39 protein-coding genes (2 of these 39 cut by a window edge) are annotated in these 57,671 nt (G+C 43.2%); 23 read left to right on the forward strand and 16 right to left on the reverse strand.

Annotation, left to right across the window (positions count from 1 at the left end):
• Together D0T87_RS01260 and D0T87_RS01265 are read left to right on the forward strand one after the other, a co-directional pair.
• Window positions 1-858, forward strand: partial view of a fumarate reductase/succinate dehydrogenase flavoprotein subunit gene (locus D0T87_RS01260; protein WP_163172030.1) — the final stretch only. Its footprint begins 1,086 nt before the window's first position; the window shows 858 of its 1,944 coding nt (coding positions 1,087-1,944); its start codon lies off the left edge, out of view; the stop codon is at window positions 856-858.
• The gene (locus D0T87_RS01265; protein ID WP_163172032.1) at window positions 858-1,613 is read left to right on the forward strand and encodes a succinate dehydrogenase/fumarate reductase iron-sulfur subunit; all 756 of its coding nucleotides are present in this window, start codon (window positions 858-860) and stop codon (window positions 1,611-1,613) included. Before D0T87_RS01260 ends, D0T87_RS01265 begins: the two co-directional genes overlap by 1 nt.
• A gap of 382 nt (window positions 1,614-1,995) precedes the next feature.
• On the opposite strand, the gene D0T87_RS01270 is transcribed toward D0T87_RS01265, so the two are convergent.
• Window positions 1,996-2,472 (reverse strand): N-acetyltransferase, encoded by a 477-nt coding sequence (locus tag D0T87_RS01270; RefSeq protein WP_163172034.1) that lies wholly within the window; start codon window positions 2,470-2,472, stop codon window positions 1,996-1,998.
• A gap of 193 nt (window positions 2,473-2,665) precedes the next feature.
• Here D0T87_RS01270 and D0T87_RS01275 point away from each other — a divergent pair, with 193 nt between their 5' ends.
• A complete protein-coding gene (locus tag D0T87_RS01275; RefSeq protein WP_163172036.1) occupies window positions 2,666-3,889 on the forward strand; it encodes a serpin family protein in 1,224 nt (407 codons plus the stop codon).
• Window positions 3,890-4,206: 317 nt separating this feature from the next.
• Here D0T87_RS01275 and D0T87_RS01280 read toward each other — a convergent pair whose 3' ends face one another.
• Together D0T87_RS01280 and D0T87_RS01285 are read right to left on the reverse strand one after the other, a co-directional pair.
• Window positions 4,207-4,419: a hypothetical protein gene (locus D0T87_RS01280; protein ID WP_163172038.1), complete on the reverse strand. Its 213-nt coding sequence runs from the start codon at window positions 4,417-4,419 to the stop codon at window positions 4,207-4,209.
• Between the two features lie 398 nt (window positions 4,420-4,817).
• Window positions 4,818-5,024: a hypothetical protein gene (locus D0T87_RS01285; protein WP_163172040.1), complete on the reverse strand. Its 207-nt coding sequence runs from the start codon at window positions 5,022-5,024 to the stop codon at window positions 4,818-4,820.
• Between the two features lie 319 nt (window positions 5,025-5,343).
• Between D0T87_RS01285 and D0T87_RS01290 the strand changes: the two genes are divergently transcribed.
• Window positions 5,344-5,664: a hypothetical protein gene (locus D0T87_RS01290; RefSeq protein WP_163172042.1), complete on the forward strand. Its 321-nt coding sequence runs from the start codon at window positions 5,344-5,346 to the stop codon at window positions 5,662-5,664.
• 31 nt (window positions 5,665-5,695) lie between these two features.
• Here the strand turns inward: D0T87_RS01290 and D0T87_RS01295 are convergent, their stop codons facing one another.
• The gene (locus D0T87_RS01295) at window positions 5,696-7,621 is read right to left on the reverse strand and encodes an ATP-binding protein (RefSeq protein WP_370526797.1); all 1,926 of its coding nucleotides are present in this window, start codon (window positions 7,619-7,621) and stop codon (window positions 5,696-5,698) included.
• A 164-nt stretch (window positions 7,622-7,785) separates the two neighbouring features.
• Between D0T87_RS01295 and D0T87_RS24120 the strand changes: the two genes are divergently transcribed.
• Complete coding sequence (locus D0T87_RS24120; RefSeq protein WP_203558578.1) at window positions 7,786-7,950, forward strand: hypothetical protein; 165 nt, start codon at window positions 7,786-7,788, stop codon at window positions 7,948-7,950.
• Window positions 7,951-8,035: 85 nt separating this feature from the next.
• On the opposite strand, the gene D0T87_RS01300 is transcribed toward D0T87_RS24120, so the two are convergent.
• From D0T87_RS01300 to D0T87_RS01315, 4 genes are all read right to left on the reverse strand, one after another.
• Complete coding sequence (locus D0T87_RS01300) at window positions 8,036-8,620, reverse strand: sugar O-acetyltransferase (protein ID WP_203558579.1); 585 nt, start codon at window positions 8,618-8,620, stop codon at window positions 8,036-8,038.
• A 120-nt stretch (window positions 8,621-8,740) separates the two neighbouring features.
• Window positions 8,741-9,664: an amidohydrolase gene (locus tag D0T87_RS01305; RefSeq protein ID WP_163172044.1), complete on the reverse strand. Its 924-nt coding sequence runs from the start codon at window positions 9,662-9,664 to the stop codon at window positions 8,741-8,743.
• Between the two features lie 19 nt (window positions 9,665-9,683).
• Complete coding sequence (locus D0T87_RS01310; protein WP_163172046.1) at window positions 9,684-10,700, reverse strand: zinc-binding alcohol dehydrogenase family protein; 1,017 nt, start codon at window positions 10,698-10,700, stop codon at window positions 9,684-9,686.
• Window positions 10,701-11,343: 643 nt separating this feature from the next.
• Window positions 11,344-12,276, reverse strand: a complete 933-nt coding sequence (locus tag D0T87_RS01315) for an aldo/keto reductase (protein ID WP_163172048.1) — start codon at window positions 12,274-12,276, stop codon at window positions 11,344-11,346.
• Between the two features lie 180 nt (window positions 12,277-12,456).
• On the opposite strand from D0T87_RS01315, the gene D0T87_RS01320 reads away from it, so the two are divergent.
• A complete protein-coding gene (locus tag D0T87_RS01320) occupies window positions 12,457-13,485 on the forward strand; it encodes a LacI family DNA-binding transcriptional regulator (RefSeq protein ID WP_163172050.1) in 1,029 nt (342 codons plus the stop codon).
• 121 nt (window positions 13,486-13,606) lie between these two features.
• Entirely contained in the window at window positions 13,607-14,179 is a 573-nt protein-coding gene (locus tag D0T87_RS01325; protein ID WP_163172052.1) for a hypothetical protein, read from the forward strand.
• 1 nt (window position 14,180) lies between these two features.
• Here D0T87_RS01325 and D0T87_RS01330 read toward each other — a convergent pair whose 3' ends face one another.
• Window positions 14,181-18,218 carry a two-component regulator propeller domain-containing protein gene (locus tag D0T87_RS01330; RefSeq protein WP_163172054.1) on the reverse strand — a complete coding sequence of 1,346 codons (4,038 nt, stop codon included), beginning with the start codon at window positions 18,216-18,218 and terminating at the stop codon, window positions 14,181-14,183.
• 201 nt (window positions 18,219-18,419) lie between these two features.
• Between D0T87_RS01330 and D0T87_RS01335 the strand changes: the two genes are divergently transcribed.
• From D0T87_RS01335 to D0T87_RS01350, 4 genes are all read left to right on the forward strand, one after another.
• Entirely contained in the window at window positions 18,420-19,919 is a 1,500-nt protein-coding gene (locus D0T87_RS01335) for a hypothetical protein (RefSeq protein WP_163172056.1), read from the forward strand.
• Window positions 19,920-19,938: 19 nt separating this feature from the next.
• Window positions 19,939-22,974 carry a TonB-dependent receptor gene (locus D0T87_RS01340; RefSeq protein ID WP_163172058.1) on the forward strand — a complete coding sequence of 1,012 codons (3,036 nt, stop codon included), beginning with the start codon at window positions 19,939-19,941 and terminating at the stop codon, window positions 22,972-22,974.
• A gap of 12 nt (window positions 22,975-22,986) precedes the next feature.
• Window positions 22,987-24,642 (forward strand): RagB/SusD family nutrient uptake outer membrane protein, encoded by a 1,656-nt coding sequence (locus D0T87_RS01345; protein WP_163172060.1) that lies wholly within the window; start codon window positions 22,987-22,989, stop codon window positions 24,640-24,642.
• 126 nt (window positions 24,643-24,768) lie between these two features.
• Window positions 24,769-26,364: a glycoside hydrolase gene (locus D0T87_RS01350; protein ID WP_163172062.1), complete on the forward strand. Its 1,596-nt coding sequence runs from the start codon at window positions 24,769-24,771 to the stop codon at window positions 26,362-26,364.
• A 40-nt stretch (window positions 26,365-26,404) separates the two neighbouring features.
• On the opposite strand, the gene D0T87_RS01355 is transcribed toward D0T87_RS01350, so the two are convergent.
• Entirely contained in the window at window positions 26,405-27,592 is a 1,188-nt protein-coding gene (locus tag D0T87_RS01355; RefSeq protein WP_163172064.1) for a DUF6051 family protein, read from the reverse strand.
• 179 nt (window positions 27,593-27,771) lie between these two features.
• Here D0T87_RS01355 and D0T87_RS01360 point away from each other — a divergent pair, with 179 nt between their 5' ends.
• The 12 genes from D0T87_RS01360 (at window position 27,772) to D0T87_RS01415 (ending at window position 50,189) form a co-directional block, all read left to right on the forward strand.
• A complete protein-coding gene (locus tag D0T87_RS01360; protein ID WP_163172065.1) occupies window positions 27,772-28,614 on the forward strand; it encodes a LytTR family DNA-binding domain-containing protein in 843 nt (280 codons plus the stop codon).
• A gap of 58 nt (window positions 28,615-28,672) precedes the next feature.
• The gene (cysK, locus tag D0T87_RS01365) at window positions 28,673-29,620 is read left to right on the forward strand and encodes a cysteine synthase A (RefSeq protein ID WP_163172067.1); all 948 of its coding nucleotides are present in this window, start codon (window positions 28,673-28,675) and stop codon (window positions 29,618-29,620) included.
• Between the two features lie 736 nt (window positions 29,621-30,356).
• Window positions 30,357-33,530, forward strand: coding sequence for a TonB-dependent receptor (locus tag D0T87_RS01370; protein WP_163172069.1), 3,174 nt, complete (start codon window positions 30,357-30,359; stop codon window positions 33,528-33,530).
• 26 nt (window positions 33,531-33,556) lie between these two features.
• Window positions 33,557-35,521 carry a RagB/SusD family nutrient uptake outer membrane protein gene (locus D0T87_RS01375; protein ID WP_163172071.1) on the forward strand — a complete coding sequence of 655 codons (1,965 nt, stop codon included), beginning with the start codon at window positions 33,557-33,559 and terminating at the stop codon, window positions 35,519-35,521.
• Window positions 35,522-36,099: 578 nt separating this feature from the next.
• A complete protein-coding gene (locus D0T87_RS01380) occupies window positions 36,100-37,845 on the forward strand; it encodes an Mfa1 family fimbria major subunit (protein WP_163172073.1) in 1,746 nt (581 codons plus the stop codon).
• A 115-nt stretch (window positions 37,846-37,960) separates the two neighbouring features.
• A complete protein-coding gene (locus tag D0T87_RS01385) occupies window positions 37,961-38,992 on the forward strand; it encodes a FimB/Mfa2 family fimbrial subunit (protein WP_163172075.1) in 1,032 nt (343 codons plus the stop codon).
• A 30-nt stretch (window positions 38,993-39,022) separates the two neighbouring features.
• Window positions 39,023-40,189: a hypothetical protein gene (locus D0T87_RS01390; RefSeq protein WP_163172077.1), complete on the forward strand. Its 1,167-nt coding sequence runs from the start codon at window positions 39,023-39,025 to the stop codon at window positions 40,187-40,189.
• Window positions 40,190-40,215: 26 nt separating this feature from the next.
• Window positions 40,216-41,685, forward strand: coding sequence for a hypothetical protein (locus tag D0T87_RS01395; RefSeq protein ID WP_163172078.1), 1,470 nt, complete (start codon window positions 40,216-40,218; stop codon window positions 41,683-41,685).
• A 17-nt stretch (window positions 41,686-41,702) separates the two neighbouring features.
• Window positions 41,703-42,977 carry a hypothetical protein gene (locus tag D0T87_RS01400; protein ID WP_163172080.1) on the forward strand — a complete coding sequence of 425 codons (1,275 nt, stop codon included), beginning with the start codon at window positions 41,703-41,705 and terminating at the stop codon, window positions 42,975-42,977.
• Between the two features lie 46 nt (window positions 42,978-43,023).
• A complete protein-coding gene (locus D0T87_RS01405) occupies window positions 43,024-45,348 on the forward strand; it encodes a hypothetical protein (RefSeq protein WP_163172082.1) in 2,325 nt (774 codons plus the stop codon).
• A 17-nt stretch (window positions 45,349-45,365) separates the two neighbouring features.
• Window positions 45,366-47,795, forward strand: coding sequence for a DUF4906 domain-containing protein (locus tag D0T87_RS01410; protein WP_163172084.1), 2,430 nt, complete (start codon window positions 45,366-45,368; stop codon window positions 47,793-47,795).
• A 6-nt stretch (window positions 47,796-47,801) separates the two neighbouring features.
• Window positions 47,802-50,189 (forward strand): hypothetical protein, encoded by a 2,388-nt coding sequence (locus tag D0T87_RS01415; RefSeq protein WP_163172086.1) that lies wholly within the window; start codon window positions 47,802-47,804, stop codon window positions 50,187-50,189.
• Window positions 50,190-50,634: 445 nt separating this feature from the next.
• Here the strand turns inward: D0T87_RS01415 and D0T87_RS01420 are convergent, their stop codons facing one another.
• From D0T87_RS01420 to D0T87_RS01445, 6 genes are all read right to left on the reverse strand, one after another.
• Complete coding sequence (locus D0T87_RS01420) at window positions 50,635-51,507, reverse strand: helix-turn-helix transcriptional regulator (RefSeq protein ID WP_163172088.1); 873 nt, start codon at window positions 51,505-51,507, stop codon at window positions 50,635-50,637.
• A gap of 173 nt (window positions 51,508-51,680) precedes the next feature.
• Window positions 51,681-53,312, reverse strand: coding sequence for a S41 family peptidase (locus tag D0T87_RS01425; protein ID WP_163172090.1), 1,632 nt, complete (start codon window positions 53,310-53,312; stop codon window positions 51,681-51,683).
• A 26-nt stretch (window positions 53,313-53,338) separates the two neighbouring features.
• Window positions 53,339-53,791, reverse strand: coding sequence for a pantetheine-phosphate adenylyltransferase (gene coaD, locus D0T87_RS01430; RefSeq protein WP_163172092.1), 453 nt, complete (start codon window positions 53,789-53,791; stop codon window positions 53,339-53,341).
• A 7-nt stretch (window positions 53,792-53,798) separates the two neighbouring features.
• Complete coding sequence (locus D0T87_RS01435) at window positions 53,799-55,649, reverse strand: DNA topoisomerase IV subunit B (protein ID WP_163172094.1); 1,851 nt, start codon at window positions 55,647-55,649, stop codon at window positions 53,799-53,801.
• 18 nt (window positions 55,650-55,667) lie between these two features.
• Window positions 55,668-56,804, reverse strand: coding sequence for a GNAT family N-acetyltransferase (locus tag D0T87_RS01440; protein WP_163172096.1), 1,137 nt, complete (start codon window positions 56,802-56,804; stop codon window positions 55,668-55,670).
• Window positions 56,805-56,862: 58 nt separating this feature from the next.
• On the reverse strand, window positions 56,863-57,671 hold the 3' portion of the coding sequence (locus D0T87_RS01445; protein WP_163172098.1) for a calcium/sodium antiporter. Its footprint extends 151 nt past the window's final position; only the last 809 of its 960 coding nucleotides appear in the window; its start codon lies beyond the right edge, outside the window; the stop codon is at window positions 56,863-56,865.

Here is a 57,671-nt window from a genome sequence, read left to right on the forward strand (position 1 = left end):
TTCCTCGACTTTAAATACGCTATCGACCGTTTGGGCAAGGATGTAGTTGCCGAACGTTACGGTAACCTCTTCGACATGTACGAAGAAATCACTGACGAAGATCCATACCACACTCCGATGATGATCTTCCCCGCTATCCACTATACTATGGGTGGTATCTGGGTTGACTACGAACTAATGACCTCTATTCCGGGTCTGTTCGCTATCGGTGAAGCTAACTTCTCCGACCACGGTGCCAACCGTTTGGGTGCATCGGCGTTGATGCAAGGTTTGGCCGACGGATACTTCGTTCTTCCATATACTATTCAAAATTATTTAGCCGATCAGATTCAAGTTCCCCGTTTCTCAACCGACCTTCCTGAATTTGTTGAAGCAGAGAAAGCAATCCACGATAAGATGGTGAAACTGAAAGCCATCAACGGTAAGCACTCTGTCGACTCTATTCACAAGAAGTTGGGTAACATCATGTGGGACTTTGTGGGTATGGCTCGTACCAAAGAATCTCTTGAAAAAGCACTGAAGGAAATCAAGGAAGTGAAGAAAGACTTCTGGACCAATGTGCGTATCCCGGGTGAAGTAGACGACCTGAACATCGAAATGGAGAAAGCGCTTCGTCTGGACGACTTTATCGAAGTAGGTATGCTGATGGCTCGCGACGGATTGAACCGTAATGAATCGTGCGGTGGTCACTTCCGTGAAGAGTATCAAACTCCCGAAGGTGAAGCCCTGCGTGACGATGAAAACTACTCTTACGTAGCTTGCTGGAAGTATACTGGTGAAGATAAAGAACCAGAATTGCTTAAAGAACCATTGAACTACGAATTCACTAAAGTACAAACCCGTAATTACAAAGCATAATGGAAAGAAATATATCATTCAAGCTAAAGATATGGCGTCAAAGAGGCCCTAAAGCGAAAGGTGAGTTTAAGATATATGAAATGAAGGATATACCAACGGATACTTCATTTCTGGAAGCACTTGATATCCTGAACGAGGACTTGATAAATAAAGGCGAAGAGCCTGTAGTATTCGACCATGACTGTCGTGAAGGTATCTGCGGTATGTGTTCATTGTATATCAATGGGCGTCCACACGGTCCTGCTGCGGGGGTTACTACTTGCCAGATGTATGTACGCCGTTTCAAAGATGGCGAAACCATTACCGTTGAACCTTGGCGTTCGGCAGGTTTCCCTGTGATCCGCGACTTGATGGTCGACCGTAATGCATTCGATAAGATCATGCAGGCGGGTGGTTACGTAAATGTAAATACAGGTGCTCCTCAGGATGCCAACGCCATTCTTATTCCTAAACCAGCAGCGGATGAAGCTATGGATGCTGCTGCTTGTGTGGGTTGTGGTGCTTGTGTTGCAACATGTAAGAATGGTTCGGCTATGTTGTTCGTTTCGGCAAAGGTTAGCCAGTTGAACCTGCTTCCACAAGGTAAAGTTGAGGCTCACCGTCGTGCGAAAGCAATGCTTTCTAAGATGGATGAACTAGGCTTTGGTAACTGTACCAATACACGTGCTTGCGAAGCTGAATGTCCGAAGAGCATTTCAATCAGTCACATCGCTCGTTTGAATCGCGATTTTATTGTTGCGAAACTGAAAGACTAAGATTATAGTTTGATTGTAATTGAAAAACCGTTGTAGAAGCATGCTTTTACAACGGTTCTTTTTTTAAACCGGCAGTTAAAGGATTTAGCGTAAAAAGGGATTGGGAATTTCGAGAAAGTACCTCATCTGTCTTGAGAAAGTACCTCATTTGCCTTGAGCAAGTTTCTCATACTGAAAGAGAAACTTTCTCTTTAGCCAAATGAAACTTTCTTTGAAGCAGCCTGAAACTTTTAAAATTTAGTGGAGGTGTGTGAGATTTGTATGTAGCGTGTAATTATTATGCTTGCTCGCACACTCCCAACCCCCTTATTCATCGGCTTTTCAGAAGAGCGTGTGAGATATGACGATGTTCGAGGAAGAAAACCATTAGAAAGACTTGATTTCAATTCACCTTTCGCTCCAATACAACCATATCTTTGAGCATTACTCCGTTCTCGTAAATCGGTTCCGGGAATTTGTCCAGGAAGTAATCTTTGCGGATGTCACATACTTTGAAGCCATTCCGTTGGTAGAAGTTTATTTGCCGCATTCCACAATCGGCCGTGCCCACTTTAAGAGACGAATAACCACCTGTCTGTGCTATTTCCATTGCCTTATCAAGTAAGATACTCCCTATTCCCCGGCTCTGCAAAACAGTGTTGACGGCGATATTCATGATCTCTATCTCTTTGGGAGTGTTGGGTTGCATTGCCATCACCGCGATAGGTATTTGTCGGTTTGGCATGGTTGCGATATAAATATCCGAATGAGGCAGATATTTGTCGATAGCTTCCACCGTCTCATCGGCAAGCAATAACAGATTGTATGGTATGGGGGCATCCGGTGCCAGCTTTTTTATTTCAATATCAGTTGAAGTCATAGATATTTAGTCATAGAGATATTAGTTGATTGTTGGCACCTGAAACTTGCGTGGTTACATATATTTCGGGTTTAAGGCGTAAAGATAGGAAATAAATGGAGTAATTAAAGAAATAAAATAGAAGATAGATGCAGTAATCAGATTATAAAGTCATTTATAATGTATATATTAACCCCAAATATAAAACTAAATTATGAAAAAGACTATCCTCTATTTCCTGGCTTCGATGCTTCTATTTTCCTGTCAGTCAGATGATCCAACGCCAACACCAGACGAGCGTGAAGACATTCCATTAAGTCGGTCCGAACTCGAAATGACCGAGGTGGGTAATGAATTTGCTTTTGATTTCTTTAAAACCATTGCCGCCGGAGAAACGGAAGATAATCTGTTTATCTCTCCTCTAAGTGCTTCTATTGCATTATCCATGTGTGCCAATGGCGCAGCCAATGAAACACTTGAAGAGATGAAAGCAACTTTAGGCTTTAAGGATTACTCTCTTGAGGAAATGAATGCATATTATAAAAAACTTGTTGGCGGATTACTTGCGGTAGATAACACCACTACGCTAGGTATTGCCAACTCTATCTGGATCAAAAAAGGATTCGATGTAAAACAACCTTTCATCGATTTGAATAAAGACATTTATGATGCAGAGGTAAGAACGCTGGACTTCAATGCTCAAGCTGTAGCTATCATTAATCAGTGGTGTGCGGACAAAACCAATAAAAGAATTCCTAAAGTCTTAGATAATATAAGTCCTGACGCTTTACTTTTCCTTATCAATGCGTTATATTTTAAAGGTACCTGGACTTATGAATTCGATAAATCGAAGACAGTCAAAGAAGATTTTACAGCGATTTCAGGACAGAAGAAGAAAGTGGATTTGATGCGTCAGGAGTGCCAAATACCATACGTAAAGGATGAAGGATTACAAGTTGTTGAACTTCCATATGGTAATGAGGCATTTAGTATGATTGTCCTTTTACCCGAAGAAGGCCGCAACGTTGATGATGCCATCCAACAACTTACCGCCGCGAACTGGAATAAATGGATGAAGGCATTATATCCCCATACAATAGATATCAAACTTCCGAAGTTTAAACTGGAATACGAAAGAGATTTAAAAGCTGATTTGAAGAATATGGGAATGATTCTTCCTTTTGCTGAAAATAAGGCTGACTTTAGTAATATGTCCTCCCACACCCCTCTGTTTATAGGATTGGTGAAACAGAACACCTTTGTTGAAGTTAATGAAGAAGGAACTGAAGCAGCGGCTGTAACAATTATCGGTATGGAAACATCATCTATAGATGGCCCCCCAGTAACTACTGTTCATGTTAACCGTCCGTTTATCTATATTATAAAAGAAAAGAGTACAGGCGCTATACTCTTTATGGGTAAAATGGGAAGTTTATAAGGATTGTGCACTTGTAGGGGCGGTTCGCGAACCGCCCAATATACAGGAAGCTATTCTGGGACTTAGAAGCACAAATGCAGAATATTCCCGATAAATACAAATACCCCCCCCAACAACAGATTGTCTTATACCCCGAAAAGAGGATGCGTCAAAGAATTTATGACACACCCTCCCGCTCGATCGCTTCTTCTGCTATATTAGATACGAATGATTGATAACCTCATTTCATTCTCTTGAACCATCTGAGATTTATGGCAAAAACTGGTTCTTATATTCAGCAGTTTACACGATCCTTTGCTCAATACGAGTAAAAAGAACTACTTCTTACGACCGTTTTCGGATTCGAAACGACCATTAGAGTCTCTTTTTTCATTCTGAGCGTTCTCACCTCTGTGGTGATTCATTGTTCCGGATGATTTCTGACCTTTCATGTTTTCTTTGTGGTCACTTGATTCAAAACGTCCGTTTGAATCTCTTTCTTCGTTACGAGCGCGTTCGCTTCTCGATTCTGATGATTGATTTGTTTTCATAATCTTGGTTTTTTTAAATTTATAATCTTTTTTTGTGTACCAGGCCCGATACTATATTATAGCATTCAGGATTTGATGTTGATATATTTGTTTTTGTTCAACAGTGTCTTCCCAAAGCTAAATCATCAACAAAGAGCTTTCGACTAATGTTTCTGCGTGGGTTGAAATTCTAATACTCTTTAAATTACTTTTTGTTATTGTCGTAATTATTTAATTAGATTTCTTTGTTTTGTATAAAAGATATAATAACTTATGGTATTCCGGATAGCAATCTTTGATGTTGCGTCTTTTTGAAAGGAATTTTAGTAGAGTAAGAAATAAAAATCGCAATAAACGTAAAAGGGCTATCTGTTTAGCAGTTTTATGTTTATTGCGATCAAAGAATATAAAGAAAGATATCAGAACCAATAGGATGAATCTGACATACCTATTTCTTTATGCATCTCACTTGGCGTTTTAATTCCCGTATCGGGCATTTCGTGGGGAATGTTCGGAATTTCCTTGGGGAATTTATCCGGTTGTTCAGGCATTTCTTCTTCCGGTTTTCTTTCCGGCTGTTCATTCGGATGAATATCCGGTCTTTCTTTAGGCTTGTCTTTATCCATGTTGTTAAGGTTTTAAGTTGGTAAATATTATTATTGTATTCCCTTGCAACAATGGGCTGCCGTATTAAGTTCATCTTCTACGGTTTGTGTTTGTCTTAACAGATAATAAATAACCGGTGTATTCATTTAAAATTGAATAACGTTATATTTTTTACTGTTTTCTATATAGGCTGTTAACAAAACAAACACTTTTTATTTCTGTTATAAAGGAATAAGATAAATATTAAAATGGTTATGTATGATAAGCGGTAAGGATTTGCGGATTGGTAATATAATAAGGTGTACCCATCACCTCCCAATAGGGTTTAGGGTTCCCCTTATGATACACTCTAACGTTACAGAAATAAGAGAGGGTATGGTAGGGACGGGTGAAGGCTTTTATAAGTTCGCTGATATAGTGCCCATACCTCTTACGGTAGATATTTTGCTTAAAGCAGGAGCTAAGTCTATCACGGAAACCGAATACATAATCAGTAAGATAGCGGAAAAAGACCCCGATGTTTATATCCTGAAAGATATGAATAGCTTCTATCTGAGTATTGCTCAAGGTGGTAAGTATAGCATAGGTGTTGATTACCTGCATCAACTCCAGAATCTATATTATGTATTAACAGGAAGGGAATTGAATGTTAACATCTAGCCGATGCCTTGGCGAATAACTATCCTTCTTATTACATAGCTACACAGAAAAGCAGGCGTGTTCCTTTAGTGTATTCCTTGTCGACAATCAAGTATCCTCCCAGCTTTTCGGCAATGATCCGGCAAATAGGTAAGCCAAGTCCTGTACCTTGTGAGAAATCATCCAGTTTAACGAAGCGTTCAAACACATGGTCTTGTTGATCAACAGGGATACCTATACCAGTGTCGGTTATCGTAAAGAGCAGTTGCCTCTCCTTTTCTTTTACCTCATAAGATAAGATCACTGAGCCTTCATTAGTGAATTTTGAAGAATTATTCATTAAATTCTCCAACACCTGGGCTATCCGTTCATAATTACTGTTTATGGTCAACGCATTACAGGTTGACTTAAACTCAAGTTTTACGGCATCAGTAAATAAGGGTTTGACTCTTTCCAAGGCTGTCTGGCAACAACTATTTACATCAATGGGCGAGCGTTTGATCTCAATATCATTATCAAGTGCAGAAATATCAAGGATATCACTAATCAGTTTTAATAGCAGATTACTGTTATCTTCGATTAAGGAAGCATATTGCTTGATTTCTTCATTCTCGGCAAACAAGTCGGCCAGTACAGCAGAGAAACCTACAATAGAATTCAGTGGTGTACGAATCTCATGGGACATGTTTTGGATGAATACTGTTTTCATCCAGCTGCTTTGCTCGGCTATTTCCTTGGCTTTGCGTAGTTCTTCTTCGGCTTGAACGAGTATATGGTTCTTTTTGTCTAGTTCATCCCTTGACTTTTTCAGTTTACGGTTCAGCCTTCTTTGCTGGTATAAAGAGAATGCAACGATACATAGAATACCTGCCAGGGAAAGGGATATGATCTGTGTGTTCTGGAGTTGTTTCTCCCGGGATATTCTTTCCAGTTCTATCTTTTCTGCATTGAGTTGTTGCAGATTGAGCATGGTTGCAAATTCGCCGGTGGTAACTTCCTCGTTTCTTTCCTTTTCCTTTTTTTGTTCAGCAATATACTCACGATATAACTCGGCTGCCTCATCTTTTCTGTTCATATCCCAAAGGAGATCGGCTTTTGTTTTGTTCAATCCTGCCAGCGTGCTGAAGTCATTTTTCTTTTTTAACTCAGCTTCCCGTTCTTCCAGTATATTCAGAGCTTTGTTGTAATTTCCTGTTTTCCAGTAATAACTAGTTTCAACTTCATAGTAATAGTGAATATGACGTTTTAATGCTGGTTCGGTAAGGTACATTTGTTTGCATTCTTCGAGTTCCTGCCAAGCAGCTTCCTGATTGTTCTCGGCAAGGTACAGGTCTACATAAACCAATTTTGCAGTAACTTTATGATAGGGTGATGTGGCGTATTTGAGTGCTTTTTCGAGTAGCTCAGGGGCTTTTTCTTTTTCTCCTTGTTCAATGTAAATCTTGGCTGCATCGCTGTACTGGAAAGATATGTTGAGCCTTTTTATGTTGTTCTTTTCAAAATACTTAATTTCTTTAAGCATAAATTCGAGCGCTTTTTTCTGCAATCCTTTAGCACTATAGATATTGCCCAAGGCATAATAACACTCAGCCAGACACGCTTTTTCGGTTTCTTTTTGAGCTTCGCCCAACATTTTCTCAGCTTCGATGAGGGCAATATTGTATTCTCCCTGTTTGATGTAATGGTTTATTAACCGGGCTGCCCAAGCCCAATAATATAGTTCGGGATTCTTAACTTTCTTTGCAAAGTTCTTTAAGCGGTTTACTCCGGATATGACACTATCTGTCCGATTTTCTCCTTGTCCGTAGTAGTAATAATCCAGTTTAGCTCCTAAAGCATGTTTGGCCACTGCGGTATCATTTAGGCTGATTGCCATTTGTAACAGCGTGTCTGAGGCTGTTAGTACAATAGGGTCTGTAGGGTTATTGAAGTACTTTGCTTGATAGGCATGCATGCTATCAACGCTAATTGAGTCCACTTTTTTTGCAAAAGTGGACGTTGTGGTGAATTGGAAAATAATACAAATAAAAACAATCTTTCTCAGCATCTCTCTCTCTAAATCGTTAAGTGGTTGTGTGTTACGCCGTGATAAAGATAGCACAATTAAAACGATTAGAGGGGTTTCTTATCAAAAAAAGTGCGATGAATGATTTTTTTTATCTTTTTATTGCAATTCGCAAGATATTGAAGCAGGGTGCTGCTTTTCCAGGTCTTCGTGATATCAAGAACCTGGGTGTGGCGCCTGGCTACTGTCTCGGAGGAGTTTTTCCTGAAATTCTTTATGTTTCCTTTGTTTATCTAATTTAATACAATGTTAATTGATAAATAAATAAGCAGAAAATGAAGTCTATAAATCACATGTTTTTATCTACGGATGCCTGTTTTGCTTGTTTTAAAAGGTTTTGATTACACGGCAAGGGCTTCCTACTGCCAGGCAGTTGGCGGGGATATCTTTGCTGACTACGCTTCCTGCTCCGATGGTGGTGTTATCGCCGATGGTTACACCGGGTAGAATGATGGAACCTCCTCCAATCCATACGTTTTTGCCGATAGTGACGGGTGCACTGGAGGTTTTCCATGTGCCAAGCGTATCTCCGAGGTTTTTATTTAATCGTTCATTTGGGTCTACCGGGTGTCCTACGGCATATACCTGAACGTTAGGACCTATACCCGAGTTATCGCCAATGGTGATTTTGTTGCAGTCGAGGAATACGCAGTTCATGTTGATTTCTACGTTGTTGCCGAGATGGATGTTTTCGCCATAGTCTACGTAGATGGGAGCAGATACCCAGACGTTGCTGCCTTTTGATCCCAGAAGTTGGTCGAGGATAGCATCCAGTTGTTCGCGGTCGGTGGTGTCTGCTGCGTAATATTCTTTTGCCAGTTTCTTGGAGAGATGCCATCGGGCAATTAATTCAGGGTCGGCGGCATCGTAGTATTCGCCTGCAAGCATCTTTTCTTTTTCGGTTCTAAGCATATGATTGTTATTTGGTAAATATATGATTTACAAAATTAGCATATCCTGGGTATAATGAAATAGTACTTTCTTTTTTTATCAGTAAAAAAGTATCCGCAACCTGGCAGCGGCAAGGTGCCGCTACTCAGACATGTTTTTGATGTAAGGGAGTTCTACAAGATCTGTAAAGCGATAGAACTTCTCTGCGTTGCGTCCCAGAAACTGGGCTTTTTCTTCTTCCGTCATCAGGTTGGACTTGACTACAAAGTCATAAGACATGCGGTAGGTCACGGCCGTAATGGTGCGCGGATAGTCCGAGCCCCACATCAGCTTGTCTATACCCACAAGGTCGGCCGCCTCTTTAATGGCAACCACTGCTCCGCGGAAAGGATAGAACTCGTCATTGAACAACCAGGTGATACCCCCGGATTCTATGCGCACGTTCTTATGCCGGGCCAGTTTGATTTGTTCCAGCCAGTCGGGACGGTTCACCATTCCGAAGTGTCCGATAGCGATGCGTAGCTTGGGGCATTCGGCGATGATTTCTTCCATCTCGGCAACTTGCGCGGCGCCATCGGCAAGGTCGACAGAGAACAGGATATCTTTCTCTTCCATCAAGCGGAACATCTTCATCATTTCATCGGAAGTAAGATATACTCTGCCATCGGGTAATAAAAGACGCTGGGCGGGTATCTTGATGGCAGAGAAACCTTGTTTGATCAGTTCTTCTGCATGAGTAAAGTATCCGGGTCGGCGGGCGTCGACCATACCGCAACAAAGGAAGCGGTTGGGGTATTTCTGTTGCACCTCCCACAAATATTCGTTCTGTAAACCGTCGATATATTCCTGCGTGATCACGGCAGCAGATACCTGGGCGTAATTCATATTGGAGAGGAATATCTCTGCCGTGTTCCGTCCGTCGATGATAAACGGTGGAACCATCTGGCGTACCTCACCCATGAATAGCGACTTGCCGCCTTCCTGGGTTTTAATTTTTAACCCATCGACCTCGGTGTCCTGATGTAGCCAAAGGTGGGCATGGGCATCTATTATTTTGTAATTCATAAGTTAGGATTAAATAAACTTAAAACCGAACCAATATCCGGAACACCTTTCCGGGGTTTGCTGCCCAACCATCTAGTGCTTCCTTGGCTTGTTCGGGGGCGTAAACACCGCTGATAAACTTCTCAACCACATCCGGGTCGCGCTTTACATACTCAATAACAGCGCGGAAATCTTCGGGCATGGCATTCCGTGAACCGCGGATATCCATCTCTTTCATTACGAAATACTTCGTTTCGAAAGCAATCTCGGTTTTAGCATACCCAATGCACACCACACGCCCTGTAAAGGCGACTTCATTAATCGCCATCTGGTAAGTAGCAGGAGCACCTACGGCTTCGATAACCACATCGGGGCCTGCGCCGTTCGTCATTTCCTGCAAACGGGCATGCACATCTTCGGTCACTGAGTTAATCGTGTAATGTGCACCGAGTTGCTTGGCTAGTGCCAGTTTCTCATCGTCTACATCCACGGCTATCACCCGTGCACCACGCAGGGCGGCACGCACAAGAGCGCCGATGCCGATCATACCGCAACCTACCACCATGACGATATCGAGATCGGTCACCTGTGCGCGGGATACGGCATGGAAGCCCACGCTCATAGGTTCCACCAAAGCAAACTGGCGGGGAGTCAACGCATTGTCTACAATCACCTTTTGCCAGGGCACAGCTTTATACTCGCACATAGCTCCATCGCGCTGCACGCCAAACGTCTGGTTAAACTGGCACGCATTCGGGCGACCGTTACGGCACGACGGACAATCTCCGCAACTGGTATATGGGTTCACCGTACAAGACATACCGGGCCGAATGCTTTCAGGAACACCTTCGCCAACAGCTTCCACCATCGCCCCAATCTCATGACCGGGGATAACGGGTAGTTTCACCATCGGATTCTTGCCCAGATAGGTGTTCAGGTCCGAACCACAGAATCCAACGTACCCGATCTTCACTAATACCTCGCCGGCACCAGCCTGAGGCTTTTCTCTTTCTACAAGAGCGACTTCACGCTCTCCTGATATTGCAATTGCTTTCATTTGGTTTATTGGGTTTTATTTATTTTTAATTTCTAATGAATTAATTTATTTATTTAGTTCAACAGGGATTGGGTAAATCCCTTATTTAGCAGATGTTGGTTATGAGTGTTTTTGTATAGGTATGAATACTTTTAATTAACGTGAATTCAATATAAAAATCATCCATCTAATCTAGAGGGTGTGTCATAAGTCTATTTTGTCACGTCATTGCGAGGGGTTACCCGAAGCAATCCAGCTCACAAAGCGTACAAACAGGATTGCTTCACTACGTTCGCAATGACGAAGTGGATTTACTGACTTATGACACATCCTCATACATCTATTTACTTTATCTCTTATATAGAACTCACGTTAAATACAAGCTACATCTACCCTGTGTATACTTACTCCTTAGCTTAGCAGCACAGTAAGGCTAGCAAGTTTTTACTAAACCTATATAAAGGATGAAGAATAGCGCTGTTTTTCCGGAAGAATAGCGCTGTTCTTTGCGAAAAACAGCGCTATTCTTCATCCTTTATAACGCTTGCGTGCCGACGGTTTATTCATTGCGTACAAATTCTTTATTCGTAGAGTGCAGATAGTATATCAACATAGCATCTTACTTAAGATGCTTAAACATCCGTTTTACTCCTTATTATTTCCGTTATGAATTCAACCAAGTATCGCGGAAACGAGGTTCAAGTATTTTCTGCACCTCGGCCAACAGTTCCTCATCCAGCGGTTCGTTTGCCCACTGAATATTCTGTAACACAGATGACGGACGGGTCGTACTGAACAGCGTCGTAGCGATACGGGGATTGTTCACCGAAAATTTTACCGCAAGTTGCTCAATAGACTGCCCCTTGCTCTTGCAGTACTCCATCGCCTTACGACAAAGATCTTGTAGCGGTTTCGGAGCAGGATGCCAATCGGGTGCTCCCCTTTCCGTCAGCAATCCCATAGAAAAAGGAGAAGCGTTGATCACTCCGATATTTCTTTCCTCGAAATAATCCAGATAATCGGCCAACGCATCATCATTCAGGCAATAGTGGCAGAACGAAAGAACACTTTCTACCGTCCCGGCAGGTACATGATCAATAATATACTTAAAATGGCGAAGAGTAAGATTCGTAATTCCTACATGCTTAACAATACCCTTATCACGAAGTTCAACCAATGCCGGAAGAGTCTCTTTGCATACCTGCTCAAGATCGGCAAACTCAATATCATGTACATTAATCAGGTCAACGTAATCGATATTCAGACGTTCCATGCTTTCGTATACACTCTCGGTAGACTTCTTAGCCGAATAGTCCCAATAGTTCACACCGTCTTTTCCGTAACGGCCCACTTTGGTAGAAAGATAATAGCGGTTTCTTTCAATCTCCTTCAAAGCCTTACCCAACACCACTTCCGCCTTCAGGTGTCCGTAGTACGGAGACACGTCGATAAAGTTAATACCATTATCTACTGCCGCATGAACGGCATCTATTCCCTCGCCCTCTTTCAGTGAGTGAAAAACACCACCCAGCGACGAGGCTCCAAAACTGATATGGGAAACCTTCATTCCCGTCTTTCCAATTTCTCTGTATTCCATGATATATGTATTTACTGGCTTGTTTCTTGTCCTGAGTTCAAAAATAAAGGTAAACAGCATTGAGTAGACTCCAAAAGGCGCAAAATGCTACGCAAAGGTTTGCGTAAATCAATAAAGGGTTATATATTGCATCATTTATTAAACCATTATCGGGCGGTTCGCGAACCACCCCTACAGTATATGAATAAAGGTAAACCCGTTTCATTGAAAGACCTGGCAGAAGAGCTAGGTGTATCCGTTTCCACAGTTTCCAGGGCACTGAAGAACAGCCCGGAGATTGGAGAAGAAATGCGCGCGCGCGTCAAAGCATTGGCTAAGGAACGAAATTACCGGGCAAACCCCTTTGCACTCAGCTTACTAAAAAACACGGTACGCATCATTGGTATCATTGTGCCCGATATCGTCACCCACTTCTACTCATCCATCATCAGCGGCATCAGCGATGTAGCACGCAAAAACGGATATTCGGTTATCATCAGTTCCTCGTACGAACAATATGAACAGGAAAAGCAATGTGTAGAAGACCTCATCAATCTTCGCGTAGAAGGCATCATTGCCTGCCTCTCTCAGGAAACGACAGACTACAGCCACTTTGAGATACTCGCCGATCAAAACATCCCGTTGGTCTTTTTCGACCGGGTATGCCTGACCAATCAATTCTCTTCCGTGGTGACCAATAATGCCGAGTCTGCCCAACAAGCCACCAAACACTTCCTGTCCACCGGTTCCACGCGGGTAGGATTCATCGGCGGTTCCAACCATCTGGAAATCGTAAAACAACGCAAACACGGTTATCTGCAAGCGCTCCGCGAACATAAGATACCGATAGAAAAGGAACTGGTGTTCTGCAAACACCTCAGTTTCGATACCGGATACGAAGGAACATGCCGACTGTTATCCCTGCCTCAACCACCCGATGCCATCCTCGCCATGAACGACAGCCTTGCTTTTGGAGCCATGAAAGCAATCAAAGAACGTAATTTGCAAATACCCCAAAACGTCTCGCTTATTGGCTATACAGACGAACTCCATTCGAACTATGTAGACCCACCACTGACTGCCGTCACCCACCAAACATACCGGATGGGAGAGGTTGCCGGTTTGTTGCTTATTAAGAGATTGAAAGGAGACTTATCGGCCAGGCAAATTACCGTTCCAGCCGTACTTTCTATAAGGGAATCGTCCAAAAAGAACAGTTTTAGGCCGTAAATTCTTTTTTCATTATTTAACTTAACTTTCTACTGATAAAATTAGTATTTTACTCCTAAATTGCCCATATTTGTCTTCAAGCTAAACACGCAGATCGATCACGATCTGGAAGAACTGAGCCATGATTATAAGACAACTAATTGAACAAATGTGGGTACCCGACGATGAATATAACATAAGGTGGTTGCCCATAAAGGAACAAATCTTTTCAGGGAGCAAGTATCCTCAAATGATTTTTAATCCGGAGTATCACTTATATGGAATCACTTCTACGGGACTATTGGTCAAAGAAGAAATTGAGATACTTCAGGAATGTTTCCAGCTCAGCCACATAGAAGAGGAATTTATTTTAATAATAGAAGATGAACACGGAGAACGATCAAGTCCGAAAATCAAACTCCGCCTGCCCATAAACCAGCCCTGGTACAAAACACTGCCTCACACCAAATCATTAGAAGAAATTATACTCGAAGAGTTTCAGCTGACTACAGGTTGCTATTGCGTCTTCGGAAGCAATGGCATCTGGGCAAAATACGTAGCTATAGATCTTGTCGATATGGACATGGATATCTGGGCATTCAAAGACAAGGCACTGATGGACTTATTCAAAGACCGCCACCGCGACTTCCCGGACAACATCAATAAAGAATTTATGGATATGTTGCCCAAGGAATATGGCAGGATAGAACTTTAGCTTACAACTGTTTCAAATACTCTGAAGGTAATATGCCAAATTCATCCTTAAAGCACTGCCTGAAATATACCACACTGTTCATGCCGACTTTGAAAGCCACCTCGGAAACGTTATATCGGCCTTCCAACAAAAGGCGTTCAGCATACTGCATCTTTATTTTGCGTACATATTCATTACTGGAAATACCTGTCAGCGCCTTCATCTTACGATAAAGCGTAGACTTACTCATATACATATTATCGGCCAGATAGCCTATATCTATCTTCTCGGACGACAATCGTGCTTCGATCAACTGGTTTATCTTCTCAATAAACTCATTATCCAGTTTGTTCAGAGATTGTGCCAGCAAAGCTCGTTTCTCCTCCTTGTTAAAGCCCGGATTTGTATTAAACCGTTCGGCCAACCGACGGCGGGATTCAAGCAGATTATTAATACGACTGTGCAATAAAGTTGCACTGAAAGGTTTCGTCAGGTAAGAGTCCGCCCCCACCTGATAACCCTCCTCCTTATCTTGCAATGAATCTTTGGCAGTCAACAGGATCACAGGAATATGACTGGTACGCACATCCTCTTTTAGTTTCCGGCACATCTCAGTCCCGCTCATTACAGGCATCATAATATCACTTACAATGATATCAGGAATACAGTTTAAAGCCTGTTCCATTCCCTGTCCGCCATTTGCCGCCGTCTTTACATCGAAATCATCGGAGAAAGATTCTACAATATAATTACAAATATCCTGATTATCTTCTACCACCAACAGAATGGGCTTCTCGGTAAATGATGATTCCGGAGTCTCCTCATTCTCAACCAATTCCTCCGAAGGCTTTTCCGAAGCATCAGCATGTAAAGCATGAGGATAAATGTTATCGGTTACTAAACTGAAATAAAAAGTAGTTCCTACATTCAAGGTACTTTCCACCGTGATTTCCCCCTCGTGCAGTGTCACCAGATTCTTTACCAATGCCAACCCGATACCTGTACCCGAGGCCTGATATTCACTTCTTTCCTGATAATAACGATCGAATATATGAGGTAATGATCCCGGATTGATTCCATAACCTGTATCACTTATCTTTATTTCGGTATAGTTAATATTATCCTGCATCTTGTTGTATAGCTCTAATGTAATCGAACCTTTTTCCGTATATTTAATGGCGTTAGAGATCAGGTTATCCAGTATGATGGTTACGACTTCCTTGTCAAAGTACAACAGTACATCTTCCTTCTCTACTTTAATATGGATCTCAACACCAGGTTTACTATTCAATTCCTTATATTTAAGTCCGGTTTCATATACCAGATGAGCCATATTATCATAGCTCACACACAATTTCTTATTCTGCGTCTCCGTTTTCCGGAACTCTAGTAACTGATTAATCAAATTCACCAACCGGACGGCACTTTGATGTATGACAGATACCTTCTGCGCATCTTTGTGAGAAAGTGAATTGCTCTTCCGCATATCCTCCAAAGGTCCGAGTATCAGTGTCAGAGGCGTGCGAAGTTCGTGGGTGATATTCGTATAAAAGCGTAAACGCTCATTGTTTAACTCTTGTTCATGTTCATGCTTTTTCTTCTCCAAATCATATAGTACCTCCATATCCAGTCTCTTTTTATAAGCTGCAAGGATAAATACCAGAATGAATATACCGAACAAGACATAAAACGTTTTTGCCCACCAAGTGAGCCATAAAGGCGGAACAATATAGATGTCTAAAGAGGTGATTTCGTCCGACCACTCCTGATTCCGTATGCGTGTCTTGACCTGGAAATGGTAGTCGCCCGGCGGAATATTACGGAAAGTTACACTGTTGGGGTCTGTTACGGTGTACCAGGCATCTTCCAGCCCCTTTAGCATATAAGCGTATTCCACCTGACTGGACAATGCATAATCCTGTACATTAAAGGTGATATTAAAACTGTTTTGTACATAACTCAGTTTTACTTTCGATTGCTCATTAAAGGCAACGATTTCTTCATTACTCCCTGTATTGCCCAGACGGCCAAATATTTTCATCTCTGTGATAATCGCCGCAGGCGCTTCACGTTTTGCTAAAACAAACTCCGGGTCAAAGTAGCATAACCCATTAATAGAACCAAAATAAATATTTCCATTTGCGTCGTGTGCTACACTCCCACTCATGAAGTTACCCATCGGAACATTGGCCCAATGATCAAAGTTATAGAACACCTCCTTATCTACCAATAAACAACTGATACCTTTATTGGTACTCACCCATATATTACCTTTGTAATCTTCGGTTATGGCGCGTATGTGAGTATTGGCCAACCCTTCCTCACGACGATATACAATATACTCCCAGTTTGATGACGAGGCAAAACGTACTAACCCTTCGCCGGTTCCAATCCATATATTCTTCCTGCTATCCTCATAAATTGCATTGATGGTATTGGATGGGAAATGATTGCTTGTATTAAATATATGGATGTTTTTTAAGCTATCATCACCCACGCCTAGTCCGCTGCCAAAAGTTCCAACCCACAGACGACCTTGCGAGTCTTTTATGATGTCTCTTATCAGATTATTCTCAAAATCATGATGGCTAACAATACGCTTGCCGGCAATATCAACCTTATAGATACCGCTACTTGTAGCAATCCATAGCATATGTTGGTCATCCTCATAGAAAGAACGGACGTCTATATGCTGGATTTCCTTCAAGAAGCTCCTGGAGAAGGCTTTTTTCTTTGTATCGTAGTGATTGACTCCATCCATAAACAGGCCAAACCACAAATTGCCTTCCGAATCGCACAATGAGGCCTGCACGGAATTTCCACTTAAATCACCATATTCTTCCTGGTATACAGCTACCCTTCTGCCTTTATCGAACAGATTAATACCTCCTCCATCTGTACCGATCCATAGCCTCGACTGATTATCTATACAAACACTGCTTGCTATTTTATTATTCAGTCGGCTTACCGAGTTCTGATCCGATGAATAATAATAACCACTAAACAACTGTTGCTCATTACTTAAGAAGTTAATACCGCCGCCCCAGACACCTGCCCAGACATTCTTAAATGAATCCTGGAAAATACACCGTACACTTGAGTTGGACAACCCATATCCGTCGTCACCTTCCTTTATATAATGGAATTGAGTCTGTTCCGGCAAAAGAAATAAGCGTTGGGTTAAATCCATGATTGCAATTCCACCGAACTCCATGGCTATCCATAACTTCTCATCAAACTGTCGAATATCAAATATATAATGAGAAAGATGACCGTCTGCCGGATTAAAGCGAATGAAATTCTCCGATTCAGGATTGAATAATGCCAGACCTTTGTTCGTTCCCAACCAAATGTTATTGTTCGCATCTTTGAATACACATCGTACTTCGTTACCCGGTAAGCTGTTTTTATCGTTAGGATCATGCATAAAGTTCTTCACCCTTTTATTCTTAAGAGAAAGTACACTAAATCCATGATGTACATGTCCGATATATAGTTTCCCATTCCCTCCGTCGGCCACAGCCCACACATTGTCACTTACCAATTCGGGTACAGTTTCCTTATTGTAATGAGAGAAGTGGCCGGTTTCTTTATCCAGGTAGTCTATTCCCCTCCAATAGGTAGTGACCCAAAGGTTACCATCGGCAGCAGCAGTTATATTAGTAACATCATCTGTAACAATGCTTTCGGAAACAGAATCATTGTGATGATAGAACGTGAAAGTGTCATTGGCGTAGTCATAAGCATTCAGTCCGGCTCTTTGTGTACCAATCCACAGAATAGAATCTTTCGGGTCGTCGAGCAAGCAGTTCAGTTCATTACCTGTGATTCCATGACCGTTTTGCGTTTCACTTTTATAATAGGTGATAAAACGTGTACCGTCAAACTTATTCAGTCCTTCATCTGTTGCAAACCACAAAAATCCCCGCTTATCCTGGGCAATACTGACCACATAGTTATTGGACAATCCTTTTTCAACACCCAGTTGTTTAATCGCATAATGTTGTGCCGATAAACGCACTGAGAACACCAGGAAGCATAGTAAAAGTGTATTTTTCATAATCTCGTCATTTCAACTAACCCAAAAATACGAATAGATTCTGTATTTCTGATACACAAATCGGTTAATGAAAGATTTGTGTCCCTCCTTTGCACGATTTACAAAGACTTCAAAAAAAAGTTCCCTATATCTTTGACCATAGCTTGAAAGAGATGCTTTAGCATGTACTCTATCCAATTTGTTTAACTTAAAGTAATATTTATGAAAAAGCATGTATTTAATGCCTCCATACTATGGGCATTTTTATCGCTGGCTTTATGGGCTACAGGATGTAGTGATGACGATGGATATTCTGACGTAGACGGACAGAATCCTACACTGTCGCTGACAACGGAACATATCCAGACTGCCGCCGGACGATCCATCACGATCGAAGGAGCGGTGAGCGACAAAGACGGAATCGCAGCAATCCAGCTCGAATGTACAGATCTTAACCTCAACAAAACAATCGACTTGATTGAGATCTATGAAAAACCTCTTGAAACGTATGAATTAAGCTACAACTTCAACATCCAGAAGGATGAAATCGGCGAGCAATTCACGATTAAAGTAACTGTAATTGATGTGGGTGGACGTTCTGTGTCACAAGATGTATTAGTAACTATGGATGGCGACTTTGAGAATCCTACATTTACCATTGCTCCGGACAAGAATGTTACCGTACTTATTAAAGCTGAAACTAAATTCAGCCTCAACTTCTCTGTATCGGACGATCGCTTCCTGGACTATGTAACGATCCAAATTCCTGGTGTAGACGGATTTGAACCTCGCAGAGTAGATGCCGGGGGAAAGAAAGCCCTTGACTTCTCTGAGAAAATCATTCTGCCCAATGAGGTTAAGGAACACAACGTAACCATTACGGCTGTAGATAAAGAGGGAAAAGAAACCACTGTGACCAGCATCATCTCCGTATCTGAATTACCTGACTTCGAAAAGATGTACCTGGCAGATGTAGCTACAGTAGCAGAACTGAATAGTGATGTATTTGGTGTACCTATGCGCATTGAACGTACAGGTCCTTACCAATATCAGGCCAACTATTATAATGAAAAAGCCGGTACCGAAATATTCTTCCTGCCACAGAAGAGTGCGTTTACACCTATTTGTTTCGGGCTTGATCCGGAAGACACCAACAAGCTGACAGATGATCCTGATGTAGCCAAACCAATTGTATTGGAACAAGCCAATATGTACTACGAAATCACAATTGATATCCTCAACAGTACATACGCTATTTCAACATACACCATTGCCGAAGCAATTGACCCTATACCTCATGTATATGGTTCAAATAGCCTTGATACATGGGCGGATGGCGGTTCATGGTTGCAAGAGTTCTACTTTGGCTATATGACAAGCGGTCCTACTGATGTGAAACGCTTCACACAAGATAAGACCAATCCACACCTCTTCCGTCTTGACGATCCATTGTCTCTTGAAGCGGGTACTACGATGAACTTTGTTATCCACAATTGGCATTCCAATGGTTGGTGGAACTACTGTACATGGCGTGTTGATAACTCGGACGAGCCTGAAATCTTCGGATATTATGGAAAAGAGGCTGTATACACTAACCCGGCTTGGACAAAACCTGATCATGTAGGTGATAATTGGGCTAAACCAACCGTAAATACTACCGGAAAATATACACTTATATTCGATGCTCACTTGGAAAGAGCTAAGTTGGTTCCCGCTAATTAATAAGTAATACCAGTTTAATATGAAAAAGCATATATTATCATTATGTCTTGCGCTCATAAGCTTGTGTGGCTATGCGCAGACCACTGTAAGAGGGGTGGTGACTTCAGCTACAGACAAAGAACCACTGATCGGAGCAACTGTGCAAGTTAAAGGTACCGGAAACGGTACCATAACAGGATTCAACGGTGATTATTCACTAACGAACATCAGCAGCGATGCTATACTTGTATTCTCCTCAATCGGTTTCGAAACACAGGAAATACGTGTCGGCAACCAGACTTCCATCAATGTTGTATTGAAAGAAGCAAGCGAAGTGCTCGACGAAATCGTTGTCATTGGTTATGGCGCTGTGAAAAAGAGTGACCTGACCAGTTCTATTTCTACCGTGAAAGGGGAGCAGATTACGGAAAGTACTACCGGTAATGCTATGGACGCTCTTCAAGGTAAGATTAATGGTGTACAGGTGACCAGTGGTGGTGGACCGGGTACAACGCCCAAAGTATTGATCCGTGGGGTGACCACTGTAAACGGTACCGACCCGCTTTATGTAGTAGATGGTATGCCTGTAGGTACGAATATCAACTTCCTGAACAGTAACGATATCGAATCCATGGAAATATTGAAAGATGCTTCGGCAGCTGCTATCTACGGTACACGTGCCTCTAATGGTGTAATCCTGATTACTACCAAGAAAGGTGTGGCAGGAAAGACTAAGTTCAACTTCAGCACCTCAGTAGGTTTCCAAACGCTTTCTGATCCGGATATGGCAAAAGCCTCAGAGTACGAACAAGTATTCAAAACCCGCTATACGAACGACAACCGTACTCCGGTATGGAATAGCAAAGACAATATCACCGATGCCGAAGGTACCGACTGGTGGAACGAAGTAGTTAACAAGACAGCACTTGTACAGAACTATTCATTCGGATTCTCGGGGGGTAATGAAAAGCTTGTCTATAGTCTGAGCTTGGGTTATTTCCGCAACAACTCACAATATGACGTGGGTTACTGGGATAAGATCAATGCTCGTTTAAATACAGAATATACCTTCAATAAATACGTGAAGATGGGATTTGATATGGCTCCTCGTATGGAATCATGGGATGATACTCCAGAACTATTCGAAGCGGCAATGGGAATGGACCCAACGACTCCGGTATTCCGTCCCGAATCGGAATGGACAGATAATGTATACAGTAACTATCAACGTTCTCATAATAACCAGGTATGGAACCCTGCCGGTTCACTTGCCCGTCAGAATGCCAATTCGCGCGAGTATGGTTTCATTGTTAACCCCTATTTGCAGTTAACCCCTATCAAAGGATTGGTACTGCGTACTCAGTTTGGAGCTAATGCACATATCCGTCGCTCCGATTCATTCACACCGGAATTCCACATTGATGTTCTTGAAGAATCAACATTGAGTAATGTTTCCCGCGAAATGAAAGAATGGCTCGATTGGAACTGGACAAATACAGCTTCTTATATGACTACCATTGCCAAAAAGCATAATATAAATGCAATGGCCGGTTTTACCGCCGAACGTTTCGCCGAATATAAAGTAAAAGCTTCCCGTGATGCTGTGCCTAATGCTTCAGATAACTTACAGGAAGTAGATGCCGGTACACAAAACCAGAAAGGCGAGGGTAACACAAGTTACAGCACACTTGTTTCTTACCTGGGACGTGTGATGTACAACTACGATGGTCGTTACTACATTACCGCATCGCTCCGTGCCGATGGTTCTTCTAAATTTCCATCAGGAAATAAATATGCTGTGTTCCCTGCTGTTTCAGGAGCCTGGCGTGTAATCAGCGAAAGCTTCATGCAAGACCAGAATATCTTCAATAACCTAAAGATTCGTGCAGGTTGGGGACGTGTAGGTAATCAGAATATTGATAACGCCGCTTATATCACAACGCTTACTTCATCCGACTATGTATTCGGGTCAACTCCGGGCCGTGTTACGGGCACTTCACTTTCTTCTGTTGGTAATCAGAACTTGAAATGGGAAACGGTGGAAGATTACAACCTTGGTATTGATATGTCATTCCTGGATTCACGTCTGGATGTAACTTTCGATATTTACCAGAAGAAGTCTACGGACATGCTTTATAAAAAGCAAAACATCTTTGCAGTGGGTTATCCCGACTGGAACAGCCAGGTGTGGATGAACATCGGTAGTATGAAAGCTACAGGTTGGGAATTGAGCCTGAACTGGCGCGATAAAGTAGCCGATTTCCGTTATAACGTAGGTGTAAACCTCTCGGCTGTAAAGAACAAAGCGGTGAAGTTCTCGGGCGACGGACCAATCTACACCGGTGGATTCAATGGTGACCAGATTATCCGCAATGAAGATGGTGGATTAATCTCCCGCTTCTACGGTTATGTTGCCGATGGGTTATTCCAGAACTGGACAGATGTATACGCACATACCGACGAACACGGAACGCTTATCCAGAAAGATGCGCAACCCGGCGATATCCGCTTTAAGGACTTAAACCACGATGGTGTTATTGATGAAAACGATAAAACCTGGATTGGTAATCCTTATCCCGACCTGATGATGGGCGTAAACCTGGGATTCAACTACAAGAACTTCGACTTTACAGCTAACTTCTACGGCACCTTTGGTAATGATATCTACAACAAAACTAAGGGGCTCTACTCGGGAGTTAACGGACAGAATGTATATGCAGGAACCTTGAAAAAGGCTTGGAGCGGCGAAGGTACAAGCAATGATATTCCACGCTTGTCGTACAGCGACGTAAATCAGAACTACACCCGTGTATCCAGCTTCTATGTAGAAGATGGTTCGTATATGCGATGCAAACTTCTGCAAGTAGGTTATACGCTTCCTAAGAAACTCACCCGTGGCATGGAACTTCGTTTCTCACTGTCGGCACAGAATCTGTTTACCATCACCGACTACTCGGGTATGGATCCGGAACGTCCGCAAATTGGTAATGAAGGCAGTGTCATTGAAACAGGTATTGACGGAGTAGCTTATCCCAATCCACGTACATTCCTATTCGGTATAGACTTCAAATTTTAATCCTTCTAGATTATGAAACAGATATTATTTATAATAGCATTAATTGCCTCGGTAACGCTCGCCGGATGTTCGGACTTTCTGGAAGAAGACGTTAGAGGAAAAGAGAATCTTGATACCTACTTCCAGACGGAAGAGGAGGCTATATCATTCGTTAACGGTTGCTACAATGCTTTGACCTTCAATGGTTGGTGGCAGATCAATACTGTATGGTTACTATCGGATATGTGTAGCGATGATAAGTGGATGGGAAATACAAGTCAGGGAAGTGATTATACTGCACTGGCGCACTATCAGAGCAACGGACAATCTAACGGGCTTATTTCCAACTTTTGGCAGTATAGGTATAAAGGTATCCTAAAATGCAATATCGCTATTGACAGGATTGATAAGTCTACCATTTCGAATGAAACCATAAAGAATAGGTTGATAGCCGAAGCTAAATTCCTTCGGGCCTATTTCTACTTTGAGTTGGTTAGGAACTTTGGTGGTGTGCCTAAGATTACAGGTTTCTTAATGCCGGAAGAGATTACAGGTATTACCCGCAGTACAGCCAGCGAAATCTATGAGTTTATAGAGGAAGACCTTAAAGATGCTGCCGCTATTTTGCCTCAACGTAGTCAGTATGCGGGCAGTGATATGGGACGCGCTACCCGTGGTGCCGCCTTGGGTATGCTGGGTAAAGTGTATCTCTATCAGGAGAAATGGGAATCAGCACGAGATGTACTGGGATCGGTAATTACCGAAGGGGAACACGATCTGCTTCCCAATTTCGGCGATGTATGGTCTGTTGACCACAATAACAGTGTAGAAGGCGTGTTCGAGGTACAATTTATGTACGACGGTGTATATGCTTTAGGTGGTTCGCTCACTGTTGTAACCGGTGCACGTAATGGTCCTGGCGATGGTTGGTCGTGGGGACAACCGACAAGTGATCTTGAAAATGCATTTATCGCTGCAGGTGATGACGAACGCCTGAAATGGACGATCATTAAAAGCGGCTGTACCGAAATCGCAGGCGAAGATAACTTTGATGTATTTGTAGAAAACAGCAAGAAGATGGCCTCTTACCAAACTTATATTGATAAGTATGGCTGGGATGAAGATTGCTATATCATTGACCCGAAAGATCATAAATCTGCCCGCATTAACCGGAAGTTCTTTGTGCCTTATGATAAACGCCCGGAAGTATATAACATTGATAAGATTCCTTTGAACCACCGCATTTTGCGTTATGCAGATGTATTGTTAATGTATGCTGAGGCGTGTAATGAACTGAACGATGATGCTAATGCAAGAAAATACCTGAATGAGGTACGTGCCCGCGTAGGTTTGGGCGAGATAACATCGGGAGGTAATGACTTGCGTAAGGCAATCCGCACGGAACGTCGTCTGGAGTTGGCGCTCGAAAACAATCGTTTGTACGATATTCGCCGTTGGACGGATGATAATGGCAAGAAAGTAATCTGCAACCTGATGGGTGAAAACGGAACGTTTGTAAAATACAACACAAACCAGGCCACAGCGGACATCTATGAGTGGGAGAATCAAGGTGAACCAAGCAACAAGGGAGCTACGTTTAATGAGAACCGCGACTTGTTGTTCCCGATTCCGCTGTATGAAATAACCATGTCGAATGGTACAATTACACAAAATCCGGGATGGAATTAAGTTTTCAATAGGGCAGCGAGGCACTGCACTCAAGTAGTGATGCAGAATATAGCTGCACAGGAGGGTGTGTCCATCAGGACACACCCTCTATATACAATCTCTTCTTTCAACAAACAATGAACAATTATGACTTTCAAATACCACCTCCTATCTCTTCTATTGCTTACAGTCTCTTCAGCTTGTAGCGATAGCGACGATCCCACAAACCCTGACACCGAAACGCCGGGTATAAGCGTCGAGAAATCAGTAACAATAAACGCCGGACAAACATTTCAGACCATTACCGGGTTTGGCGCTTCCGACTGCTGGTCGCCCGCTTACGTAGGCAAGTACTGGACTTCAAGCCGCAACGGGATTAGTGAACTGCTTTTCTCCTCTGAAATTGAATCGGGTAAGCCCAAAGGTATCGGACTCTCTATGTGGCGCGTAAACCTGGGAGGCGGAACCGCCGAACAAGGCGATGCCAGTGGTATTGAAGATAAATCACGCCGTGCCGAGTCTTATCTTACCGATAACCTGACACTCGACTGGACGCGCTGCGAGGGACAACGTTATTTCCTGAACCGCGCCAAAACCCTTGGCTGCGAGAACATTGTGCTTTTCAGCAATACCCCACCGGTACAGTACACCAGCAATGGCAAAGGATATTCCGGTAGCGGAGGCGTATCCAACCTGAAAAGCGATCGTTACGATGACTTTGCATCATATATGGCCAGTGTAGCCCGGCATTATATAGATGAAGGATATCCGGTTACTCATATTTCTCCGGTCAATGAGCCTCAATATAATTGGGAAAGTGGTCAGGAAGGTAGCGGGTGGACAAATGATGAGATAGCCAGGTTGGCTCGTGAACTTGATAAAGCACTAACCACTTCCAGTCTATCGGTTGATATCCTATTAGGCGAATCGGGCGATTGGGAATACTTATACAAGACGAAAAGCGATGCAAACCGAAGTAACGTGATTTCATCGTTTTTCGCTCCTGGTTCATCTGCTTATATCGGCGACTTAAGCCACGTAAAGAAGCTTATTTGCGGGCATAGTTACTGGACGGATGGTACCTGGGATGGAATGCGTGGTGTACGCAAACAAGTAGCACAAGCAGCGCAGCAATATGGCATCGATGTGTGGCAAAGCGAATGGAGTATGCTGGGCGATGGATACAGTTCATCCGAATTTGTGGGTTATGATCAGGCATCAGAAATGGATATAGCATTTTACATGTCTAAGGTGATACATAACGACCTTACGATTGCTAATGTATCTTCGTGGAGCTTCTGGACCGCCATGGATGTAGCACGCTGGGGACACAAGAATCGTTTCTTGCTTATTTCACTCGTTCCTAAAGGAGGAGAATATGGCGATATAGAGGAAGAAGGTTCTTATCAGGCTATGCCTACGCTTTGGGTATTAGGTAATTACAGTCGTTTCATCCGTCCTGGATATCGCCGCATTGACTTAGAGCTGAATGAATCGCGCAGTTTCTTCGGTTCGGCATGGTTATCGCCCGAGGGTGATAAGGTTGTGGCTGTTTACACGAACTTATCTGATAAGGGTGTCCGCCTGAATGAGACTCGTGAAGGTTGGTTGGGTGAACCTAAGTCAATTACAACGTATACGACAACAAGCAGTAAGAATCTGGTTGAGGGTTCGGTAACTGCGGGTCAACCTGTTGTTTTGGATGCGGAGAGTGTAACAACGGTTGTTTATAGTTTGAAATAATATTGCTCATTGGGCGGTTTGCGAACCGCCCAATATAACGTTAATATAGAAACTCCGCTACCCTCCCAAACACCCGGCTAAACGCGTGATTCACTTCTTCTTTATCCTTACCTGCCCGAAACGGAAAAGGTGTCTGATGTGAGTACTCAAAAGGAAAATCCAGCTCTTGTAATATCTTGCGGGATGACTCCCCAAGTGCCTTAATCACCCCTTTCGTAGGAATAACAACATCCCTTTTCAAAGAAATAGCCCGTATGCGTTGACAAGCTGAGTGAAAGAAAGATTCCCTGTGGTCACGCATTTCATCGGGCGAAATCATCATACGGAAAGCTTCTTCCAAGCGGCAGCAGCGAGGCGCTGCATCCAGGTTTCCATGCGGCATCGAAAACTTGGCAACGGCACTTTGTCGCCGACTCGCTGCGAAGTCGTTTATGTAATAACTCATTAAACGGTCCGACGCCTCTTTATCTAGTATATCGCGGGCATTACCGTTCATCTCACTAAAGATGGAACCACCACAGAACATGAACAGTTTGCTGTCCGAGAACATTTCGTCGGTATTGGCAAGCAATAGGATTTGCGACAAGAAAGCGCCAATGGAGTAGGCAAATATATTGATAGAGGTTCCTTCCTTAAATAAAGGATGCGAACCGCTTTTAATCTCGCTTACCAACTGCTGCACATTATATGCCGATTGCAATCCTGATACATAAAAGCGCAAAGGCTGCTTGGATATACGGTAGCTCAACGCCACGTTGGCAAAGGTAGAATTGGTTAAACCGCTTACCTCTTTTTTCCGCAGGTTCACCCACGGCAGGATTGTGCGCGGGTTGTTCCAGGTCATCGGACTACGGTTCATGTGGAAAGCAATTGGAAAAAGAATCACCGGCCGGCCGGTATGCTCTACCAGATACTCTGCCCAGGTGAGGTATTTATCCCAGCTTCGTTCATTCAGCCCATGCAGAAGAAGAATGGCTTTGTCTTGCTTCTCTGTCCGGTCGGGTGTAAATATGGTGTAATTGAAACGTTGGTTCTCGTCAATACAATCATCCGTCACCGGGCAGAAAGCGGTGGTAGAGAGTTCTTTTTGTAATGCTTTTATCTCGTCCTCATAACTGGTCTGGACGAAGTGAAAGGGAAGAATATCCAGGTGGGTATCTTCTAATTTGGCCTTTTCATCGAAGGAAAAGACTTGGCTGATCTGTTTGGTACGAATCGAAATATCCATAGTTAATGCGCTTTTTCTACAAAGAACAAACGAAAAACGGAATTTCTCAAATTAGAGGGTTAAGCTATCTTTAAAAGGGATAAAAAGCCTTATTTAGGGACGAAAATCTGGAATACGGGGCGGATGAAAACGGCATTATTCAGTATCTTTGCCCCCAATTTAACGTGAAGCAACAAGATATGTTAGGTCAAAAGATACCTCGATTTATTTTTGAAAAAGGGAATATCGTCCGTCTCATTTTGCTGACGGCGTTGTTCGCTTTGGTCTTCATTAATATCTACAAGCCTTTCAGTTCTTCGCATTGGTATCCGGTGTCGGAATTTAAGTTTTTCGTATTTTCCAGTCTGATTATACTGACCGGTGTGCTTGTGGTGGTCATCAGTCGGGTGATTATGTATTACCGGGCAAAGAAGCATGCCATTACGTACGGGCAATATGGGGTATGGATTCTGCTGGAGATTTTCTTTATGTCGCTGTTCTATACCATCTATACACTATCTGTTAACCCGGAGCGGGAGTGGCTGAGTGTGTTCAAGGAATCGTCCATAAATACAGCACTGGTATTGTTGTTGCCCTATTTCGCCATTCATCTGTATTTATTCTATAACGACAATAAGAAGCGGTTGCAACTCCTGGAAGATGCACGTTTGGAAAGCACTGCCAGGCAGCACGTTTATTCTTTTTATGACGAAAAGAATGAGTTGCGTATTTCTATCAAAAGAAACAATCTGCTCTATATTGAATCGGCAGATAATTATGTATACATTTGGTATATGAACAAGGGGTACCTTACGAAGTTTATGCTGCGTAATTCATTAAAGGCTATCGAAGAGAGTCTGTCGGATACGAGTGTGCTCCGTTGCCATCGTTCATTTATTGCAAACTTTGAACAGGTAAAGGTTATCCGCAGGCAAAAGGATGGTATCTACCTGGAATTCGGTATTGATAAGGTTCCGGATATCCCCATCTCGAAGACGTATAACGAAAAAGTAACTCACTGGTTTATGACGTATTCCAGTTGAACATATTTATGGTTATTTTTGTCTTATTATAGATCGAGTCACTTTTAAAACCACAGATATGGAAAAAATTGCAAAGAAACTAACCGACCTCGTGGGCAATACCCCCTTGTTGGAGCTTACAAATTATAACGAAAGCAAAGGCTTACAGGCCAGAGTAGTAGCCAAGCTCGAATACTTCAACCCTGCCGGAAGCGTGAAAGACCGCATTGCACTGGCCATGATTGAAGATGCCGAAGCAAAGGGCGTACTAAAACCCGGAGCAACCATTATCGAACCGACCAGCGGAAATACCGGGGTGGGACTGGCATTTGTTTCCTCGGCAAAAGGCTACCGACTTATCCTGACCATGCCCGAAACGATGAGCGTGGAACGTCGCAACCTGCTGAAGGCATTAGGCGCCGAACTGGTACTTACCCCGGGGCCGGCAGGCATGAAAGGGGCGATAGCTAAAGCGGAAGAACTGAGAAACGAAATTTCCGGCTCCATTATACTACAACAGTTTGAAAACCCGGCCAATCCTGCCGTACATGTACGCACTACGGGAGAAGAAATCTGGCGCGATACAGACGGCAAGGTCGATATATTCGTTGCCGGCGTAGGAACAGGTGGAACAGTGAGCGGTGTGGGTGAAGCGCTGAAAAAGCATAATCCAAAGGTTGAGATCGTAGCGGTAGAACCTGCCGAATCGCCTGTACTCTCGGGGGGGCAACCCTCACCACATAAGATACAGGGTATTGGTGCCGGATTCATTCCTAAAATATATAATGCCAACGTGGTAGATAAAGTTATTCAAGTGGCAGGCGATGATGCCATCCGTACAGGTCGCGAACTGGCAAAGAAAGAAGGACTGTTGGTTGGTATCTCTTCAGGGGCAGCCGTATATGCAGCTACCCAGCTGGCTTTGCTTCCCGAGAATAAAGGGAAAACAATCGTTGCTATACTACCGGATACAGGCGAGCGATATTTGTCTACCTTATTATATGCTTTCGAAGAATATCCGCTATAAATCAAAATAAATCAACAGTCCTGCTGGACGATAAGAAGATTAATAATAAGAAATAGTGCATATCATGTAGAAAAAGCCGGCTCAGGGATACCTGTAAGCCGGTTTTTGCGTTTGCTGCAAACATCAATCTGCGTTTGCTGCAAACGCGATGTTGTCTTTGCAGCAAACGCAAATTGATGTTTGCAGCAAACGCAAAACGGTGTTTCGAAGGCATATCACAGCACAGTAAGTAATCTACACATATGTCTTATCATTTGAGATCCAACAAGCCAATTTAGTATTCTTATTGGTATTGCCAGTATACAGTTAATTGGTAGGATTATTAAATTCTTCGTCTTTACAAGAAAACAGGGTGGAAGGGTGCCAATCCTAGGCTCTGCTGATTAACAAACGAACGTTTAAAGGGCGGTTAAAATAAGAATGTATCCTCTTTTCACTGTTAGCGCTTCTTCTATCTAATGTAAAGCAAGAAAAAGCAAATCGCATGTATAACTAACAAAAAATGAATGCTATAAGTTAATGACGAACATCATGTTCTTATGTAATCACCCTAATTGAAAATAAGTAGGGCACATCGTTTTATGCTGCCTTTTAACCGCCCTTTAAACGTTCGTTTAATGGGCACATCAATACGAATACCAGCCCCGAATGATTTGCTACAGAATTTATAAGTCGAACTTATTCTGAGTTATAAATAAAGAAAACCCTATTTATTGTTTAATTAAAAATTTAATCTATGAAGAATCATTTTTTCTTGCTAAAGAAGATTCAAACCGGAAAGTTGATTCTCTGCTTGTGCCTTCTTATCGTTGGTGCTTCAACACAAGCTTGGGCAGTATCTAAGAAAGACGTTGCTGAATTAGCTCAACAAGCCAAGACCGTTAAAGGACAAGTAGTTGATGAAAGCGGAGAACCATTGATCGGCGTTTCCGTATACGTAAAAGGTACAACCACCGGAACCATTACCGACTTTGATGGTAATTTCTCTGTCACCGTACCATCCGGTGCAACGACATTAGAAATCTCCTACATTGGCTACACCACACAATCCGTAACCATTGGCAACAACACCCAGTTTAACATCCGCATGCAACCAGATGCGAAAACACTCGATGAAGTAGTCGTAATCGGTTACGGTACAGTCAAGAAACGCGACCTTACAGGCGCCGTAGTATCCGTTAAGAGCGAAGATATCACTCTGAACCCAGGCTCCAACCCCATGCAATCCCTGCAAGGAAAAGTAGCCGGTCTGGATATCACACGCGAATCCGGTCAGGCCGGTGAAGGCGTTAAAATGCAGTTGCGCGGTAACCGCTCGTTTACAGCCGACGGTAATCCTACCTTCATCATCGACGGTATGCCGGGCGACTATTCTACACTAAACCCCAACGACATCGAATCTATCGAAGTATTGAAAGACGCCTCATCCACCGCAATGTACGGTTCGGCAGGTGCCAACGGGGTAGTAATCATCACCACCAAACAAGGACAAGCGGGCAAGACAACCGTCAACTTCAATGCCTTTGCCGGTATAAACGGCTGGTCGAAGACACCTAAAATGCGGAGCGGCGATAGCTACCTGCAAGCCTTGCGCGATGCAAATGCAGCCACAGGCAACTGGTCTTCCGCAGCCGACGATGAGAAAATATTCTCCAGCGCCGAAGCCTACCAGGCACACCAAAGAGGCGAATACCTCGATTGGGCCGATATGCTGCTGGGAGATGGACTTACACAAAACTACAGTGTATCCATTTCGGGCGGAACAGAAAAAACAAAAGCATACCTTTCGCTTAACTTCGCCGATGAAAAGGGACAATACAAAGGCGATGAGTATAAAGTATACTCAACCAATATCCGCGTAGACCATCAGGTAAAAAAATGGCTGAACATAGGAGCCAACATGCAAGCATCTTATGTACACCAAAACAGAGCCTACGCCCGGTTGACCAACGCTTTGGTATCCTCACCGTTAGGTAAAGCCTACAATGAAGACGGAAGCGTCAACATCACCCCACTCGTAAGCGATGAAAGCGTAATCAGCTTGCTCCTGAACCAAGACCAAAGTGTTTACAGAAACCAGAACCAGAATTTCAAAGTATACTTCAATCCCTATATTGAATTGAAACCACTGAAGGGCCTCTCCATCATCTCTCGCGTTGGAGCAGCCATCGAAGACTCGCGGAACAACTATTTCCAAGGCATGGGTTCATATCAATACTACACCATGAGCGGTGCGGCATCAACAGGAACCAACAGCAATGTATATGCCCAGGTGAAAGAAACCCGCAACTACAACTATAAATGGGAAAACATCGTCACCTATAACTTTACATTACTGGACGACCATGACTTCACCGTAACAGGTGTAACCACATGGAACCACAACCGTAGAGACATTGCACTGGCTAAACAAGATAACATTACCGACAACAAATACATGTGGCATAACATCGGCGGAACAAACTCTTCGTCCGAAACAGAATACCAGATGTCGAAAGGAATGGGATACATCGGACGCGTCAGCTACTCTTATAAAGGAAGATACCTGCTGTCCGGTTCTGTACGTCGTGATGGTAGCTCGCGCCTGGCAAAAGACAATCGCTGGAGCACATTCCCTGCCGTATCTGCCGGTTGGAGAATCTCGGACGAAGCCTTTATGCAAAACACTTCCGAGTGGTTAAGCAACCTGAAACTCCGCGTAGGTTATGGGGTAACGGGTACGGCAAGCATCGATCCATACTCATCAAGTGCAAACCTGGAACAAAGCCAATATCAATTAGGAGGCCAGTTGTACACCACTTATTTGTTCTCCAAGAATTACGCCAACCCTAATCTCACCTGGGAAAAGTCATACAACACCAATATCGGTCTTGACGCAGCCTTCCTGAACAACCGGATTGACTTAACAGCCGATTATTATTTCACCAAAACAGACGGTGTAATCTGGGCACGCAATCTGCCCGTTGTCAACGGAGCTTACAACGCCAGCACATACTACCTCACCAACATGAATATCTGTGAAACAGAAAACCGGGGTATAGAGCTTGCATTGAACACCCGCAACATCGATACGAAAGACTTCAAATGGAACTCGACCATAACTTTCACCTACAACAAAGAAAAGATTACCGGACTGACAGACGGAGTATCCGACCATATTCAAAAGACAAATACTGACTACTATTTGAATATCGGTTACCCGGTAAACTCATTCTACGGACTTAAGAAAACCGGAATCTGGCAAAAGGATGAAGCTGCCGATGCCGCCGTATTCGGATATGAACCAGGGTATATGAAGTTTGATGTTCCGGGATTGATCAAAGAATCGGACGGTAAATGGTATAAAGTAGACGAAGAAACCGGAGAGAAAATCTATTACGACAAAGATAATAGGTATTCCATTGGTACGGGCGACTACCAAGTGCTTGGACATAACTCACCCGACTGGACACTAGGCTTCCAGAATACACTTTTCTGGAAAGACTTCGACCTAAGCATCTTCGCTTATGCACGTTGGGGGCAAATGATCAACTACGATCTATTAGGTTTCTTCGATCCAACAGGCAGTCGCAACTATCCGAAAGCATTCAGCTATTGGACAGAATCGAACCCAACCAACGATTTCCCTGCAATGAACGTCGGCGTAAGCAACGGCTACTCATTCACCAATGCATTGAATTATGTAGATGGTTCTTTCATCAAAATCAAGAACATCACCCTGGGCTATACATTGCCTAAGAAGTTGATCAAGAAAGCCGGACTCGAAAAGTGTCGTTTCTATGGAACCATCACCAATCCGTTCATATTTGCCAAGAGCGATCTGCTGAAAGATTACGATCCGGAAATGAATGGAAGTCTGAACTATCCGCTCACCAAACAATTGGTTTTTGGCGTAAACGTGTCATTCTAAAACTTATCATTTAATCATTGAATACGATGAAGAAAATATTATATAAAGCGGCTCTGGCCCTATGTGCAGCCGTAACCATACATTCTTGCTCGTTGGACGAATACAATCCGACGCAGATCACCGGTGATGAAACACTTGCCACATTCGACGGTTGGCTGGGATTGCAGACCTATTGCTATTCACCACTTTACGATCAGATGTTCTCAGCTTCCGACTACCTGGCACTTGCCGAAGCAGGTACAGACACCTGGTTGACATCGGCAAACAAAACCAATACCCAACAGTACTTCTACTATGAAGGACTGACGGTGGGGGTAAACGATGCGGCCAACAAGGTGTTCAAACAAGCCTATTCGCTGATCAACTCCTGTAACTCGGTTATTGCCCGTGCAGAAAAGATCCAGGATGGCGTGTCGGCAGATATCGAAACACTCGTAGCCGAAACCAAAACACTGCGTGCTTTCTACTATCTGGTACTTGTTACACATTATGGCGAAATCACACTTCAACTCGATGAAGCAGGCGATAACATGATCATCAGCCCCAAGCGTAATACATACGAAGAAATCTACGGACAGATCATTACCGACCTGAAAGAAGCATCACAGGTGTTGAAAACAACTCCCTATGGCGATAACTATGCTCGTGTAACCAAAAAAGCTGCCCTGGGCTTGATGGCTCGTGCTTATGCGCAAGGTGCCGGCGAAGGACTGACCGAAAACGGTACATCGTACTGGCAACGTGCCAAAGAAGTAGCCGAAGACCTGATCACCAACATGGGATCGTACAACGCCGCTATGTATGACGATATAGAAGATATGTGGACACATGCCAACAACAGACGGAACAAAGAAGCACTGTTCGTTGCTTCCGGACCGCATGCCGGACAGGACGGTTTCTCTGTTGCCTCAGGACGGACAGCCAACAAACTGGCTACATATACTATGGCTAAACCCAATTCGTTGGACGATTTCTATAAAACGAGCGATAAGAGTAACTACTTCTACGGCCGTGTAAACAACAACGTGTATGCCCCTTCACAGTACCTGATAAATTGTTTCTCCGAGTACGATAAACGTTGGGAAAACTCCTTCGTTACCGCTTTTGCCGAGTTCTCTATCATCGACTGGGGAACAACACATGACAAAAAGATTACTACTCTGACCGAAGCCCTCTGCACCAAATATAATATTGCATCGGAACACATAGGAAAGAAGATTTACCCTTATGTAGATATCGACATCAATGCTTTCGGAACCAACGGTGGTAACTCAACCCAAGCCTACGTATGGCCCAAAGGAGATCATTCCGGAAATGCGGATAACCTGATTCAACCCAAGAATGCATTCGCACACCCTTATCCATTGGCCGAAGACGAAGACCGCTTCCTGATCTATTTGTCTAAAGTGCCATTGAGCGCAGCCGAAAAAGCTAAACGTGCTTACTTCTGTGTGAACATAGACGATATGTTCGACGCTCAGGGCAGATACAAATCGGCTCAATTCGACGGAACCAACTCCTTCCAATTGTTCCCTTCATTGTCTAAATTCAACTGGTCATTCCACGGACTAGACAACGGAAGCGATATGCAAGCTCGCGTGGGCGATATGTTCATCATGCGTATGGCCGAGATTTACCTCATTGCTGCCGAAGCAAACCAGGTATTGGGCAACGGAGCAAAAGCAACGGAATATATTAATGTACTACGCAAACGCGCTTGCCGCAACGCAGCCGATTACGAAGCACACATGAAACTGAAAACCGATGCTACACTGAACGACGTTCTGGATGAGTACGCACGCGAAATGTGTGGTGAGTTCAGCCGTTGGGCTTTGTTGAAACGCCACAAAGCGTTCGAAACCCGCCTGCCGTTATACAACACCCGTGCAGCCGCATCATTTAAATCGCCGCTGAACTATCTGCGCCCCATCTCTTACGACTTCCTGAACCAGATTGATAACGCAGATGAATACGGAACAAATGGATATTAAAGTTTTATAGGCAAAATAAATATAGTTAAATCACTTTATGTAAAAGAAACAAGGGCGTACCGCGATGGTACGCCCTTGTTGTTTCTACCAGCCATATGACGAATGCTAGTAGCATTCGCACCAAATGCCAGTAGCTCTCCGTTCAAATGCCGGTAACATTCTACTGGAAAAAGAGCCGTTTTACCTAGAAACAGCCCAGAAGTGCGCCCATTAAAAACAAAAGTACGCCGAAGTGTAAATCCCAGAAAACCTCAACCCTCTACCTTTGCATATACATCTGATGGAAGGTAAATCCTAAAGTCAGAACCCATTAAAGAAGATCAATTAGCTTAAACTATATGAGTGGGAATTTTAGCATTGCAATTTATGAGGTTTCTATTGACACGATCCATATACAATATTTTACGATCAACCATACTCTACAAATCCATTATTTGTAGAGAAGTACTTGTTTCCAGACGATATTCACCCTCTTTATACAGATAAACGCAATTTACAAGCATAAACCATATATAATAAACATCAAAAGAATCTTTTATCAAATTGAACATTATTAATTAACCAATCAATTTTACACAATGAAGATGAATTTCAAGTACGTAAGCATGTTCGCCTGCGCTGCACTGATGGCAGGGCTTACAAGCTGTAGTGACAAAAATGACAACGAAGGGACAGATCCCGACGTTACGGCCGAGGAGACGACGATGACCATCTCCCTGAAGACCCTGGGCGCACAAGCAGGAACACGTGCCGTTTCTGAATATCCCGCCACCAACGAGGAAAGTATTATTTACAATGCCAAAGTTTACGTTTTCAACTCAAACAAAGTGTTGCAACAAATCGTAGACATGGAGGTAGATCCTGCAAAAATAAGTGCGGGTAACACAACAACCGAAGCTAAAAAAGTATTTAAGACCAACGTAGGAAACAAGTATTTCCTGGCTGTGGCTAACTTAAATCCCAGCTCAACTACAAATGTGCCATTAGGAACAAGCTTAGACAACTTGGTACAGATTATCGAAAACGTAAACCAAGCTAAGTTCACTACATTCCTGGATCCGGGTGATGCAACAGCCACTGGTCTTACTATCGACAAAATGGGTAATACCAAGAAAACAGGCTTCCTGATGACCAGCGGAGTAAATCTTGATGAAGGAACGCCAAACTGGTACAAAACAATTGATTACGTGGAGCGCGAAGTGGTTACTCCGGACGATCCCAGATTTCCTGCAAACAACAACGTAAGCATCTACATTGGTCGTGCTATGGCTAAGGTTTCTGTAAACATGCAGAACGTAAAGACGCCCGAAAACACAGTAGCTGTATACCAGAAAAAGACCAACGGTAAATTGGTAGGACATATCAGCGATATGCAATATGTATTGACCAACAACCCCGTTAAGATGTACTACTTCCCATTCTTCGGAACCTTGCAACGCTTCCAGACTCCCGAATGGATGTTCTATGATGGCACAGCAGCACCTCAGTTATACTGGCCTGCATTGCACGATCAAGCTCTTAGCGATCCTGCAAAACCTAATGGAGCAGCAGCCACTAAATACGGAACCGTAGGCGGACCTAATGAAGGATTCGACTACAAACCCGTTCTGTTAGGATCAAAAGGCACACAAGAGAACCTGTTGAAATCTACATTCTACGCTGTAGAAAATACCAACAACTACCCAACTTACGGTAATACTACAATCGCACAGATCAGAGCCAGATTTACCCCAGACAATGATGCAAAAGCAGATGCCGGAACTTGGGCAGCCGATGGTACATACTACCGCGTGTGGTGGCAAATTGATGCAGTGACAGGCGACGGAGAGTGGATATCAATACCTAACGAAACAGATGGAAGTGGTAACATTACAGTAAATAATGAGCATAAGAACTTCTGGACCAGTCCAGATGCTATTCTTAACTATTTCACCGTAGATGATGGTACCGGTACCGGAACAATGCGTCCACGAACAGAACAAGAGCTTATCGATGACCTTAGTTATCAAATCATTGAATTCAAAGGTGGTATTTGCTACTACATGGTTCCTTTACGTAATACTTACCTGCAAGATGATCCAAGCCAGCAAAAAGGTAACGAAAACATCGTTTACAGCGTTGTACGTAACCACTATTATGACATCACTGTAACCGGCATCACAGATTCAGGATATCCTGCTCCTGGTGGTGGCCCTGGTCCTGGTGAAGAAACAGAACCAGAAGATCCATTGGATCCGGAAGAAAGCCAATACATCCAGGTTCAGATCGAAGTTAAACCTTGGGTATGGGTAAAACAAAGTGAAGAAATCGGTATCCGCGACTAATCACTTACATAATAGGCAAAACCTTAAGTACCCGGCCTCAGGTCGGGTACTTATCTGCCTAAATAATTAATCATTAAGGTTTTCTCCTTTTCGGATTGTCAAATCTCCAATAAGAATGATGAACAAAAGAATTACTGCTCATAGAATAATGATATTCCTCCTATTGCTCGCTCCATTTATGACGGGCTGCCTTGGAGAGAAAGACCGGGATTGTATCATTTACGGAAAGTATCCCTTAACACTCCGTTTTCTACACAACATAAACCCCGAACATAATAACACCCTACCTAGTGTGATCGACTTCATAGATCTGTACTTTTACACTGAGTCGGGCCAAATCTATCAAACGTTCCATCTGACAAAAGACGAACTGGAGAAAACCAATTACACATTCACCGAACATTTCAAACCGGGCAACTATCGCTTGTCCTGTTGGATGAACACCGGAGACGACGACTACATCGTTAACTACCCTGAGCGTATAAGCACAGGCAATGTAGAAGTCATTGGAAAAGAATACCACCTGAACGTTGCCGAAAACACACCCGGCGTATTCTATGGCTACGACGACCGACTATACGATATTGATTATGAAAATCAAGACGTTGTATTCACCATCGTAGACTATCCGGAAGAGAAAACGATCAACTTTGCTAAAAACACCAACCATATTGAGGTAATTACTAAGTTCGACCGCGTATTGGTAGATCCCAAAATGATAGACATACGTATTGTAAGCCCCAACGGACTCGCCAACTTCGTCAATCGCGCAGTTCCAAACAGTCCTCGCTATACATACCACCCATATCAAGACCCTATAGTAACAACGTACGAACTTGACCCCATTTATGGATACAAGTACTACTACAGCCAAATCAACAACTTCACCACACAACGTTTGTGGGAAGGTGATGAGGCCGAACTCATCATCTCATACACCGACTACACGGGTTATGTCGATGTAATTGCCCGTTACAAACTGACAGACGATCTGTTAATGAAGAACCCGCTATACAACAACAATTTCCAATTAGAACGATACGATCAATATCAGATCGTATTCTATTTCGATTTCGATCGTCAGTTTGTTGTCACCGAAATCGTAGTCAACGACTGGGTACTCATTAACCAGAAACATGAGCTATAATTAACTTAGCCCTTAACCCCTATCAAACCAATGAGACGTTTATATTATCTGATATTATCATCCCTATTGCTGCTTGGAGTTCATACTTCCTGCACAAAAGATTCGTCTAATGTTACACCCGGCATAGGCGAAGAGGAGGAGGAAATTGTTATTTCCACCGGAGGTACCAGATACACACCGGAAGCGGTAACCGATAGCAGCTATACCGTGTTCCGTATATTGGTATTTGATAAGGCAACCCAAGAGTGCAAGCACAACTACTATTATGGCTACACTACAGATACTATTTTCCGCATTAAAATAAAACCGGGAATCTACGATCTTGTTTTCATTGCCAACGAAATCAGTGATCAGAACAATCCGAATCCTAACAACGCATCCCAGCAACTTCAGGACTTCGGCAATGTAATGAAGAACTACATGCAGGATTTAGACAACATCATGTTCAACCGCAGGGCTTTCGATGCCAACAAGCACATCCCTATGGCAGGTATAAAAAGGAACATAGAAGTACTAGGTCCTATGCATTGGATAGACCACTACGACGATAATGACCCCGCCACTTACAAGACATACAATAAAGACGACGCTGATTACAAACCCATGCCCGTAAGCATCGTGCGTCTGGGCGTACGCGTAGATGTTGTCCTGAAAACACTAAAAGAAGAAATCAAAGATGAGGTAGATGGAATTACCTTCATCAACATACCCGAAGAAGTGCCTTTACTGCCCACCTATGAAGAAACAAGTAAGTTTGGAAATCCAATCTGCAATGCAGAAGTTCCGACAGGGAATACCAATTCGGCTCCATATACCTACACCGAAATCCTGGGAGACTCTCTTTGGACCAAGCTCGAAGATGAGAGTTATATATGGACCAAAACACGCGTCATTATGCCTTCCGCCGTCTTTTTGAATCCAACGAAGGCAGCGAATGCCATATCCCTTCGATTAAGATTAAAAACCAAAAATATGGACGACGTTCCATTGGGTATTAACACCCCACGTACCACACCTGTACCTCCAACAGAGGGTAGTGACCTACCACCGAAGAACGATTATACGCTTCCGCGGAACACCCGGCTAACGTTCGAAGGAAACATCAGAGACTATAGCCTGTATATATCCATCTCCGTACGCGGATGGACAGAGGCAAAATCCGACGGAACCATTCCACCCATACACGTACCCGATTGATGATTATTAATAAAACAACATATCTTATGAAACATTTACTTACTTACATATTTGCATTCATATTAGGAGGACTCCTCCTTGGCAGTTGCCAACAGGATGACAAAGTTGAGCAGGCCGAAGAACAAGCAGGACTTTACATCTCTATCGGCGCATTCGGCAATAACAGCTCTACACGGGCAGTAAACGTAACCACCGAGTCGAAATTCAACAAGTTCACCGTACTCTATTTCAGAAAGTTAGATAACGACAAATACTACCTGATGGATAGAGAAGACCTGGAAGCAGACCCATCGGTAAATAACGGAGAAGGCAACCACCGATTATCCCGTCCGTTTACAACCTGGATGGGCGGTCCCGGCAACGCTGAAGCAGAAGAATATGAAAACATGAAAGTGGTAGTTGTTGCTAACCTAACTCCTTCCGATATTACTGCTGCACTGGGTAGTTTAACCTACCCCATTGCTGTTGTCGATGATGATAAAGATGACATAGGAACAGTGCCATCTTACGTGAATAGCAAACACGATATCTATGAAATGGAAACGATATTGAAGAAATTAACCTTTGGAACAGCAGCTTCCGGCGCTATTTATAAAGGAGGCAAAACCGGAACAGGAACTGGTGAAACAGGTAACTACATACCGATGTACGTATGTTCCGAACCGGTAACAATTAAAACCAAGTATACTGCCAATACATACATTGACGACCGTAATTATAACAACTCAGCAGGTTTTCCCGATATTGCAGATAGATCATTTCAACTCATGCGTTCGGTAGCCAAAGTAAGCATTACGAATAAAAATGTAACAGATAAAACCAAACTTCCAAAAGGGAAAGAACTAAAAACATTCCAAATCTACGATGCTTACATCGAACATGGCAATAGTCTGGGATATATTTATCATAGTGCAGCTATTGTAACAGGAACTGATGCCAGCAATAATAAAATAGGTAGAGTCATTGCATCCAGTGTACCAACTACAGACGGCACACGCAATAAAGGTTCGGAAGCAGCCAGCAACACTTCTGCAGTAGCTGACGGAAATAAGATATCTATAGCAGCAGTAGATACAGACGACCAGTCGCCAACATATGACCAGCAAGTCTTTACACCTTTCTATTTATACGAAGTAGAAACAGAGGCTCCAACAGACCCGAACGATCTGAGTACTTATCCTGCTTTTAAACGTACAGATCATTGCCACATCGTGCTTAGAGGCTTTCGTGATGGCAAAGGGTTGGACGACCCGGATACGGATGACGTAGACGAAACCGATCTGAGTGAATTAAAGACATACCTTATCCCTTTCCCTTATTTAGGTAAAGCAGCCATCCCTGTTGCCAACTTTGACTTAACTGGTAGTGTACTACGCAACCATCATTACGATTTCACTATTGATGGGGTAACGGACTTGGGACTTTATATGTCGCTATCCGTACGGCCCTGGACCGATGTAACGGTAACCGTAGACCCAATTCCTGTTCCTGATTAAAATAAGTACAACCACACATGAAGTTAATTTGGCAATATATCATAGTTCTCATTTGGACAGCTTGTTTACTTACCTCATGCTCCGAAACTGAGATCGACTTGGAAGAAAAGCCGACCGAGGAGGAGGTGCAGAATGAGGCAGCCGTTCACCTTTCGTTAGTAGCTTCCGATGCAGTGACTACACGAGCAGTGAGTGAAGAAGCCATTACCTCTATTGATGTCATCTTCTTCAAGCGGTCGGGAAATGCCGGTAATTACGAATATACATTTGATGGAGGAGAATATAATCTAAAATTCGAGAAAGTCGGGTCACTCTATAAAACCTCATTCCTTCCACCATACTATGACGATGGCGTGGTGTGGAATGTGATTATTATGACCAATGCCACCAAGACCATTCAAGACCTGAAAAACAGTTGGACGGGAATGTCAATGGCAGATGTACAGAAAACTCTGATTTACAGTCTGGAAAAGACCCCCGCCACCAATCCCAAAACATATTGGACACCCAAGGAGTTTTTCCTGATTGATGAACCCACCACTCCCGAAGAGGATCGTGATCCTACCGGTTTCCCAATGTATGCCTTGCTCGAAAACAGGGAACTAAACGATAGAAAAGCCAAGCAGTTGGGTACTATTTCGGTGATACGCATGGTGGCTAAATTCACTATTAATAATAGTTTTGACGTCAGTGATGTAGACAAGAAGAAGATTTACATTGACAAAGCTTACTTGGTCAACGATTACAAAAACTCTTATGCCTGTACCGACTATTATACACTCAATTCAACTCAGAATCCCGGATACCCAACCATACCCACCACTTGGGTTGGACCTGGTTATTCTGGTAAGGCAGAACGTGAACTTGAGTTTGTAGAAGTTGACGATGAAGATGAAACGGACCCCAAGGTAATAGGGCAAGAAATCACGTTCTATGCCTTCGAATCCAGAAATAGCGTAGAAGAAGCCGGCTCCGGAAAAGAAGTCATATACCTGGATAATAAGTTTGTAAGAGATTGCATCGATCCTGCCAAGCGAACCTATACCCACATTCGTTTGGAGACTTTTTACGATGGTGACCCTGCCGATCCGGCTACATACTTTCTTGCCATCCCCAAAGTAGCGTGGAATATGAACTCCCTTGTTCTATTCAACGATCGACTAGGTGATATTTTAAGAAACTACCATTACACCCTAAACATCAAAGGAGCATCGAGAACGCAACTCATCGATACATATGTAGAAGTACAAAATTGGAATGACCGCGAAATTCCGGTAAATGACCTGGAATAGGTTTAAAGTATGCCAACTGGCTATTTGAATTTTAATTATAGAAGTTATGAAGCATTTATATAATCTGATTATTATTCTGTTCATCTCTCTGCTTTGGATGGGGTGCAAGGACAATGATGAGATACCACCTGTCATCCCCGATCCTGACGAAGGAACCGAACATATTCAATTCGTGTTGAATATACAGGAATCACCGGGAGACCCTACACAAGATCCAAGTACCCGCGTTGTCGTGCCAGTTACTGATGCAGTAATAGAAACTGTAGATTTGATTGCTTTTACCCGGGTTGAGAGTGGCAATACCTGGAAATTCGCATACAGCGCAATGGCCGAAACAGAAGTCCTGGCAAACGGTGTTATAAAATGCACGGCTGCACTCAAGCAAAGTGTTTATGACCAACGTTTCATGTTTCTGATCAACTCCAGAGTTTATCATGGCACCTATTCCATATTACAAGGGCAAACATGGGATTTGAGCAATGTAGCTGGTGGTTCGGAGGATGCCTTGCTCTCACTGCTGGAAATAGTGAATCCTACAATTTGGTTTCCCAGCAGAACCACCGCCGACAAGAAGGCTATTCCTATGTATGGAATGACAGATGGTTTCTATAAAATACCTCTGGCAAGCAAAGAACTCAACGACAAAGACCACCCATTTCTCTTAACACGTATGTTGGGGCGTATAGACGTTCGGGAAGCAGATGGCGGAATAGAGGATAATAGTGACGAGCCGGGAAATGTAAGACTGGTAGAAGCCTATCTGTATCAACGCAAGTCGAAAGGATATCTGACCTATCAGCAAAGATTTATGGGTGATTATTATAACAATCATTATATTACTCAATCATGGGTTCCTGGTAACAACATACTTCATTACCGGTCGGAGGTATATAAAACCGAAGACTACAATGGAATTAATAGAGTCACAGGCCGGATATACACCTTCGAATCCGAAAATGCCAACGCTCTAGGCACCGACCGCCTGAAAGTAGCTGCCATTGTGGTAGGACTCAGCAAAGACGGTGGAGATCCAACTTATTACCGGATAGATATCCCAAGATTTAATAGTCAAACGGGCAATGCAATAGCAAACAGCATGGGGCCGATTATGAGAAACCATTGTTACGACATTGAAATAAATAGTATAACAGGCGATGGTGAACTCACCCCCGATGAAGGATACGAGGGCCGGACAACGATCAATGCCACCGTACGTAACTGGGAACAGGTAGACATAGGGATAGATTATGAAGGTAGCTACAATCTATGGGTTAGTAAAACCTATATAAAGTATCCCTGGGATCATAAAGACCCTATTCAGTTCTGGGCAAGCACCAGCCACACCAACGGATTTAAGTTTGGACTGGGAGAGGATGCTTCGGTTTGGGCTCCAGTTGCCGAACATGTTACCCATACCAGTCCCAAAACGGGTTCCACCACACCTTACCTTCCATTCAGATATGCATTATATACCGGATATCCGGGTAATACGAATACAAGAATCATCTTTCAGCCTTATGATAGTGATGAAAAAGGTTCACGTTTCGCCTCTTATGTGTTCAATGCTGGAAACATCTATAAATATGTACACCTGGAACAGACAGGTAGAGATGGGGGCTGGTACAATTCGGGAATCATTACCGACTGGGAAGACCTGGAATTCACAGGAGGAGGTGAGAATGGAGTTCGTCTGGAGCTGGAAAGAGATACGGCCTATTACGATGGAGCCCAAGCCAGATCCGAATTAATGCTAAACGTAACCGGGCTGGCAAGAATAGGGCTCACTTGGGTTATAACAGCGTCCGAAGGTTCATGGATAACTCCCAAAACCGGACCCGTAGAAGCCAATGGAGAGTCAGTTCCTTTCAAATTTGAGCTGAAATCAAAACTCGAAGACGCTTCCGGTTACGGCACTCCATTCAAGAATACAAATTATTATAGTAGCTCCATAAAAGAACGCAAAGGAAAAATGGAACTCCAGTTGGGACCTGTAATTAAAAAGATCAACATCATTCAGTATGACGTAACTGGTGTGACTCTTGAGCCCGATGAGGACTACTCCAATACAAACGAACTGGTACTGGGAGCAAAAGAGTATACACTCACCATACCGGCAGGTGTAGAAATGTACAAATTAAAGCTCAATACTGCACGCAAAGGATGTGCATGGGAGATCGAGGCCGAAGAAGATAGAGGAGAATTATTGGGTGGAATACGCAATGCCAGAGGAACAGGTAGCGGCGAAGTCGTACTGTGGATAAATAAGAATGTGCATAGAGACGCCACAGCTACCATCCGGATTTCACCATCAACTCCTCAAAACAGACAAGAGTTTAATCCTGTTTATGTGAAAATCAAAAAGGCGTATTAACCAAGCCGTTTAAAAAGATGAGAAGAAAAGTTATTTCACTAATGATATGTATTGTTCTGCTGGTAGGAATAACCTCCTGTCAGGACGAAGTAAACATTGCATCTATTCTCCCCACCGAAGGGTATTTTACGGTAGAAGTGATGCTACCCAACCATCAGTTACCGGCTACCCGGGCAGCACTCGAAGATGCAGACGAAAGAAGAATATCCTCTATGTACGCATTGGTATTTAACGCCGGCGACGATAAACTTTTGGAGATTCAAGAAATTGATACACTCAGTTTCATACCTGGTTCAACAACAGGGAGGTTTTACTTTAAAATGGAAGAGTTCTCCTACACACAAGAGGTCTACGTCACGATAGTGGCTAATGTAGATTATGATACGTTCATTGATCCGCTTAGTATATCAGAGACATACGATGACATAAGACTCAGATTCAAGATAGATGCACAGTCCGATTGGAAACGCCCGGAAGAAAAGGGCGAGGACTGGCAAGGGATACCCATGTGGGGGAAATCGATCGTATTTGTTGGAACAAAGATACCAACACTTTCTATACCCCTGATGCGCGCCCTGGCCAAAGTAGAATTCCACTATTCTAACACCAACACAACATTTGCTATAGAAAAGATACATGTGTACAATGCTGCACGGCATTTCTATATCATGCCCGACATAAATAACCTATATTCCGTACCAGATGATAACAAGGCAGAAAAACCAACTATAGTAAATAACGATACGGAAGATATTCTCGACACATACCTCTACTCCAAAACAGGCAACTCCCTTCGGATGTATCTTCCCGAACAAGAAAAGGGTGTGGCGTATAATAAATCAGACCCGAGCGATTGGATGAATAATCTGCAATTCATTCTGGAAGGCACATACACCTACAGAGGCGGAGCGAAAACCACTTGTTACTACCGGATTGATTTAAATTCAACAAACAAAGCAGATGGCTATTTGGATGTGATACGAAATAATGCCTACCACATCTATGTACAGCCCCCAACAATGCCGGGTGCCTTAAACCTGAATGATGCCCGTCAAAAGGAACCTTACTATGAGGAAGACATAAGTTATACAATAGTTTGTGACAAAGGCGATATCCTGCATATTGCTTCGGTAAACGGAGTAATGTTGGGCGTTAGCCGATTGGAATTCCACCGCGATTCATGCAAACAAACCATAACCATTGCCGATGAACATACCAATACAGATGCAACACCTAAAACGTATCTGAAAGTACAATGTATTGATGAATTCGACGCGCCTCAGGATTGGGCTTTCGAGTTTGTAGATGACGATGGTTTACCAACACCACAACCCGATTGGATTCTTGATGCCCAAAAAGAGGGGGATAGCGAACTAGGTGGTATAAAAATTGAGCTGGCCAGTGCCTTTCATCTTGCAGCCAATGATGTAGTATCCCGGACTGCCAACATCAATGTCCACACATTAGATGATAGATTGAACCACACCATTAAAGTAGTGCAGTACAACCAGCCGTTTATCAAGGACTGTATGCACCCCAAACAAAAAAAATACTGGCTTGTAAACCATCTACAGGGTAAAGGGGTAGTTATTCAACCCGCCACCCCCTGGCGATCTAAACTCCTGGAAGATGATCACTATGTTGTAAAAGAAATACGTACGCTCAGTAGTATGGTAGAGAAACAGAAAACTACATTTTTCATCCGCCTTGTCAATGGTTGGAACGAAACCAATCCGGACAAGCAATACCCATACGAAAGCACCGATGTGACAGCACTCGTAAGGTTTCAGTCTACGCTTGACCCAGCCTTATACACCGACTTCCCGATGCAGTTTTTCGGTTTACTGAAACGGCATGGATTTTACATCAGCATCGCTCAACCCGATGCAACGCACTTCAATCATGATATTCATGGTGTGTTCGAAGACCACAACTGGTATCATGCCAATAATCAATATGACTTTGACTATGATCCCTCTGGTTTTTTTGTCGGCAGACCCAGGGGGATATACGGAGAGGCACCAACCGGCTGCCCCGCATTGGGCCTAGGTCCAGACGGAGAACCATGGCGATTGCCTACTCCAGGCGAATTGAATAAAATATTCCTTGATCTGGAAGATGGTGAAACGCGCGAAGAGTTTGACGATAAAATCATGAACTTCTGGCACACCATTGCCCGGTGGGGAGGCGAATGGTATCTTGACCAAGTCGATTGGGCAGCCGAACGAGAAAGAGGAAACCCCAATGGTTCTATCTTCTATCAGGCAGTAAGCATCGGCCACTTTACAAGATCTGCCGGTATTTATTTATATCCGGAGAATACAAAAATATCCACAGTAAAGCAATATGACTACGGCGAGGAACATAAAATGGGAATATTCTGGGATACAAACCGAAATAAGAGCACAGGTCGTGAATACTTTTGCATCAGTAAATCTACTAATTAAATGAATATGATGAATAAGATATATACATTTATTCTAGGATTAACACTACTATTGACAACAGCTTGCGAAAGCAATGTGTTGAATACAATTCCCGATCCGGAAGACGAATTATCCGAAATTACCGTGATTATTCCGGATGCGGATCTGCCCCAAGCTTCAACACGCATGACAACCATAGAAGAGCGGACCGTGGGAACAAACGAAGGTGACGTCTATGTCTTTGTATTCAGAGCATCGAGCAATGAGTATATTAATCATTATCCGGCCGTAGTAAAAAACCCCACAGCAACAGCGAAAACATTTAAATTTCCGAAGATCATAACAAATGATGACTTTTTTCTGGTGGTTATTGCCAATGCTAAAGAGTGGGTAGAGAAAATGGATAATGCAGGAGCATACCCAGGCCAGACGTATGAAGAGATTCAGGCCATGCTTGTTATGGACTATGCCGGCAAATGGCCGGACCAGACCAAAGATGGAGCATTCAAACTGCTGCCCATGTGGGGAAGAACAGCTTCCGCCCCCGCCGATAAGAAAGTTCATACAGCAACCTTGGTTCGTAATGTAGCCGCTATAAACGTGCCTGTAAATGCCGGCAACGGCATAACCGGCTTTGAGATTCAACAAATCACCCTTTGCAATGTATACAACCAAATAGCACTGATACCCAATCCGAAAAATGTAGAAACCGGTAATTTGAAAGTAAACAATCCCAGTTTGCCTACATTACGTGCCGATAGAGAGAATTTTTTCGATTTAGAATATAAAGGTAGCGATGGTAGCCTTACAGCCGACGAAATGAAAAATGGAATCACTTCACAAATCTATATACCCGAGCAAAAAGCCGGGTCCAAAACCACAGCCAAAGATCATTTTCATTTAATCATAGAAGCCAAGTATAATGGCACTCCTACATTCTACAGAATAGATATAGCCAACTCTATTAAAAACGTCGACGGGTTTATAAAAGATTATGAATTCCTTCCTGTACTTCGTAACCACAAGTATACTCTAAATATTACAGCAGTGAAAGATCTTGGTTTTGATTCATTTGAAAAAGCACATACTACCATCGGGGGACCGGGCACTAATCTGATTGTGGACCTGGTATGCGAAGATGATATGTACCATAACATCTTCTATAATGGTAAATATTATGTCAAATCAGATCGGAAAGCCATATATCGGAACTTTGAAGCAGTGAGCAAGATTCCCTTAAAGATTCTAGCCAACGAAGCAGGTAAACTTGAGATTGCAGGAGGCGGAGCATGGTTAACTATAGCCAGAAAAGATGGAGCTCCTATTGCCAACATAAACAGAGGACTGAATGAATTTGAGGTTTCCATGCAGAAAAACAGTGGCACCAACGCCGCCTCTCGTGGAGCTACTATGAAAATAGACGTAAAAGGACTTAAGGCCGAAATTCCTATAGCACAAGGTAAGAATGGACAGAAAGACTTGATTGCCTTTAATCCACCTGTCAGCAAATATTGGGCGGTCGCAAGAGGTGATACAGAAACCGGGATCACTAGCAAAGGTACAGCTATTTCTTTAGGAGAATGTACAAATGATACCAGCAATGACCCGGTGAAAGTGGCAAGAGATGGAGCTGGAAAAGCAATAGATTGGGCAGCAGAAATAGTGTCTGATCCCGGCAAAAACATGAAATGGCTAAGAACTCCTTATGTAGTCAATGCGAATTATGACCATGTATATCAGACATCTTACGCCTCAACTCAAACAAATAACAAGGAGAGGTTATTCTTCTTTGATTTGGCAAATAAATGGGATCAGGATATAGAAGCAGGGAAAGATGAAGTCGAAATTCTGATTTACGCCATAGACGATCCAGAATGGGAACAAAAGCTTACGATTAAAGTATTTGGACTTTTAAAGGTAGGCAATCTATACGTCTCGCCAACTCATCCTCAACAAGGAAAAAATAAGTACTTTAGCAGCACACCTTGGACTTATGACTGGGACAGAGCAAAAGCTGCTTGCGATGGTTTGACTGGTAGAGAGTGGCGGCTGCCCAGTGGCGACGAAATCAGAAGTATTATTCTAGGAATGAGTGGTGGTACAGCAGGATGGACCAATCAAAATGACGAAATGTCACTCCCCGAAAACAGAGTAAGTGATGAGTTGATAAACTTTTGGTATACAGTAACCAATTGGGGTTATAATGCACCAATCATCTGCTGGGATGCTAAGAGAACATTCTATAGTTCTGGAACCAATACCCACCACCGTAAATGGACTAATGAAGAAAACGGTCTACATGATGCTTATTTTGTAGAACTCAGGTATCGGGCATGGCCTGGGAATAACTCATCAAGAAATAAAACCCAAAGCACAAATCCATCCTACTTTTGCGTAAGTGAAGTTACGCCATAGGATTAAACATACATAGCGTTTTTCCGGCAAAAAGTGTCATATCTGACACGCCCTACCCCGGAAGGACGATGAATAGGCGATTTCCGAGAGTAAGGTATTGCGCAGAAGTGACATCCTAATATCACAAGTCACACGAAATGATGAATGATGCACAGTGCGACTATGCTCTCCTTTCTGAATTAAACCATTGAATGCCAACCATAGAACCACCTTCCTTTTCAACAGGAAGTGTCATAGCCTTCAAAAGACCCGGATCTTCCATACCAATAGACCCGGGTCTTTTGTATTCATACACCCGGGTGTATCAGACCGAAAGACCCGGGTCTATTTAAAGTTGATCCACTTGCGTATGTGGTTTACGGTGGTTTCTCTGTACAGTTTCTCTTATGGCAGAAGGCATAAACAGTATGCCAACAGATATAAGCAACTTAGCCGATGGGGATATTTATTCCCTATTATATTGAATGACTTCCCCCTTGGCGGCCTTGGTACGCAACGCACGTGGCGAATCGCCAAAAGAGGCTTTACAGAAGTGTGCAAAATGCGACAGTGAATCGAACCCGTAACGTTGGCTGATTTCTGTAATCTTTTGTTTCGTATGTTGTAGATCATTCAGAATACCATCGCGTTTCTTATTCAAGATCCATTCATATACAGGCTCCCCATACATATTCTTGAACAAACGGCGGAACGTAGTGGTGGTATATCCGCCTAGATGTGCAAATTCTTCCACATTCTTCACCCTGTCATAGTTCTGCATGACAAAGTAATGGAAGCTTTCTGTGTACCGGCTGATTGGGTAGAAGAAGATACTAAGCTGTGGCAAAGGATAATAGCAAGTCAGGATATATACAAGTTCCTGGCATTTAAGTTCTATAAACTGTCCACATGGTATTTGCTCTTTCAAGTAATCACACATATCATTCAAGTAATTACTCAATCGGGGAATAGTTACAAGAGGAGTATAAGTCAGCGGTGCTTCCGAAACCTCAAGTATTTTATTATAACGGGGTTCACATATCTGGGGCAGTTCATTAAACCAGTACACCAGATATTCGACATTAGTAAGAGCCAGAAGTTCCAGTTTGGAACCAATAGCTTGTAGAACAAATTGCCCGTTACGTAACGTCGTACCGGGATACTCTTCACTGTTTATTAGTAGTTCACCTTTAAGCATGAATATCATGCAGTTTTGCGTGCATTTATCAGAAGGAGAATGGTACCCTTTCTGTATTTTGTGATGAATCAGAACACCCTCTGATGCTTTACTACATTGTGAACAATCTGTTAATCTTTTGCAACGATCATCCTTGGTCATTATAAGAAAATTGTAGTTTGTCTTGCAAAGATAGGAGTTTTTTTGATTATCACACCTACATTTGATGCATCTTTATTCAATATTTACATCAAAATGAGCATAGAATGGTTATTATCTACAAAGAAGTAGTCCCCTTTGCTTTCAGTTTGTGTCAAAAATAGCAGAATATACAACTATTTTAATATCTGACCGTACTCTTCGGAGTTCAGAATCTCTAACGCACGCACTACGCTTTCATTGGTCGTATTTATTACCTGGAAGTATTCGGTCATATCCCATAGGTCGCGGGCGATCAAGGCCTTCAGTTGAGGCTTTACCAGCTTAAGGGCACGCGTGTATTGCTCTTCATTAAACTCTATCTTCTCATCACCGGCTATCTGTAGCAGGCTACCAAGTAAATCCTCTCCAACCTCAAAGTTGGCATTATAGCGTTCGAACTGCTTATACTCGCGGAGTAGTTTTTCCCGATTCTTTTCGACGTACCGCATGGTGGTTTTAAGTATAACGCCTTTTGCTGCCAGCTGGCGGTGATAGTCGGTATACAGGGTGGTATCAATGGGGACAAAATTGTCAGGCATAATTCCTCCTCCGCCGTATACCGTCCGTCCCAACTGTTTGGTTTTGCAGATCAATGAATCGGGAAAATGAATACTATCGGCGCTGATCATCTCTCCCCGGTTATAGCGATTGATTAAATCGTGGTTATATTCGTCAATATTAACCGCGCCACTTGCACCTGCACCCGCTCTGGGCGAACCTGCCGTCAGGCCGGAGTTATATGGTTTCTGGATGCTTCTTCCCGCCGGGGTATAATAACGGGCCACGGTAAGCCGTATCATGGAGCCGTCGGGCAGGTCGATTGGTCGTTGCACCAAACCTTTCCCGAAGGTACGGCGCCCTACGATAACGCCTCTGTCCCAGTCTTGTATAGCACCACTCACGATTTCGCTGGCCGAGGCCGAGTATTCATCAACCAGCACAACTACGCGCCCTTTACGGAACGCACCATTGCCTTTTGCAAAGAACTCACTGCGTTGCGAGTTTCTTCCTTCTGTATATACAATCAATTCTTTGGGACCAAGGAATTCATTTGCCATATCAATGGCTGCATTCAGGTAACCTCCTCCATTGCCTTGCAGGTCGAGGATCAGGTCTTTCATTCCTTTCTTTTGCAGATCGGACAATGATTTCTTAAACTCCTCGGCTGTTGTTGCCCCGAAGCGGTTGACACGAATATATCCCGTCTTGGGTTGTATGATGTACGAAGCATCTAAGCTGTAAATGGGTATTTTATCTCTCTTCACCGTAAAAACAATCGGATCGACAACGCCACGCCTTACGATGCTCAGGTTTACTTTCGAGTCTTTCGGACCCCGCAAACGACTCATGATCTCTTCTGTACTCATTTTCACACCGGCAATAGCGGTATCATTTACAGCCACAATGCGGTCGCCTGCTAGAATACCGACTTTTTCGGATGGACCATTGCTTACGGGTTGTATCACAAACAGGGTGTCCTCGATCATGTTGAACTGCACACCGATTCCCTCAAAATTGCCAACCAGCGGCTCATTCATCTTCTTTACCTCTTCGGCATCCGAATAAACAGAGTGAGGGTCCAGTTGCGTCAACATATTGATGATAGCTCCTTCAACAAGCTTATCCTCGTCCACCTGATCCACATACAGATTAGTGATGGCAAACTCTGCCATTTGCAGTTTACGTGATGCAGGGGTTTGTGCCTGAATGGTTGCAGCCAAGGAAACAAGAATACCCGCAAAAAGCAATTTAGTAATGTACTTCATACAATTATAGATTGGAACACAGAAAATCAAATAGTCATGCCTTCGGGGATAAACTGGCTGATATCTTTGTTATAGCTTAATAATTCGCGCACAATGGTCGAACTGATGCAACTTAGTTCAGGCTCGGTAAACAGCAATATGGTTTCGATCCCTGCCAGTTTGCGGTTGATATCGGCAATGGTTTCTTCGTACTCGAAGTCTTTTACGGTCCGTATCCCTCTCACAATAAACGCTGCATCTACTTGTTTTGCAAAGTCTATCGTCAAACAGTCGTATGCCATTACCTTTATTCTCGGTTCCTCTTTATAGAAATCCTCAATCATCTCCAGTCGTTTCTCGACCGGGAAGTAGGTGTTTTTATTTTCGTTGATACCAATACCTATCACCACCTCGTCCATAAAGGACAAAGCTCTTCGCACTACCGAATAGTGCCCTATGGTAAAGGGATCAAAGGTCCCCGGGAATATAGCTCTTCTCATAACTCTATTATGCGATATCTTCTTCTATAACCAAATTGTCTATAATAAAGTTCTGGCGTTCCATCGTGTTTTTACCCATATAGAATTCCAGCAGTTCTTTTACCAGGTCATTCTTGCGTAAAGTTACCGGCTCCAGACGCATATCGGGACCAATGAAATGTTTAAACTCATCGGGCGATATCTCTCCCAGTCCCTTAAACCGGGTGATTTCCGGGTTAGGGCTAAGTTCCTTAATTGCACTCAGGCGTTCTTCTTCCGTATAACAATAACTTGTCTTTTTCTTGTTACGTACGCGGAATAGCGGGGTTTGCAGGATATATACATGCCCCTTCTTAATCAAATCCGGGAAGAATTGCAGGAAGAAAGTGATCAACAGCAAACGGATGTGCATACCGTCCACGTCGGCATCAGTAGCAATAATTACTTTATTATAACGCAATCCTTCAATGCCATCTTCAATATTAAGAGCAGCTTGCAGCAGGTTAAACTCTTCGTTTTCGTATACCACCTTTTTGGTCATACCAAACGTGTTCAGCGGCTTACCACGAAGACTGAATACCGCTTGTGTAGTCACATCACGGCTTTTGGTGATTGAACCACTTGCAGAGTCGCCCTCGGTGATGAATATAGATGATCCTTCCTGGTCTTTTCCTTTCGTATCATTCAGGTGTACACGGCAGTCGCGCAACTTACGGTTATGCAGGTTGGCTTTCTTGGCACGCTCGCGAGCCAGCTTCGTAACCCCGGCAATGGCTTTACGCTCTTTCTCAGACTCCTGTATCTTTTGCAACATGATGTCCGAGGTTTCGTGATTGATGTGCAGGAAGTTATCCAGCTCCTTCTTCACGAAATCGCCAATAAATTTGCTGACAGATACCCCATCAGGTCCCATATCTTTTGAACCGAGCTTGGTCTTGGTCTGCGACTCAAAGACAGGTTCTTCTACTTTAATACTGATAGCCCCCACCATACCGCTACGGATATCGGCATAGTCGAAGTTCTTGGCAAAGTATTCTTTAACGGTACGGCTCACCGCTTCGCGGAAAGCACTCAGATGCGTACCCCCCTGCGTAGTATGTTGACCGTTTACAAACGAATAATACTCCTCACCATATTGGTTGGTGTGCGTCAATACCATCTCTATATCATCTCCCTTCAGGTGAATGATCGGATAGAGCGCATCGGTGGTCATGTATTCATTCAACAAATCGACCAGTCCGTTGCGGGAATGGAAACGCTTGCCGTTGAAGATAATGCTCAGGCCGGAGTTAAGGAACACATAGTTCTTCAACAACGGTTCAATATATTCTGATTGATATTGATAATCTTTAAAAATAGAATTATCCGGGATGAACTCCGTCAGTGTTCCGTTAGGTTCATCGGTTTTCGTGATTGGATATTCCTTGATGACGTTTCCACATTCAAACTCTACGGTTTTCATTTCGCCATCGCGATAACTGGATACGCGGAAATAGGTAGACAGGGCGTTTACGGCCTTGATACCGACTCCATTCAACCCTACGGATTTCTTAAAAGCCTTTGAGTCATACTTACCACCGGTATTCATTTTGGAAGCCACATCGACTACCTTCCCCAAAGGAATGCCGCGTCCATGGTCGCGTACAGTAACTTTCCCATCGCGGATGGTTACATCAATCGTCTTTCCGAATCCCATCATATACTCGTCCATAGAATTGTCCATAGTCTCTTTCAGAAGGACATAGATACCATCATCGGAATGTGATCCATCGCCTAGTTTACCAATGTACATACCGGGGCGGCGACGAATATGCTCTTTCCAATCAAGCGTTCTGATGTTATCCTCGGTATACGTTACCTCTTGCAGCTTTTCTTCCATAATCTTCGAATGTACCAATTACTTTAATTTGCGAATGAAAGCGCGACGGCGCTTATGTTGCTGTGTTTCAAAGTATTCCCACTGTGCCTGTACTTTTCCATTCTCTTCCAGTTCGGGGTTGCTTTCCGCAAAGATAAAACCTAATTTTTGATAAATCGGAATTAAATCGGAAAATAACAAAGCGTTAACACCTTTGTTCTGATACTCGGGTTTTACGGCAACGAGCAATAATTCGAGCATCTTGGCACGGCGCTTCATAAACAACGCTTTCAGTAAATAGAACCATCCGAAAGGGAATAATTTACCTTTTCCTTTTTGCAGGGCCTCGGCCAGGGATGGCATAGACAGCCCTACGGCTACCAATTTGTCTTCTGAATCTGTGACCAGTGTCACCATGCGTAAATCAACAATCGGCAGGTATTTACTTACATATTGATCAATCTGTTTTTGCGAGAGAGGCGAGTAACCATAAAACTCTTTATAAGCTTCATTCATCAGTTCAAATATAGCCTGCCCACGTTCTGCCGCTATCTTTTTAGCTGAAGTGTACTTTTCAATCTTAAGATTATATTTCTTCTGAACAAGTTCGGATATGCGGCGATGTTTATCGGGAATAGCATCGGGAATAAATATCTTATATTCAACCCAATCGGCATCCTTTTCATACCCAAGTTTCTCCATGTGTTCCGGATAATAAGGATAATTATATATGGTTGCCATGGTACTTAACTGGTCAAATCCTTCGACCAACATGCCTTCCGCATCAAAATCGGTGAACCCCAGCGGACCCTGAATGTATTCCATTCCTTTGGCTTTTCCCCACTCTTCGACTGCATTCAGCAAGGCTGAGGAAACTTCCAGATCGTCAATAAAATCAATCCATCCAAAGCGGACTCCCTTCTTGTTCCAGACTTTGTTTACTTTGTGGTTAATGATTCCGGCTATACGGCCAACAATTTTGCCGTCTTTATAAGCCAGGAAATAATCTGCCTCACAGAATTCAAATGCTGCATTCTTTTCTTTAGAGAACGTTTCGACCATATCACTATACAAGTCGGGAACGGAGTATGGATTATCTTTGTAGAATTCGTAGTTGAATCGAATGAATTGCTTAAGTTCTTTTTTAGTTGAGACCTTTTTAATGGTAATACTCATGGCTTATTTATAAATTAGAATGCAAAGATAGGAGATTCTTGCCAATTCTTGCTCATTCTCAACTGGCAAAAATCAATGCTACGGTATACGCTACGTAACACAGAATCATAACACTTCCTTCTATCCGGGTAATGGTGCGCTTTGCAAAAAACAACCCGAAAACCCAAAGAAGTATGCCCGAAGCTACAAGAGCAAGTAAATCAAAATTAGTAATATCGCCCATGCGCATGGGGACAATAGAAGCGCTACATCCCAAGACAAAGAAGATATTAAAAAGGTTGCTTCCGATCACATTTCCAATCGCGATCTCGGGGTTCTTTTTAAGTGCCGCAACGATAGATGTTGCCAGTTCCGGCAGAGATGTTCCGCCGGCAACAAGGGTTAGCCCGATAATCGACTCGCTCACCCCCAGGCTACGGGCAATGCCTGTTGCACCTTCAACGAACCATTGACCACCCAGAATCAATCCGGCTAAGCCTCCAACCATAAAAAGCACCGACTTCCAGACGGGAAGTATGCTGATTTCCTCTTCGCCGGAGCTTTCATTGTTTCCGTTGAATGCAATGGCAAACGTATATCCCAGGAAGATGATGAAGAAACAAAGCAGAATGAGTCCGTCGGTAGTACTCAGGATATTTTCCGGCGCTTTATCCAGAAGGACATCGTTTGCACAAACCAATAAAACGATAGAGGCCAGGATGCAGAGCGGAATTTCTTTTCGTAATGTATTCCGGGTAATTACAATAGGTGCAAACAGGGCGGTACAACCTACAATCATCAAAGTATTGAAGATGTTGCTCCCCACCACATTACCAATGGCAATGTCCGAACTTCCTTTTAAGGCTGAAGACACACTTACGGTCAGCT

This window comes from Bacteroides sp. 51 (assembly GCF_010500965.1).
GTDB lineage: Bacteria > Bacteroidota > Bacteroidia > Bacteroidales > Bacteroidaceae > Bacteroides.

Coding starts and splice junctions, on each gene's coding strand:
- D0T87_RS01265 (WP_163172032.1), top strand. CDS start 858: ATGGAAAGAAATATATCATTCAAGCTAAAGATATGGCGTCAAAGAGGC.
- D0T87_RS01270 (WP_163172034.1), bottom strand. CDS start 2,472: ATGACTTCAACTGATATTGAAATAAAAAAGCTGGCACCGGATGCCCCC.
- D0T87_RS01275 (WP_163172036.1), top strand. CDS start 2,666: ATGAAAAAGACTATCCTCTATTTCCTGGCTTCGATGCTTCTATTTTCC.
- D0T87_RS01280 (WP_163172038.1), bottom strand. CDS start 4,419: ATGAAAACAAATCAATCATCAGAATCGAGAAGCGAACGCGCTCGTAAC.
- D0T87_RS01285 (WP_163172040.1), bottom strand. CDS start 5,024: ATGGATAAAGACAAGCCTAAAGAAAGACCGGATATTCATCCGAATGAA.
- D0T87_RS01290 (WP_163172042.1), top strand. CDS start 5,344: ATGATACACTCTAACGTTACAGAAATAAGAGAGGGTATGGTAGGGACG.
- D0T87_RS24120 (WP_203558578.1), top strand. CDS start 7,786: ATGAATGATTTTTTTTATCTTTTTATTGCAATTCGCAAGATATTGAAG.
- D0T87_RS01300 (WP_203558579.1), bottom strand. CDS start 8,620: ATGCTTAGAACCGAAAAAGAAAAGATGCTTGCAGGCGAATACTACGAT.
- D0T87_RS01305 (WP_163172044.1), bottom strand. CDS start 9,664: ATGAATTACAAAATAATAGATGCCCATGCCCACCTTTGGCTACATCAG.
- D0T87_RS01310 (WP_163172046.1), bottom strand. CDS start 10,700: ATGAAAGCAATTGCAATATCAGGAGAGCGTGAAGTCGCTCTTGTAGAA.
- D0T87_RS01315 (WP_163172048.1), bottom strand. CDS start 12,276: ATGGAATACAGAGAAATTGGAAAGACGGGAATGAAGGTTTCCCATATC.
- D0T87_RS01320 (WP_163172050.1), top strand. CDS start 12,457: ATGAATAAAGGTAAACCCGTTTCATTGAAAGACCTGGCAGAAGAGCTA.
- D0T87_RS01325 (WP_163172052.1), top strand. CDS start 13,607: ATGATTATAAGACAACTAATTGAACAAATGTGGGTACCCGACGATGAA.
- D0T87_RS01330 (WP_163172054.1), bottom strand. CDS start 18,218: ATGAAAAATACACTTTTACTATGCTTCCTGGTGTTCTCAGTGCGTTTA.
- D0T87_RS01335 (WP_163172056.1), top strand. CDS start 18,420: ATGAAAAAGCATGTATTTAATGCCTCCATACTATGGGCATTTTTATCG.
- D0T87_RS01340 (WP_163172058.1), top strand. CDS start 19,939: ATGAAAAAGCATATATTATCATTATGTCTTGCGCTCATAAGCTTGTGT.
- D0T87_RS01345 (WP_163172060.1), top strand. CDS start 22,987: ATGAAACAGATATTATTTATAATAGCATTAATTGCCTCGGTAACGCTC.
- D0T87_RS01350 (WP_163172062.1), top strand. CDS start 24,769: ATGACTTTCAAATACCACCTCCTATCTCTTCTATTGCTTACAGTCTCT.
- D0T87_RS01355 (WP_163172064.1), bottom strand. CDS start 27,592: ATGGATATTTCGATTCGTACCAAACAGATCAGCCAAGTCTTTTCCTTC.
- D0T87_RS01360 (WP_163172065.1), top strand. CDS start 27,772: ATGTTAGGTCAAAAGATACCTCGATTTATTTTTGAAAAAGGGAATATC.
- cysK (WP_163172067.1), top strand. CDS start 28,673: ATGGAAAAAATTGCAAAGAAACTAACCGACCTCGTGGGCAATACCCCC.
- D0T87_RS01370 (WP_163172069.1), top strand. CDS start 30,357: ATGAAGAATCATTTTTTCTTGCTAAAGAAGATTCAAACCGGAAAGTTG.
- D0T87_RS01375 (WP_163172071.1), top strand. CDS start 33,557: ATGAAGAAAATATTATATAAAGCGGCTCTGGCCCTATGTGCAGCCGTA.
- D0T87_RS01380 (WP_163172073.1), top strand. CDS start 36,100: ATGAAGATGAATTTCAAGTACGTAAGCATGTTCGCCTGCGCTGCACTG.
- D0T87_RS01385 (WP_163172075.1), top strand. CDS start 37,961: ATGATGAACAAAAGAATTACTGCTCATAGAATAATGATATTCCTCCTA.
- D0T87_RS01390 (WP_163172077.1), top strand. CDS start 39,023: ATGAGACGTTTATATTATCTGATATTATCATCCCTATTGCTGCTTGGA.
- D0T87_RS01395 (WP_163172078.1), top strand. CDS start 40,216: ATGAAACATTTACTTACTTACATATTTGCATTCATATTAGGAGGACTC.
- D0T87_RS01400 (WP_163172080.1), top strand. CDS start 41,703: ATGAAGTTAATTTGGCAATATATCATAGTTCTCATTTGGACAGCTTGT.
- D0T87_RS01405 (WP_163172082.1), top strand. CDS start 43,024: ATGAAGCATTTATATAATCTGATTATTATTCTGTTCATCTCTCTGCTT.
- D0T87_RS01410 (WP_163172084.1), top strand. CDS start 45,366: ATGAGAAGAAAAGTTATTTCACTAATGATATGTATTGTTCTGCTGGTA.
- D0T87_RS01415 (WP_163172086.1), top strand. CDS start 47,802: ATGATGAATAAGATATATACATTTATTCTAGGATTAACACTACTATTG.
- D0T87_RS01420 (WP_163172088.1), bottom strand. CDS start 51,507: ATGACCAAGGATGATCGTTGCAAAAGATTAACAGATTGTTCACAATGT.
- D0T87_RS01425 (WP_163172090.1), bottom strand. CDS start 53,312: ATGAAGTACATTACTAAATTGCTTTTTGCGGGTATTCTTGTTTCCTTG.
- coaD (WP_163172092.1), bottom strand. CDS start 53,791: ATGAGAAGAGCTATATTCCCGGGGACCTTTGATCCCTTTACCATAGGG.
- D0T87_RS01435 (WP_163172094.1), bottom strand. CDS start 55,649: ATGGAAGAAAAGCTGCAAGAGGTAACGTATACCGAGGATAACATCAGA.
- D0T87_RS01440 (WP_163172096.1), bottom strand. CDS start 56,804: ATGAGTATTACCATTAAAAAGGTCTCAACTAAAAAAGAACTTAAGCAA.